Here is a 57,671-nt window from a genome sequence, read left to right as displayed (position 1 = left end):
GTTGTTCAGTGGCCCGCAAAAGGGCCCGGCACTCACCGAGCTGCCGCGCTGGCAACTGATCGGCGGGTTTCTGGGGCCGATGTATGTGGTGGTGCTGACGCTTGCCACGCCCCACATCGGTGTTGCCATGACCATGATCGCGATTTTGTCGGGCCAGGTCGGCAAGAGCGTGTTGATCGATCATTTCGGCTGGTTCGGCACGGCGCGCAAACGGGTCAATGTTGAACGCTGGATTGCGCTGGGGTTGATTGTGGCGGCATTGGTTTTGATTGCACGAGGGTAGGGCGATGCATCTGATTTTATTGTTGGTACTGGTGGTCGCCGCAGGTGCGGTGCTGAGTGTGCAGGCGGCTATCAACGGGCGCCTGGGGCAGTCGGTGGGCGTATTGCGCAGCAGCCTGCTGACCTTTGCGGTCGGCGCAATCACCACGGCATTGTTGATTTTCTTCTTCGAACCGGCCCAGGCCGTCAGCTTGCTGGACGTGCCGAAATGGCAACTGACCGGCGCATTGTTCGGCGTGGTGTACATGATGGTGATGGTCGGCGCGGTGCCGGTGGTCGGCACGGCGGTGGCGACAGTGGCGGTGATCGTCGGGCAGTTGGGCATGGGCATGCTGATCGACAATTTCGGTTGGCTGGGCAATTCGGCCATCGAGCTGTCGGGCAGCCGGATCCTGGCGATGGTGCTGCTGGCCCTGGCCCTGGTGTTTATGTATCGCAGCAACAGCCGCCGGGTCGACTAACGGCGCTGAACCCCGCTCGCATGCCCGTAGTCATTGTTTAAGGTGCGGCATCCGCTGCATCTGGACGACCATGTAAAAGGAGTCTGACGATGGCTGACCAAACCTGTGCTTGCCCACATTGCAAATGCGTACTGGGCAAAAATGCGGTGATGAAGGACGGCAAGGGCTATTGCTGCGAAGGCTGCGCCGAACACCATGCCCATGGCGAGCCGTGCGCCTCGTCGACGGGCTGCGAATGTGCCAAGTCGGCGCACGCTTGAAAACCTCCGGTTGAAAATCCGCTCGGATTATCGGGTGGCGGTCATTACCATGGCCGTCCACCCTTGATTGATGTGTGCCTCATGGCCCTGGCCGCTCCCCCCGACCTCACTGATCATGCCGTCCCCGTGCAACCCCTGGCGCGTACTTACCCGCGTGGGTTGTATGTGGAGCCCCACAGCCACGACTGGGGCCAGTTGCTCTACGCCATGAGTGGCGTGATGTGGGTCGAGACGCCCCGTGAAGCCTTGGTTGTGCCGCCGCAGCGTGCGGTGTGGCTGCCGCCGGGTGTGGAGCATGGGATCCGCGTCGTCTCGGACCTGCAGATGCGCAATATCTACCTGCGCCCGGCGCTGGCGGCGACGCTGGACAGTCAGGTGCAGGTGATTGACGTGGGTGGGTTGCTGCGCGAGTTGATCTTGAGCTTGGTCGATCAAGCCGATAACGCTGATTCGGCGTATTACGATGCCGTGGTCGGCCTGGCGTTGCTTGAGCTGCAACGGGCACGCCGTTCGCAGATCCGCATCGCCATGCCGCCGGAAGCTGATCGGCGGCTGATCAACGCCTGCCAGGCGGTGATGGCGGCGCCGTCGCTGGAGATCTCCTTTGAGCAACACGCCGAGGCGGCGGGTGCCAGCGTGCGCACCCTGGCGCGGTTGTTCCAGACCCATCTGGGCATGGGCTTTGCCGAGTGGCGCCGACAAGTGCAACTGGCCACGGCGGTGGCCGAGCTGATCCAGGGCCAGTCGGTCAGCGGCATCGCGCGCTCCCTGGGGTATTCACCCAGCAGCTTCAGCGACATGTTCCGTCGCGAACTCGGCGTGGCGCCCTCGCACTATGCCGGTTGAGGGTTGGCCGAAATCCTGAAGTACTTGGCCGATGCGGTCGGGATGGGCTCACTACACTGTGCCCATCAACCAGCCAGGCGTGACCTCCATGAACTACCTTGCCTCCCTCGCCATCGGCCTGCTAGTCGGCCTGATCTATGGCGCCTTGGACTTTCGCTCGCCCGCGCCGCCCGCCATTGCCCTGGTGGGCCTGATGGGCATGTTGCTCGGTGAGAAGCTCTGGCCCATAGGGCGTGAGTGGATGAGCGGCTGGTTGTCCTGATTTGTTCTTTCCCTTTGATGGATATTGGTCATGAAAGCACTGCAATTTTCCGCCGTGGGCGACCTTGCCGCCCTGGGTTTCGTCGAGGTTGCCAAGCCGGTGCCGGCTGCGGGTGAGGTATTGGTCCAGGTCAAAGCGGCCGGCCTGAACCCCAGTGACGTTAAAAACGTGCTCGGGCGTTTTCCCTACACCACGTTGCCGCGTATTCCCGGGCGTGACTTTGCCGGTGTGGTGGTGGAGGGCCCGCAAGCGCTGGTCGGCCAAGCGGTGTGGGGCACTGGCCGGGACCTCGGTTTTTTTGCCGACGGCTCTCATGCGCAGTACCTCACCGTGTCGGCCAAAGGCGTGGCCCACAAGCCCACGCACTTGAGTTTTGCCCAGGCCGCCAGTCTGGGTGTGCCATACACCACCGCTTGGGATGCCCTGGAGCGTAGCGGTGTCGACAAAGGCACCCGTTTGCTGGTGATCGGGGCCAATGGTGCGGTCGGCAGTGCGGCGTTGGCGCTGGCGAAAATTCGTGGTGCCCAGGTGTTGGCGGCGGTGCGCAAGGTCGATCAGGTCGAGGCATTGCAGGCGCAAGGTTTTGCAGCGATTGCCCTGGAGCAACCGGAAGCGTTGGGCGGGCAGGTCAATGCGGTGTTCAAGGGCGGCGCTGATGTGATCTTCGATACCACCGGCTTTTGGCTGCCGGCTGCGGTCGCCGCTCTGGCCCCGTTCGGACGCATCGCAATCATCGCCGCGCCGGTCGACGGTCATGTGCAGCTGCCGGCCCTGGCGTTGTACCGCAAGGGTGGCTCGGTGGTGGGCATCAATTCGTTGCTCTACAACTGCGAGCAGTGCGCCGTGATGCTGGAGCAGTTCGGGCGTTTCTTTGATGAAGGCTTGCTGCCGCTGCCCACGGGCTTGCGTGAAGTGGCGTTGGCCGATGGCGTTCAGTGCTATGAAGCAGTGAACGGCGGCAGTGCGGACAAGATCATTTTCCTGCCGTGATGCCGTTACTGCCAGTCAGTTAACGCTTTTTGTAGATGTAGGAGCGAGCTTGCTCGCGAAAAACTCAAAGGCGCCGCGTTGATTCAGGCAACACGCGTGATCGTTGACGTTTTTCGCGGGCAAGCCCGCTCCTACAGAGGGCGGCTTACGCTTGACTGACTGGCGTTAGGGCTGCCCCCACATTGGGTCTTTATCAGGCTTCCGGGACGCCTTTTTCCCAGGCCGACCAGTTCTTCAGGATCGCCTGTACCAGCGGGTTACCCGTGCGATACAGGTTCTCCAGTGCCGGCACGAACCCTCCTTGGTCCGCATATTTCAACAGGTTGTCCACTTCGCTGTAGCCAGGATACGGCCGGTCGAAATCGGAGCCTGCCCGCACCACGGCCAGCCGCTGGATGTCCACCAGGCCTTCGCGGCTGGCGCGCAGCAGGGCTTCATAGGTTGAGTTGTCTTCCTGCTGGGTGGTGCAGTATTCGCCTTTATTGTCGGTGAGCAGCCGTGTCCAGACTTCGGCGCGCTCGCTCAGGCGTGTGCCGGAGAACCAGGTGTTACCTGCCAGGGTATCGCAGCGCGTGACTTGCGGCGGCTGGTTGGCCGGGGCGGCAGGGTAGTGTTTACGCCAGGCGCTGGACTCCTTGCTTTCGGTCAGCTCGACTTTCTGTGACAAGGCAAACGCCTTGGCCTGCAGCTTGGGGTTGAGCTCGAACACTTCGGTCTTGTAGTCCAGCGGCGGTTTCTCGTTCGGCCCTTTGGTATTGATACCGATGTAACCCGTCGGCCAATCCTTGGGCGCATCCCGGGAATCCAACTCCCACTGGGTGCCGAACTCCACCAGGTAATGGGCCCAGGCGGCGGTGCCGAGGGTGCCGTGCTTGGGGCTGATACCGGCAATCCCGGCGATCAGGAAGTAGCTCTGGCGCAGGTCGAACTTGGGCGACAAGGCCAGAGCCAGAGTGGAGGCGGCGGCGTTGGTCTGGCCCATGCCGGTGACCAGCAGGCACACCTCCTGGGTGTTGCAGCGTATCACCGGGTATTCGGCGGAAAGGCCCGGTACGCGGACTTCCTGCTTGAGTTCCAGGCGATCTATCCAGGTTTGCGCCTCGGGGGCGAACATGGTGATCAGCATCACTTTCGGCTTGATCGGCGCAGGCGCATCCGCCAGCACCACGTGGGGCAAAAATGCCAGGCCGATGGCCATCGAGAGACGGGTAAACACGTTCATCTAAAGCTCCTTGATCAGAATTGGTAGCCAACACCGGCGTAGTAGCCCCAGCCTTCGGAGCTGGCGCGGAAGTTACCCTCGCCGAAGTTCAGCTCGCTGCCATCCTCCCAGTTGCCGCCGTTGTGGAAGTAACGACCGACCAGGGTGAAGCGCAGGTGGGTAAACGAGTACAGCAGGACGTTGGTTGCCACCAATGAGTTGGCGGTGCGCGCCGGGTTGTCCTTGTGCAGGTCCGAGCCGAAATCGTAGTTGGTAAAGCCGATATAGGTCAGCGACGCACCGTTATCGAAACTGCTGATGGGGACGATGTACTTCATTTGCGCGCGGTAGCCGTCCCACGAGTATTCATTGCTGGCGCCATAGTTTTCCCACTGGTAGCGCCCATAGAAGTTGGCCGACAGGTTGACCCGCGAATGGGTGTCGATGTCGGTGCCCAGGCCGCTGTACAAGGTGTTGGCGCGGTTGGACTTGTTGCTGCCGTGGTCGTAGATCCAGTCGAACGCTACGTACCATTCCTTGAACGGCCCGATGGCCAGGCTACGACCTGCCAGGTAGTCGATGGAGATGCGGGGTTCATGCTCCATGAATACCGGTGAGCCATGGTCCCACGCGCCTTTGTCATTACTGTTACCGATGCCGAGAATCTTGGGCACGTCGATATAGCCGTACAACTCGAACGGGCCCTTGCGGCCGAAGTACTCGTATTCCAGGTAGACGTCATCCTGCGGCTTGGGGCCGAAGCTGATGTCTTTGCTGCCGATCAGCGTCAGGTCCTGATTGAACCATTGCGACAGGTACACATCTTTTTTTGTCGAGGCGGCCTCGGGGCTCTTGGTTTCAGGGCTGAGGGTTTCGCCCTGTGCTGAGTCATCGACCGGTTGTTGCTGCGCCAAAATGGGTGCGCTGAGTACTCCCGTAACGGCGGCCAGTAGCAAGGAAACACCAAAGCAAGCATGACGCCTTGAGGTGGGTTGCATTGAAAATCCCTATTCGTACGCGGTTTAAACCCGATTCCTCGGGTCATGGTGAACGTGGCTGCCCAGTTCGTTTCGCAAACGTTTGCATGCGGCGTACCAACTTTGCTCAAAGGTTTGAGTGATATGAAAAAAAGCGGAATTAGCTGGCCTGTTGATCAAAAATGGCAGGGTGTCATTTTCACGGGCCAACAAGGCGACGGTGACTGTCGTGGGAGGCGGTAACCGGTACTACAAGCCGGTGCGGTTGAACAGTTGCATCGCGGTTTCGCGCCGGTATTCAGTCGGCGTCAGGTTCATCTCGATCCGAAAGTGCCGATTGAAGTTGGACAGGTTGGCGTAGCCCACTTCAAAGCAGATATCCGCCACCGACATCTCGCTTTGCAGCAGCAACCGGCAGGCACGCTGCACGCGGAACTTGCGCATCAGCTCGATAAAACCGTGGCCGGTGTTGCGCTTGAAGAACCGCGAGAAGCCCGGTTCGCTCATCTCCAGTTGCCGGGCGATCACCGACAGGCGCACGTCGCCGGTGAGTTCGCGCATCAGGTAATCGAAGGCCTTGTTGATGCGTTCGGCACTGCGCGCGTCCAGCGTCGGCGCGTAGCAGGGGCTGGCCAGGGCCTGTACTTGCTGCTGTGGCGCGTTTTTCAGGGTGTCGAGCAGTTGCAGGAACAGGATCAGCCGTTGCAGGCCATGGGCATCGCCGATGGCTTCCATCAACTGTGCCGCCTGCACGGCCGTGGCACCGCTGAATGCCAGGCCACGCCGCGCCTGTTCGAACAAGGAGGACACATCGCCAAGCTCCGGCAGGGTTTTGCGCAGGGCGAGGAGGGCGGCGCCGTCGAATTGCAGCACCACGTCGCGCCCCTTCAGGTATTCGCCGGGTGCGAGCTCGCCGATCCAGTCGTGAGGCAGGTCAGGGCCGATCAGCGCAACATGCCCGGCGCTGAACGCACCGATGTAATCACCCGCGACCAGTTTGCCGCTGCCTTGGCGGATGAGGTGGATTTCGAACTCGGGATGGTGGTTCCAGCGCGCCAGGTCGTAAGGGTAGTCATGTTCGAACCAGCGAAAACAGTGGTCCGGCTCGGGCAGGATCACTTCGAGCTCGGCGGGGCGATGCTCGAACAGTTCGGCACGGCTCACGGGCATGGTAATGCCTCTTTTATAGGTGGAATCGCCTCAAAATACGCGCTTCGGCAACCCCTGCGCTACCCCGGCCTTGGCCCGGTACCGATACTTTTTTGATCCGGGTGCCAGGGTTAAAAAAGTATCGGTCGGGCATTCGCCATGCGTTTGTGAGGGCTTGGCCAAGCTGCTGTAATCGGCTCTCAACAACAAAAATAACAGGTGGAAACCGCTATGTCCAAGCTCCCGCACGCGTTGTTCATGCTGGCCGGCCTGGTGCTGGCCATGCCCAGCCACGCCGCCGACACCGTGACCATCGCCACGGTCAATAACAGCGACATGATCCGCATGCAGCGTCTGTCCAAGGTCTTCGAGCAGCAGCACCCGGACATCAAGCTCAACTGGGTGGTGCTGGAGGAAAACGTGCTGCGCCAGCGCCTCACCACGGATATCGCCACCCAGGGCGGGCAGTTCGATGTGCTGACCATCGGCACTTACGAAACGCCTCTCTGGGGCGCCAAACACTGGCTGGAACCGCTGACCCAACTGCCGGCGGATTACGACGCCGACGATATCTTCCCTGCCGTACGCCAGGGCCTGTCGGTCAACAACACCTTGTATGCCTTGCCGTTCTACGGCGAAAGCACCGTCACCTACTACCGCACCGATCTGTTCAAGCAGGCCGGGCTGACGATGCCCGCACACCCGACCTGGACCCAACTCGGTGAATTTGCCGCCAGGCTCACGGCAAAAGATCGCGACCAATATGGCATGTGCCTGCGTGGCAAGGCCGGTTGGGGCGAGAACATCGCGCTGCTGAGCACCATGGCCAATGCCTTTGGCGCGCGCTGGTTCGATGAGAGGTGGACGCCCGAATTGACCGGCCCCGAATGGACGGCGGCCGCCAATTATTATGTCAACACCCTGAAGAACTACGGACCTCCTGGTGTCTCCAGCAATGGTTTCAATGAAACCCTGGCGCTGTTCAACAGCGGCAAATGCGCGATCTGGGTCGACGCCAGCGTCGCCGGCTCCTTCACCACCGACGCGAGCCAGAGCAAAGTGGCCGACAGCGTAGGCTTTGCGGCGGCACCCACCGAAGTCACCGACAAAGGTTCATCCTGGCTGTACGCCTGGTCCCTGGCGATCCCGGCTACGTCCAAGCACAAGGACGCCGCCAAGGCGTTTATCACGTGGGCCACGTCCAAGGACTACATCCAACTGGTCGCCGATAAGGAAGGCATCACCAATGTGCCGCCGGGCACTCGCCAGTCCACCTACAACGAGGCCTACCTGAAGGCCGCGCCGTTTGCCCAGGTCACCCTGGAGATGATGAGGCACGCCGACCCGGCGCACCCCTCGGCCAAACCGGTGCCGTACGTGGGTATCCAGTACGTGACTATTCCTGAGTTCCAGGCCATCGGCACCTCGGTCGGCAAACTGTTCGCGGCGGCGCTCACCGGCGGCATGTCGGTTGATCAGGCGTTGCGTGAAGCCCAGGCCACCACCGAGCGCGAGATGAAACGCGCCGGCTACCCCAAATGATTTCCAAGGAACCACGCTCATGAAACGACTGGAAGGTAAAAGTGCGCTGATCACCGGATCGGCACGCGGCATCGGCCGCGCCTTTGCCCAGGCTTATATTGCCGAAGGCGCTACCGTCGCGATCGCCGACATCAACCTGCAACGCGCTCAGGCCACGGCGCTCGAACTGGGCCCACAGGCTTACGCGGTGGCGATGGACGTCACCGACCAGGCCTCCATCGATGCCGCGATTGCCGCCGTGGTGGCCCATGCCGGCAAGCTCGATATCCTGATCAACAACGCCGCGCTCTTCGACCTGGCGCCCATTATCGACATTACCCGCGACAGCTATGAGCGGCTGTTCTCGATCAATGTCGCCGGCACGCTGTTCACCTTGCAGGCCGTTGCGCGACAGATGATCAGCCAGGGCCATGGCGGCAAGATCATCAACATGGCCAGCCAGGCAGGGCGGCGGGGCGAGCCGTTGGTGGCGGTCTATTGCGCGACCAAAGCGGCGGTGATCAGCCTCACGCAGTCGGCGGGGCTGAACCTGATCAAGCAAGGCATCAACGTCAACGCCATCGCGCCGGGGGTGGTGGACGGTGAGCACTGGGACGGGGTGGATGCGCTGTTCGCCAGGCACGAACGGCTGGCACCCGGCGAGAAGAAGCGGCGGGTAGGGGCCGAGGTGCCGTTCGGACGCATGGGCACAGCGCAGGACTTGACCGGCATGGCGATCTTCCTGGCATCGCAAGACGCCGACTATGTGGTTGCGCAAACCTACAATGTCGACGGCGGCAACTGGATGAGCTGACGACGCTTATTCGGCAAAGCTGCGATCAAAAAAATACACCGCGCCAGGCTTCAGGTTCTGCACTGTCGCCTGGGGCCTGCCGCCTTCGCCATTTTTCTTGCGCCCTGTCTCACGTAGATATCCCGCCTCGGTCAGCTTGAGCAGACGCTGACGAATACTGGTCTTCAATACCGGCCGCGCCAGCACCAGTGAAAAGATCGTGGTCGCTTCCGGCGCGCTGAACTCATCACCGAGGAACAGCAACGGCAAGCTGCTGTACAGCGACTTGGAAAACAGCCGCTCCTGTACCGCCGCCACGATCAGGTTGTGGTCGAACGGCAGCTTGATGCTGCCGTTTGCCAGCGCATTCAGCGAAAACCAGCCCTGGTGGTCGGCCAACGTCACTTCATCCGCGACGATGGCAAGGTAGAAGGTGGACGACGACCAGCAACGCGGGTCGCGAAACGCATCGCCCACCGTGCCGACCTGTTCGCACCAGGCCAGGTCCAGGCCGACCTTGTCGCTTACCCGCAAACGCTCCACCGCATCCTTGAGGCTCAGGTCTTGCACGTCGCCGTTGACCACCACACCGGGCAGCGCCCAATGCCCGGCGTAGGGGTCGGCTTCGCGCTTGTTGAGCAGCAGTTTCAATTCCCCGCTGGCACGGCAGTAGAACAGCGCGCAGAGGTCGACGGTGTGGAGGTAGGGGCTAAGTGGCATGTGAAATCCTTCGCAACAACGGTGATGCACAGTCTAACGAATCGAACAGATATGTCATGTACTGGCTTTAGCATAGGTAAATAAATATTTCTTGCAGCGAAAGTACATGACGTGTACTTTTGTTTCCAGGCCACAGGAGAACCACCATGACCCTCGCGAAAACCGCCCTTGCTTCATTTGATGTCGACGCCCAGAAGAGTTTCACGCCACTGTGCCCCAACGAGTTGCCTGTGGCGGGTGGCGACCGGATCGGCGCCGAGCTCAACTACATGGCCAGCCTCGTCGGCCATCGCGTCGGCAGCAAGGATGCTCACACTCCGCACGCGCCGTGGGTGGTCAGCCAGCACAGCGAGATGTTGCAACCCACCGGCCTGGCCCACGCCGACCTCACGTGGGTCAGCCACTGCGTGCCGGGGACCGAGGGTTTTAACCTGCTCGACGAGTTGCCCAGGCCCTATGACTACGACTACTTCGTCTGGAAAGGCGTCGAGCCCGATCTGCACCCTTACGGTGCCTGCTATCACGATCTGCACGACAAACTATCCACGGGGGTGATCGAGTATCTGAGAGCCCAAGGTGTTGTGCGGGTGATCGTCGGCGGCCTGGCCCTGGACTACTGCGTCAAGACCACCGCGCTGCAACTGCTCAAGGCCGGTTTTGAAGTCGTCCTGCACCTGCCGGCATGCCGGGGTATCAGCGAGGAGGGCGGCGTGCAGGCCGTCAATGAGTTGCTCAAGGCCGGTGCTGTCATCAGCAGCACCCGCGAAGAACTGGCAGTCCAGGCCACGCGCTAAGGAGAGTCACCATGGAAAGTGCCTATAACTACGAAACCCCGGTGATCCAGGGGTTGCTCGACACCGACTACTACACCTTCACCATGATGCAGGCCGTGTTGCATCAGTACCCCAACGTCGATGTGGAATATAACTTCATCGTGCGCTCCAAGGAAAAGCTCAGTCACTTGATTCCGCAGTTGCGTGCCGAGCTTGAGCATATGGCTGGCTTGCAGGCCCGCGAAGGCGAACTGCGCTTTCTGTTCAACCCGCATTTTCGCGAATACCTCACGCCGGACTACGAACGCTTCCTCGGCCTGTTCCGCTTCAATCTGCGCTATATCCACGTCAGTGAAGTCGACGGCCAACTGAACATCCGCGTCGTCGGCCCGATGCTGCACTGCATCATGTTCGAGCAGCCGGTATTGGCCCTGGTCAGTGAACTGCGCAACCGTGACAAATACCCCGACGTTACCTTGGAAGACGTCACCCGCAAGCTCTACCAGAAGTTTGACTGGCTGGAAAAAAACCTCAGCCGCGAAGAGCTGGCCGACCTGCGTGTCTCCGACTTCTCCACCCGCCGGCGCCTGTCATTCAAGGCCCAGCGTGAAGTGGTGGACATCATGCGCCGCGACTTTCCCGGCCAGTTCGTCGGCACCAGCAACGCGCACCTGGCCTACGAATTCGACCTGCCACTGATCGGCACCATGGCGCACCAATGGCTGATGGTGCACCAGCAACTGGGGCGCCTGCGCGAGAGCCAGAACGCTGCGCTGGAGCACTGGGTGGGTGAGTACCGTGGCCGCCTGGGTATCGCCCTGACCGATACGATCAGCACAGACTTCTTCCTCAAGGATTTCGACCTGTATTTCGCCAAGCTCTATGACGGCCTGCGCCAGGACTCCGGCGACCCCATCGCCTGGGCCGACAAGGTGCTGGCTCGCTACAAGCAGTTGGGCATCGATCCGATGACCAAGGACCTGATGTTCTCCGACGGTTTGAACTTCGAGAAGTGCCTGCCGATCCTGCGCCACGTGCGCGGCAAGGCCAGGTTCGGCTTCGGCATGGGCACCAGCCTGGCCTGCGATGTGGACGGTGTGCAGCCACTGAGCATCGTGATGAAACTGGTGCGGGTGCACGGCGAGCCGGTGGTGAAGTTTTCCGATGACCCGATCAAGAACGTCTGCGAAGACGCCTCGTTTTTGCAATATGCGGCTCAGGTATTCAATGTCGGCAGCGTGGAGGTGTGACATGCAAACCCAGGAACGTATCGCCCGGGAACTCAATATCGACCGTTCGCTGGTCCAGGGCGGTGAGCCCCGGGAGATCCAGCGGCGCATCGACTTTATCAAGACCACGCTGCGCCAGTCCGGCTGCAAGGCCCTGGTACTGGGCATCAGCGGCGGCGTCGACTCGCTCACTGCCGGTCGCCTGTGCCAACTGGCCGTCGAGCAACTGCGCACGCAAGGGTATGAGGCGCGTTTTATCGCCATGCGCTTGCCCTACAAGACTCAGGCTGACGAAGGCGACGCCCAGGCCTCCCTGGACTTCATCACCCCGGACCAGATCGAAACGCTCAACATTGCCGCCAGTGTCGATGGCTTGATGGCCAGCCTGGGCGCTGCGCAGGCCAGCGCCAGCCATGTCGACTTCATCAAGGGCAACGTCAAGGCCCGTGCACGGATGGTCGCCCAATATGCCGTGGCCAACCTGCATAACGGTTTGGTGGTGGGCACCGACCATGGCGCCGAAGCGTTGATGGGCTTTTTCACCAAGTTTGGTGATGGCGCCTGCGATCTTGCACCGCTGTCGGGCCTGACCAAGACCCAGGTGCGGCTGTTGGCAACTGCCCTCGGCGCACCGGATGGGCTGGTGCACAAACACCCCACCGCCGACCTCGAAGAGCTGGTGCCGGGCAAGCTGGATGAGCACGCCTATGGATGTTCTTACGCAGAGATTGATGCCTATTTGATGGGCGAGCCGGTGACTGAGCGGGTGCGGGCAATCGTCGAGGGGGCCTACAGCAAGACAGCGCACAAGCGTGCGCTGCCGATAACCCCTCTTTGATCAACGCTCGATCGACCGGCTCCACCGCGCATTCCATTCCGGCCGCGCCCGGTTGACCTGGTCCCAATCAATCGAAATCGCCGTCTGCAAGTAGCCTTGCATGGCCTCCACCCGGCCACGGGTCTTGTCGGTGGTCGGGGTGGTCGGGTTCGACGGAATCTGGTCGCCTTCTTCCAATGCCGGCGCCTGGGCTTCGGCGGTCAGCAAAAACGCCGCGAGTTTCTGCGCCAGTTCCGGCTGGTCATTACGCGCAATCACGCATTCGGCCACGTTCAGCACCACCGCACCTTCCTTGGGCTGGGCATATTCCATCGGGATGCCCAGCAGTTTCTGGGTAGTGACCTGGGTCGGTGTGAGCGGGAAGATCGCGGCTTCGTCGGTCTGCACCATCTCGGATATTTTTGCCGAACTGGCGATGTATTCCAGCACTTTGGGGCCGATGGTTGTTGGCCAGGCCTTGAAGCCCGGTTCCACATTGGTCTCGTCGCCACCCTGGATGCGGTTGAACATCAAAAAGCCGTGCAGGCCGAAGGTGGAGGAGGCCAACGACTGGAACACCACCTTGTCCTTGAACCGTGGGTCGGCCAGGTCCATCCACGAGGTGGGGGCCGCCCAGCCTTTTTCCTTGAACATCTTGGCGTTGTAGCCAAGGCCCGTTACGCCGAGCGTGACGGCCACGGCCTGATCCTTGATTTTCGCCTTGGCGGGAATCTGCTCCAGGGTCGGGTTTGGCGTGAGTTTGTCGCACAGGCCCATGGAGATGGCGCGGTACATGATGCCGTCATCGAGGAACATCACATGCATCTGCGGGTTGTCTTTGTTGGCCTGGACCTTGGCGAGGATGTCCGACGAGGTGCCGGGCACGATCACCACCTTGACGTTATTGGCCTTTTCGAAGGCGGGCAGCACCTTGTCGGCGTATACCCGCTCCATGGTGCCGCCGTTCATCCCCAGGTACAGCGTGGGGGCTGCCTGGGCGGTGGAAGCGAGCAAGGCGAGGGACAAGCAGGACAGCGCGGTACGTGGGTTCATGGATGTTTTTCCTCTCAGGCTTGGAAACGACGGATGGAAAACGCTGCGATGGGTTGGCGGCTGGCGCCTGTACAGACGATGTCCGCCAGGGCCTCACCGACCGCGGGGCCGAGCTGGAACCCGGCGCCGGCAAAGCCGAAACCGTGGAGCAGGCCAGGTTGGGTGCTGCTGGGACCGATCACCGGTTCATGATCGGGGAGGTAACCTTCGGTGCCGCTCCAGGTGCGAATGGCCTGCGCCCCCTCGAGAAACGGGTACAGCTCAGCGGCGTTGCGCAAAATGTCCAGCACCGCCGCCTGCCCGGGGCGTGCCGTCAGCGGGCCAAGGGCAAAGCCGCGTCCGCCGCCAAGGATGCAATTGCCGCGGGCAACCTGGCGCGCATAAATCCCGCCACCTTCAACACCGGTACTCACATTCATCACCACCGGCAGCGGTTCGGTCACCAGCATCGCCGGGTGCGCTGAAATGATCGGCACCGGCTCACCAAACTGCGTGGCGACGGTGCCGGCCCACGCGCCGGCGCAGTTCAGCAGCCAGGGCGCTTGCACGTGCAGGCCGTTGGCACAGCGCACCTGGAAACACTGCCCGTCATGCTCGACTTGAATCACTTCGGCCTGCTCGTAGACCGTTGCGCCCAGGCGTTGCGCGGCACGGGCGAACGCCGGCGACACCAGGCGGGGATTGGCGTGGCCGTCCTCAGGGCACAGCGACGCACCGACCGCGATGTCGCCCACCCACGGGAACCTGGCGCGCAGCTCAGCGTAATCGAGCAGTTGCAAGCCCAGGCCAAATCCCCGTGTGTGTTCTGCATAAGCCTGCAACGCGGCAAAATCCGCCTGACTGCGGGCCAGTTTCAGGTGCCCGGAGCGCACGTACTCGCCATCGATGCCGATCAACCCCGGCAAGTCGGCCCATAGCTGATGGGCGCGTTGCGACAGCGGCAACTGGTGCAAAGGCCGCCCCTGGCGCCGGACGCCGCCATAGTTGACGCCGCTGGAATGGGAGCCGCAAAAATCCCGTTCCACCAACGCCACACGCTGACCTCGCTGCGCGAGCATAAGCGCCGCCGAGGCGCCGACAATGCCTCCCCCCAGCACGATGACGTCGATCATGGTTGCACCTGCACGCCGAACGGCAGGGGTTTGATCGGTGCCTGGCCGCGCAGCCGCCCGACATCCTCGATGCCTCGGCCGCTGCGTTCGGCAATGATTTCCGCCGCGGCCAACCCGCACATGCGGCCCTGGCAGCGGCCCATGCCGACGCGACAATGGGCCTTGACCCGGTTGATCTCCCAGTGGCCTTCGTCGACCACCGCACGCACGTCGCCGACGCTGACTTCCTCGCAACGGCACAGGATCAACGCATCTGGCGCTTGCGCCGCCCACTGTTGCGGGAAGGGGAAAGCGGTTTCCAGGCCCTGACGAAAGCGCTGGATGCCCGCCAACTGCTGCTCCAGCCATGCGGGGCGACGATGATCGATGGCGATCCCCGAATCTTCCAGTACCGCCAGCGCGGCCCGCTCGCCGGCCAGGTGTGCAGCCTCCGCGCCCATGATTCCGGCGCCGTCGCCGGCCAGGTACACCCCATTGGCACTGCTGCGCCCGGCGCTGTCCCGTTGCGGCAACCAAGCACGGTTCAAGGCATTCCAGGCAAACTCGCAGCCGAGCAGGTCCGCCAGTTGTGTTTCGCTGCGCAACGCATGGGCGAAGGCCACGGCATCACAGGCCAGGGTCCGGTCGGCCCAACGGATGGCGCTGACCCGTTGTTCACCGTCAATCTGCTTGAGCGTCACACCCTGATGCACGGCAACCCCATGGGCCGTGAGCCAGGCGCGGTAGTACAAGCCTTTGGCCAATGTCAGCGGTTGCCCGAGCAGCGCCGGCAACGCCCGGCATTGGGCGCTGAAAGGCGCGCTGTCGAGCACCGCCACCACGTTGGCCCCGGCTTTGGCGTATTGATACGCCACCAGATACAGCAACGGCCCACTGCCGCAAAACGCCACGCGCTCACCGATGGCACAGCCTTGATACTTCAGGGCAACCTGCGCTGCGCCGAGGCTATAGACCCCAGGCAGGGTCCAGCCCGGCACCGGCAGGATACGGTCGGTGGCGCCGGTGGCGACGATGATCCGCGAATACCCAAGGCTTTCGGCGCGGCCGTGGTTGAGCAGGTCCAGGCGACCGTCCTCGGCATTCCACACCAGGGTTTCGGGCCGGTAGTCGAGCAGCGGCGCCAACTCATCCATCGTGCGGTGAACCGCCTGCGCCTTGCCCGCTTCAAAACCGTAGAGCTGCTTGGCCGTGCGCTGAAAATTCGCCGGTTGCCGGCGATAAATCTGCCCGCCGCCACGCAGGCTTTCATCGATCAGGCAAGGTTTGATGCCATGGTCAAGCAGGGTGCGCGCCGCGCTGATCCCCGCCGGGCCTGCGCCCACAATCACCACCGGCTTCATGGCCGACGCCCCGGGTCGCGGCTGATGGCCTGGCCTTCTTCCAGCAGGGTCGAGCAAGCCCGCACGCGACGCCCGTCCTCCAGCCGCACCCAGCAATCCTGGCACGCGCCCATCAGGCAGAACCCGGCGCGGCGCTCGGCGCTAAAGTCGCTGCCACGCAGGTGGTCGGCGCAGGTCAGTATGGCGGTGAGCAGGGTGTCGCCAAGCAAGCCCGTGGCCGGTTGCCCGTCAAGGGTAAAGGCCAGGGCAGGGCGCTTGGTTTCGGCCAATCGTTTGAACAGCGGCATCAGTGTTTCCCCACCAGCACGCGGTCCAGGCCGTAGACCCGGTCCAGCACAATCATGGTGGCCGCGGTCAACGCAATCACCAGCGCCGACACCGCCGCCATCATCGGGTCGATGGATTCGGTGGCATACACGTACATGCGCACCGGCAGCGTTTGCGTGGCCGGTGAGCTGACGAAGATCGACAGCGTCACTTCATCGAAACTGTTGATGAACGCCAGCAGCCAGCCGCCGGCCACGCCGGGCAGGATCATTGGCAGGGTGATCTGGCGAAACAGCGTAAAGCGTCCGGCGCCGAGGGACTCGGCCGCCTGCTCGGCACTGCGATCAATGCCGATGGCCGCCGCCAATACCAGGCGCAGCACATACGGTGTGATGATCACCACGTGCGCCAGCATCAGCCAGGTGAAGCTGCCGTTGACGCCCATCAGCGCAAACAGGCGCAGCATCGCCACCCCCAGTACCAGGTGCGGAATGATGATTGGCGACAGGAACAGCGCACTGAAGAGGTTGCGCCCCGGGAACTGATAACGGCCGATCGCCAAGGCGGCGGGCACCGCCACCAGCGTGGCCAGGGTGGCCGCGGTAAATGCCAGGACCAGGCTGTTATAGAACGCCTGGATGAAGTCCGCACGTTCGAACACCGCACGAAACCAACGCAGGGAAAACCCCGACGTGGGCAGGCTCAAGGTGTTTTCCGGGGTGAAGGCCACCAGGCACACCACCACCAGCGGCGCCATCATGAACAGCACCACCAGGCTGTGAAAGCCCAGGGCCAAAGGACCGTTTCTGGACATGCGCTTAAACCCCCAGGGACTTTTTGTAGCGGCTTTCGACCATGCGGTTCCAGCTCAGCATGATCAGCAGGTTGACCAACAGCAGCACCACCGCGATGGTCGCGCCCATGGGCCAGTTGAGTTCCGAGAGGTACTGGTCGTACACCACGGTGGCGACCATTTTCAGGCGGCGTCCGCCCAGCAGGCCGGGAATGGCGAACGAGCTGGCGGCCAGGCCGAATACGATCAAGGTGCCGGACAACACGCCGGGCATCACCTGCGGTAAGACGATCTTGCGCATCACCGTGGCCTGGCTTGCTCCCAGCGATAAAGCGGCCTGTTCCGCCGACGGGTCGAGTTTTTGCAGGGAGGTCCACACCGGAATGATCATGAACGGCAACATCACGTGCACCAGCGCGATGATCACGGCAAACGGCGTGTACAGCAGCTTCATCGGGCGTCCGCCCAGGGCCTGGATCACTTGATTGACCAGGCCATCGGCGCCCAGCAGCAAACTCCAGCCGAAGGCCCGCACCACCACCGAGATCAACAACGGGGTGAGGATCAGGATCAGGAACACCGAGCGCCACGGTGTGCCCATGCGGCTGAGGATGTACGCCTCGGGCACGCCAATGACCACGCACAGCAACGTCACCAGGGCGCTGATCCAGAAGGTGCGCCAGAAGATTTCGTAGAAATACGCATCGCGCAGCAGCGACAGGTAATGGGTAAAGGTCCACTCATCGGCCTTTACGCCTGCCTGATAGTCGAACACGTTGAACGACAACACCAACGTCAAGCCCAGCGGCAGCACCAACAGCCCGAAAAACAGGAGCAAGGCCGGCAACGACAATAGGTAGCCCCGGCTCATGGGTGTACCTCATCCGCCGCCAATACGCGCAACAACTCGGCTTGCCATTGCAGGCCCACTGCCGCGCCACGGTCCAGTGGCGCGCTGCCGTCGTTGCTGCAGACCACGGTGATTTCGCCGAGGGAGGTATGGACGCGGTACAGCCATTGGCTGCCGAAAAAGTAGCGGTCGAGCACTGCGCCTTGCAGGCGACCGAGGCCGGCGTTTACCAGCTGGATTTTCTCCGGGCGCAGGCTCAGGGTCAGTTCGCCGCTGCCGCCTTCCTGGCGCACTTGTGGGTTGCCGAGCGGGTCGTAGTCGCCGGCCAACAGGTTGGCCTTGCCGACGAAGTCCGAGATGAACCGGGTGCGTGGGTGTTCATAGAGTGTGTAAGGCGCATCGATCTGGGTCACGCGCCCGGCCTGCATGACGACCACGCGATCGCTGATCGACAGCGCCTCGGCCTGATCGTGGGTGACCATCAAGGTAGTGATGCCCACGGCGCACTGGATGCGGCGAATCTCAAATTGCATTTCTTCGCGCAGGTTGGCGTCGAGGTTGGACAGCGGCTCGTCCAACAGCAACACCGGCGGCTCGATCACCAACGCCCGCGCCAGGGCCACACGTTGACGCTGGCCGCCGGACAACTCGCGCGGATAGCGCTCGGCATGCTGAGCCAGGCGCACCAACTCCAGCACGCCGTTGACTTTGCTGGCGATTTCGCTGGCCGGCACTTTGCGCATCTTCAGGCCGAAGGCGACGTTGTCGCGCACGCTCATGTGCGGGAACAGCGCATAACTCTGGAACACCACACCCAGGCCGCGACTGGCGGGCTTGGCGTGGGTAATGTCGCGACCGTCGAGCAGGATCTGCCCGCCGCTTACGTCCACGAAGCCGGCGATCATTTGCAAGGTAGTGGTCTTGCCGCAACCCGAGGGGCCGAGCAGGGAAACGAATTCGCCTTTTTCCACCGCAAGGTCGGTCGCGACCACTGCGTCGACAGCGCCATAACGTTTGCTCAAGGCGTTGAGTTGGAGAAATGCCATAGTGCGTTCCACCTTTTTGAGTCGCGTCCAGACGCGCTTTTTTTGTTTTGGGCAGATGCGAAAGAAGTGTCGCGGGTGCGTTGGCGCTCGATCTCAAGTCGGCTGCCGGTTGTTGTTCATTTCGCCCCTGTGGACGCAGATTAGGACGAAGACGAGGAAGGGTGGAAGACAGAATTTCACTGAGTGGACTATTATTTTCAATTTTATTCGTTGATCGGAATTTTGAAGGTTTGGTTATGGTTGATAGTTCCACTGAGCGGAATATGGATAGCAAGGCAGTTGGCGCAGGCGGTGTGTCCCGCCTGTTCGCGCTACTGCGCGCCCTGGGTACGGTGCCGGAGGGCGGCGAACGCGTGACCCAACTGGCGCAGCAGGTGGGCCTGTCCCAACCCACCACCCACCGATTGCTGCGCAGCCTGATGGACGAGGGCATGGTCGAGCAGGACGCGCGCAGCAAACGCTACCGCCTGAGCCTGGAGTTCTTCGCCCTGGCGGCGAATGCGGGCAAGACCGGCAACCTGCGTGACTTGGTGCGGCCGAGTCTGCTGCGTCTGAGCGCATCCTTGGGCGACTCGCTGTTTTTGCTGGCACGCAGCGGGTTTGATGCGATCTGCCTTGACCGCAGCGAAGGTCCCTACCCGATCCGCACCTTCACCGGCGATATCGGCGGGCGTGTAGCGTTAGGCGTGGGGCAGGGCAGCCTGGCGATCCTGGCGTTCCTGCCGGAGGAGGAGCGCGAAACGGTGATCCGCTACAACTTGCCGCGACTCAAGGACTTTCATCTGTACGACGAAGTGTTGTTGCGTTCGGAGGTGGAGAACGTGCGCAACCTCGGTTATGCGGCACGCAATACCGGGGTACTGGAAGGGATGGCCGGTTTGGCCGTGCCTATCCTCAACCGCGATGGGCACGCGGTGGCCGCGTTGAGCGTGGCAACCATCAGTGACCGGCTGGGGCCGAGCCGATTGCCGATGGTGGTGGAATTGTTGAAACGCGAAGCGGCGGCGATCGGGCCGCGGATCAACCCGTTTGATCCGACATTGCGCAGGCCCTCACAGGCTTTCGGTGGCTAGGACCGGCAAGGCATCCAGATATTTCCCGATAAAGCCTTGCGTACGCAAAAGATTTGACTAATATGACCCGGGTAAAACAAATAAAGCCCGGGTAATAATCCATGTCGATGCAAAACGCACCCCTGTGCACCGTCTTCGTTCGGCATCAGCGCATAGCCTCCGGTTCTTATGCCGAAGTGGCCGACGCCTTATCGAGCCTTGATCTGCCGGCCGGCAGCTTCCTGGCCTTTGATGATGCCACCGGTACTCAGGTCGACTACCCCTGGCCGGCGGGTTACACACCGGTGCAGCCGGCGCCGACAGACGCCGATGAGGCGCCGCCCGCGACCCCTTCGGTGGGGCGCCCGAAGCTGGGCGTGGTCGCGCGGGAGGTCACCTTGTTGCCGCGTCATTGGGAATGGCTCGGCCAGCAACGGGGTGGTGCGTCGGCAGCGTTGCGGCGGTTGGTGGATGAAGCGCGCAATGTTCATGCATCCCGTGATCAAATGCGCCAGGCCAAGGAAGCCAGTTATCGTTTCATGAGTGCCATCGGCGGTGACCTGCCAGGTTTCGAAGACGCCTCGCGGGCGCTGTTTGCCCAGGACGCCTCTGACTTTTCCAACAAAATCGCGCATTGGCCGGCGGACGTGCGGACATACCTGGCCTGGCTATCTCGCAATGCCTTCGCTGCCTAACCCTCATTCAGGGATTCGAACCTCCATGGAAGTCACTCCAAAACGGCCGTTGTGGCAGATCTACCTGTTGTTTCTGGCCCCGATGGTACTGTCCAACTTTTTGCAGAGCTTTTCCGGCACCCTCAACGGTATCTATGTCGGGCAACTGCTCGGCACCCAGGCGTTGGCAGCCGTGTCGGGGATGTTTCCCATCGTGTTTTTCTTTATCGCCCTGGTGATCGGCCTGGGGGCGGGGGCTTCGGTGCTGATCGGCCAGGCATGGGGCGCCGGGGAAACCGGGCTGGTCAAGGTGATTACCGGCGCCACCCTGACCCTGGGCGCGCTGGTGGGGTTGGTCGCGGCCGTGCTGGGTGGCCTGTTCGCGCGCCCGGCCTTGCAGGCGTTGGGCACGCCGGTCGATGTACTGGATGATGCCGTGGCGTATGCCCAGGTGATGATGCTGATCATGCCGCTGTTGCTGGTCTTCATCCTCTACACCCAGTTGTTGCGTGGCGTCAGTGACACCCTCTCGCCGTTGCTCGCGCTGATGGTGTCGACTCTGGTTGGCCTGCTGCTGACTCCGGCGCTGATCCGCGGTTGGGTCGGCCTGCCGCCCATGGGTACCCAGAGCGGGGCGTATGCGGGCCTGGTGGGTAATGCCTTGGCGATGGCGTTTCTGATTCTGCGCCTGCGGCATAAAAACCACGTGATGGCGCCGGATCGTGAGTTGCTGGGGGCTTTGCGCCTCGATCGTGTCATCCTCGGTAAGGTCCTGCGCATCGGCCTGCCCACCGGCTTGCAGATGGTGGTGCTGTCGTTGTCGGAGCTGGTCATTCTGGCCCTGGTCAACGGGCACGGCTCCCAGGCCACGGCGGCCTATGGCGCGGTGACGCAGATCGTCAACTATGTGCAGTTCCCGGCATTGTCGATTGCCATCACGGCCTCGATTCTTGGCGCGCAGGCCATCGGCGCCGGGCGCCTGGAACGCATCGGGCCGATTCTGCGCACCGGGCTGTTGATCAACACCTGCCTGACCGGTGGCTTGATCGTGCTCGGCTACCTGCTGTCCCATTGGCTGTTGGGGCTGTTCATCACCGACGAAGTCGCCCGGGTCAGGGCCGAACACCTGCTGCACATCATGTTGTGGAGTGTGTTGGTCTTCGGTTTCCAGGCGGTGATCGGCGGGATCATGCGCGCCAGCGGCGTGGTGCTGATGCCGGTGGCCATCTCGATCTTCTGTGTGCTGTGCGTTGAGTTGCCGATGGCGTACCTGTTCAATGCGCATTTCGGCCTGGAAGGGGTGTGGATGGCGTTTCCGGTGACGTACCTGGCGATGCTGGCGTTGCAGACCGCCTATTACCGGCTGGTGTGGCGGCACAAGCAGATCAAGCGCCTGGTGTGATAAAAGCGTGCGCACATTCGGGCAATCAAGACGTTGAGCAATGGCAAATCCCTACGCTGAGTTATTCCAGGCACCCGGTTCGCGCGCTTTTGTATTAGCGGGGATGCTGGCGCGCATGCCGGTCTCCATGACCGGTATCGGCCTGATCACGCTGCTCTCGCAGGTGCACGGCGGCTATGGCCTGGCGGGTTCGGTAGCGGCGGTGTTTGCCTTGGCCACGGCAGTGTGCGCGCCGCAGGTGTCACGGCTGGTTGACCGTTACGGCCAGGGCAGGGTGCTGCCGATTGCGGCGTGGGTCGGTGGTGGGGCCTTGCTGATGTTGCTGCTGTGCACTTACGTGCAAGCGCCGAACTGGACGCTGTTCGTGTTCGCCGCCTTCGCCGGCTGCATGCCCAACATGTCGGCCATGGTGCGGGCGCGCTGGACCGCGTTGTATCGCGGCCAACCCAGGCTGCAAACCGCATTTGCGCTGGAGTCGGTGCTGGATGAGGTGTGCTTTATCATCGGCCCGCCGATATCGGTGGGCTTGTGCGTGGTGTTGTTCCCGCAGGCCGGACCGTTGGTGGCTGCGCTGTTGCTGGCGGTGGGTGTCACCACCTTTGTGTTGCAACGCGAAACCGAGCCACCCGTGCACGAACACCACGGCCATCACGGCCGCTGGCTGATTGCCTCGCCCTCGGTGCTGATCCTGATGGTCCTGTTGCTGGCCATGGGAGTGATCGTGGGCGTGGTGGATGTGGTCAGCGTGGCCTTTGCCCAGCACCAGGGCCAGCCGGCTGCGGCGAGTATCGTGCTGTCGGTATACGCCATCGGTTCATGCCTGGCGGGGTTGGCTTTCGGCACCCTCAAGCGCAAGGCGCCGCTGCCCCGGCAGTTCCTGATCTGCGGCGTGGCCACGGCGTTGACGACCTTACCGTTGCTGCTGGTGACCAACATTCCAGGGCTGGCCGTGGCGGTCTTTGTCTCCGGGTTGTTCTTCGCCCCGACCCTGATCGTGTCCATGGCACTGGTGGAGCAGATCGTCCCGCCGAGCCGTTTGACCGAGGGCATGACCTGGCTGATCACCGGCCTGAGCATCGGTGTGGCCATCGGTGCCGCCAGCTCCGGCTGGATGATCGACCACTTTGGCGCCGCCAGCGGGTTCTGGGTGGCGTTGGGGGCGGGCGCCGTGGTGCTGGGGGCGGCGGTGTTGGGGTATCGGCGGCTGGGCTGATGGTTCCCCGTGCGCGGACCTGCTGTGCTCCTTGTATTTCCTGCAATCTGACCGCGACCATTCAGTGACCTGGCGACCCTCATCCCACGCCGGGCTTTTTACTCGCCACATCAACGGCGTACTGGTTTTTTGGCCGACCGTTCCCGGTCGCTGCATTCCGGCGGATACCCGCCCCATCCCCCGCTAATTTTTCCCTTTCCGGTTCGTTTTATAGGGACGACGTGCCTTTGTGCTTCCCGCCTATTGCTCCGGACTCCAAGAAATGAATGCTGAAGACTCCTTGAAACTTGCTCGCCGGTTTATCGGGCTGCCCCTGGAAAAACGCCAATTGTTCCTGCAAGCCTTGCAGAAAGAAGGCGTGGACTTTTCCCGGTTTCCGATTCCGGCGGGGGTGGAAGTGGAGGATCGCCAGGCGCTGTCCTACGCCCAGCAGCGCATGTGGTTTCTCTGGCAGTTGGACCCTGCAAGTGCTGCCTACAACCTGCCTGGCGCCGTCCGGCTGAAGGGCGACCTGAATGTGCACGCCATGGAGCAAGCCTTCGCCAGCCTTGTTGCACGCCATGAAACCTTGCGCACAGTGTTCCAGCGCCAGGCAGATGATCGCCTGGAGCAAGTCGCTAAGCTGCCGTCGCTGGCCATAGAGCGTCTGGATCTCAGTGCATTGCCGCTTGACGCGCGCGAGCAAGCCGTCCAAGACGCGGCCACCCGCCAATCGCTGCTGGCGTTCGACCTGGAAAACGGCCCGCTACTGCGCGTGCAGCTGCTCAAGCTCGACGAGCAGGAGCATGTGTTGCTGCTGACCTTGCACCATATCGTCTCCGATGGCTGGTCGATGAACGTATTGATCGACGAGTTCATCCGTTGCTACGACGCCCATGAGCGCAACGAAACCCCGCAATTGCCGGCGTTGCCCATCCAGTACAGCGACTACGCCTTGTGGCAGCGCCGCTGGCTGGAAGCGGGGGAGCAGGCGCGCCAGTTGAACTACTGGCAGGCGCGCCTGGGTGACGAGCATCCGGTACTCGAACTGCCCACCGATCGCCCGCGTCCGGCCATGCCCAGTTATCGGGGCACCCGCCATAATTTCGCGATTGACCCGGCACTGGCCGCGCAACTGCGCAGTTGCGCGCAAACCCATAACGTCACCCTGTTTATGCTGCTGCTCGGCGCGTTCAACGTGTTGTTGCATCGCTACACAGGGCAGGGCGATATTCGCGTCGGCGTGCCCATCGCCAATCGCAACCGCACCGAAGTCGAAGGGCTGATCGGCTTCTTCGTCAACACCCAGGTGCTGCGCACTGAACTGACCGGGCAAACCCGCATTGCCGAGTTGCTGCAAGGCATCAAGGAGCACGCCCTCGGTGCCCAGGCCCATCAGGAATTGCCGTTCGAGCGTCTGGTGGAGGCCTTGAAAGTCGAGCGCAGCCTCAGCCACACGCCGCTGTTCCAGGTGATGTACAACCACCAGCCGCAGGTGGCGGATATCGCCGCCGTCAGCACCGCCTCCGGTCTGGAACTGGCCCTGGTGGAGTGGCAAGGGCGCACCACCCAGTTTGACCTGACCCTCGACACCTTTGAAAAGTCCGGCACCCTGCATGCCGCGCTGACGTACGCCAACGACCTGTTCGATGCGCCCACCATCGAGCGCATGGCGCGTCACTGGATCAGCCTGCTGCACGCCATGGTCGCCGATGGCGAGCAACGCGTCGGTGAACTGCCGATGCTGGCTGCCGACGAGCATCAGGTGCTGGTGAGCGAGTGGAATCAGACCGCCCAGGCGTACCCGACCGAGCGCGGCATTCACCAGTTGATCGAGGACCAGGCACAGCGCACGCCGCACGCCCCGGCGCTGCAATTCGGCGCAAGCACCCTCAGCTACGCCCAGCTCGACGCTCGCGCCAACCAACTGGCCCATGCCTTGCGCGAGCGGGGCGTCGGCCCGGATGTGCTGGTCGGGATCTGCGTCGAGCGTTCCATCGAGATGGTGGTGGGGCTGCTGGCCATCCTCAAGGCGGGCGGTGCCTATGTGCCGCTGGACCCTGAGTACCCGCAGGATCGCCTGGCCTACATGATCGAAGACAGCGGCATCACCTTGCTGCTCAGCCAGCACAGCCTGCTGCCGATGCTACCCGCCGCAGGTACCCAGGTGATTGCCCTGGATCAGGCCGCCGGCTGGCTCGACGGCTACAGCACCGAACCGCTGGCCGTGACTGTCCAGGCGTTGAACCTGGCCTATGTGATCTACACCTCCGGCTCCACCGGCAAGCCCAAGGGTGCCGGCAACAGCCATCGTGCCCTGGTCAACCGCTTGTGCTGGATGCAACAGGCCTACGGTTTGGATGCCGGCGACGCGGTCTTGCAGAAAACCCCGTTCAGCTTCGACGTCTCGGTATGGGAATTCTTCTGGCCGCTGATGACCGGCGCGCGCCTGGTGGTCGCCGCTCCGGGGGAGCACCGCGAGCCGGCGCGCTTGATCGAAACCATCGGCCGCTACGCCATCACCACCTTGCATTTCGTGCCCTCGATGCTCCAGGCCTTCATCCATGAGCCGGGTGTGCGCGCCTGCACGGGCCTCAAGCGCATTGTGTGCAGCGGTGAGGCCTTGCCGCTGGATGCGCAACTACAGGTTTTCGCCAAGTTGCCGGGTGTGGGGTTGTACAACCTCTACGGCCCGACCGAAGCCGCCATCGACGTGACGCACTGGACCTGCGTCGACGAAGGCGCCGACAGCGTGCCCATCGGCCGTCCGATCGCCAACCTGGCCACGTACGTGCTCGATGCCCAGCTCAACCCGGTGCCTGCCGGCGTCTCGGGTGAGCTTTACCTGGGGGGCACGGGCCTGGCGCGCAGTTACCATCGTCGCCCGGCGCTGACGGCCGAGCGGTTTGTACCGAGCCCGTTCCTGTGCGGCGAGCGCTTGTACCGCACTGGCGACCGGGTGCGCCAGCGTGGCGACGGTGTGATCGAATACCTCGGTCGCCTCGATCACCAGGTGAAACTGCGCGGCCTGCGCATTGAGCTGGGCGAAATCGAGACGCGCCTGATGCTGCACCCTTCGGTGCGTGAGGCCGTGGTGCTGGTGCAGGGCGGCAAACAGTTGGTCGCCTACCTGGTGCACGCAAACGATGAACCCGCCGACCTCAAGGCCTGGCTGCTCGGCAGCCTGCCGGAATACATGGTGCCGACGCACCTGATTGCGCTGGCCAAACTGCCGGTGACCGCCAACGGCAAGCTGGATCGCAAGGCCTTGCCGCTGCCGGATGCCACGCCGCAACAGGCGTTCATTGCCCCGCAAAGCGAGCTGCAAAAAGCCTTGGCGGCGATTTGGGGCGATGTGCTGGGGCTGGACCGGGTCGGCCTGGACGACAACTTCTTCGAGCTGGGCGGCGATTCGATCATCTCCATCCAGGTGGTCAGCCGTGCACGCCAGGCGGGGATTCGCCTCAGCCCGCGTGACGTGTTCCAGTACCAGAGTGTGCGCAGCCTGGCGTTGATCGCGACCTTCGAGCAGGCCAGCGCGATTGACCAAGGCCCGGTCAGCGGCGAAGTGATCTTGACCCCGGTGCAGCAGAGCTTTTTCGCCCAGGCGATTGCGGCGCGTCACCACTGGAACCAATCGTTGCTGCTGACCCCGCGTGAGGCGCTGGAGCCTGCACGCCTGGAAGCCGCGCTGACACAAGTGATCAACCATCACGATGCGCTGCGCCTGCGTTTTGTGCAGCACGCCGACGGCTGGCAGCAGACCTATGCGGCGCCTGTCGGCGCAACTGCTGTGTGGCAGTGCCAGGCCAATGACCACACTGAACTGGCCGCATTGTGTGAAGAAGCCCAGCGCAGTCTCGACCTTGCCCAGGGGCCGTTGCTGCGTGCCGCCCTGGTCACCGTCGGCGATGGCAGCCAGCGCCTGTTGCTGGTGGTGCACCATCTGGTGGTGGACGGCGTGTCCTGGCGCATCCTGCTGGAAGACTTGCAACAGGCTTACCGCGACGCGCCACTGCCGGCCAAGACCAGTGCTTTCCAGCAGTGGGCGCAGCAGTTGCAAGCGCATGCACAGCGCCTGGATGCGCAGCTGCCGTACTGGCAGGCGCAGGCCATGGATACCGAGCTGCCGTGCGACAACCCCCACGGCGGCCTGCAGAATCGCCTGGGCAGCAAAATTGAAATCCGCCTGAATGTCGAATACACCCGCCAGTTGCTGCAAGAAGCGCCGGCGGCTTACCGCACCCAGGTCAATGACCTGTTGCTGACGGCCCTGGCCCGCGTGGTCGGCCGCTGGAGCGACCAGCCCGCTGCGCTGATCCAGCTGGAAGGGCATGGTCGTGAAGACCTGTTCGACGGTGTCGACCTGACGCGCACCGTCGGCTGGTTCACCAGCCTGTTCCCGGTGCGTTTGCAGGCGGAGGGTGAGCTGGCGAGCGCGATCAAGTCGGTCAAGGAACAACTGCGTGCGGTGCCCGACAAGGGGCTGGGCTACGGCCTGCTGCGCTACCTCGGTGCGCCTGAGGCGCGCGAATCCCTGGCGGGGCTGGGCGCGCCGCGTATCACCTTCAACTATCTGGGGCAGTTCGACCGCCAGTTCAATGCGTCCGCGCTGTTTGTACCGGCCACCGAGGGCAGCGGCCAGGCCCAGGACCCCGAGGCCCCGCTGGCCAACTGGCTGACGGTGGAAGGGCAGGTGTACGGCGGTGAGCTGGCGTTGCAGTGGGGCTTCAGTCGCGACATGTTCCACGCCGCGACCATCCAGCGCCTGGCGGATGACTACGCTACGGAACTCAAAGCTTTGATCGAGCACTGCTGCGCCACGCCGGCAGGGCAGGTCACGCCGTCGGACTTCCCGCTGGCAGGCGTGACCCAGCAGCAACTGGACGCGTTGCCGGTCGCCGGGCCGACCATCGCCGACCTCTATCCGTTGTCGCCCATGCAGCAGGGCATGCTGTTCCATACCTTGTACGAGCCTCAAGGGCAGGCTTACATCAATCAACTGTGCCTGGACATCGAAGGCCTGGACCTGCTGACGTTCGGCCGCGCCTGGCAGGCGGTGCTGGACCGTCATGACATCCTGCGCAGCAGCTTCCATTGGCAGGGCCTGGACAGCGCCCACCAAGTGATCCAGCGCCAGGTCGACTTGCAGTTGCAGGTGATTGAAGACGCCGATGCCGACTTCAACGCGCTGGCCGCCGCCGAGCGCGAACGCGGCTTCGAGCTGAGCAGCGCGCCGCTGTTTCGTCTGATGCTGGTACGCGGCGTGGGCACGGCCTGGCACCTGATCTTCACCAGCCATCACATCCTTATGGATGGCTGGAGTAACGCTCAGTTGCTCAGCGAAGTCATCGCCCTCTACGCCGGCCAGGCGTTGCCCGCGCCATTGGGGCAGTTCCGTGATTACCTGGGCTGGCTGCAGCAGCAGGCGTCGGGCGAGGCGTTCTGGAAGGCCGCCCTGGCACCCTTGCAAAGCCCAACCCTGCTGGCCGATGCGCTGCGTGCGCCGGTCGACGGCGTGGGCATGGCTGACCATCACGTGGCACTCGGCAGCGCATTCACCCAGCAACTCGGCGCCTGTGCCCGCCAGCACAAAGTTACCCTCAACACGCTGTTGCAAGGGGCCTGGAGTCTCCTGCTGCAACGCTACACCGGTCAGGTGTGCGTGGCGTTCGGTGCCACCGTGGCCGGGCGCTCGGCGCCGTTGCCGGGGATCGAACAGCAACTGGGCCTGTTCATCAACACCTTGCCGATCATCAGTGCGGCATCACCGGCGCAGCCGGTTGCCGACTGGCTCGGCGAGCTGCAAGCGCTGAACCTCAGACTGCGTGATCATGAGCATGTGCCGCTCTACGACATCCAGGGCTGGGTCGGTCAACAAGGCGCCGCGCTGTTTGACACCTTGCTGGTGTTTGAAAACTTCCCGGTGGCCGAAGCCTTGAAACAAGGCGCGCCTGCCGGCCTGAGCTTCGGCACGTTGCACAACCATGAACGCACTCATTACCCGCTGACCCTGGGCATCGAACTGGGTGCCAGCCTGCGCCTGGAATTCAGCTATGACCGTGCGCGTTTCAGCGAGGCGCAAGTCGCACGCTTGAGCGCCAACCTGCAGCACGTACTGACGCAAATGGTTGCCGATGCCCAGGCGCCGCTCGGCAACCTGCAACTGCTGGACGCCGCCGCACAGCGCGACGTGCTTGCATCCAGTCAATCCGCCGTCGCGGCCCGCCAGTCCACGCTGGTGCATGCGCGCATCGCCGCTCAAGCCCAGGCCACACCGCATGCCTTGGCGGTGCAGGCGGGGGACGCGCGCTTGAGCTATGCCCAACTCAACGAGCGCGCCAACCGCCTGGCCCATCGTCTGCTGGAACTGGGCGCAGGTCCGGGCCGGCGTGTTGGGCTGGCTGCGCGGCGTGGCCCGCAGTTGATCGTCAGCCTGCTGGCGGTGCTCAAGAGCGGTGCGGCCTACGTACCGCTGGACCCGAACTACCCGAACGAGCGTCTGGCCTACATGCTGGCCGACAGTCGCCTCGACCTGTTGCTCAGCGAAACCGGGCTGCTCAATGATCTGCCGTTGCCCCAAGGTCTGGCTCGCCTGGCGTTCACTGCAAGCGGCGACGAGTGCGCCGGCTACCCTGCGAGCGATCCGCTCAACCGGGCAACGGCGGCTGACTTGGCCTACGTGATCTACACCTCCGGCTCGACCGGCCAGCCCAAGGGCGTGGCCATCGACCACGCGGCCCTCGGTCAGTTCTGCGACAGCGCCGAAGGCTACAGCCGCCTGACTGCCGAGGATCGCGTGCTGCAATTTGCCACCTTCAGCTTCGACGGCTTTGTCGAGCAGTGCTACCCGCCGCTGTGTGTCGGCGCGGCGCTGATCATGCGCGGCGATGAACTGTGGGATGCCGGCCAACTGGCGCGGGAAATCGTCGGGCAGGGCGTGACCCTGGCTGACTTACCGGCGGCCTACTGGTACTTGCTGGCCAAGGAGTGCGCCGTCGACCGTCGCCCACTGGGTAAGCTGCGCCAGGTGCATGTGGGCGGGGAAGCCATGTCGGTGGAAGGGCTGCGTGCCTGGCATGCGGCGGGGCTGGGCGACGTGCGCCTGGTCAACACCTACGGGCCGACCGAAGCCACCGTGGTTTCCAGTGTGCATGACTGCCAACCGGCCGATGCCAGCGATGTGTTCGGTGTGCCGATTGGACGGGCAATTGAGGGGCGTTCGCTGTATGTGCTCGACAGCGGTTTCCAATTGCTGGCCACCGATGGCGTGGGCGAGCTGTGCATCGGCGCCGAAGCCGGGCTGGCCCAAGGTTACTTCGACCGCCCGGCGCTGACCGCCGAACGCTTCCTGCCGGATCCGTTTTCCACCGTGCCCGGTGCGCGGCTTTATCGCAGTGGCGACCTGGCCCGTTACAACGCGGCCGGGGCCCTGGAGTACGTCGGGCGAATCGACCATCAAGTGAAAATTCGCGGTTTTCGTATCGAAATCGGCGAAATCGAAGCCAGCCTGCAAGCCTTGCCCCAGGTGCGTGAAGCGGCGGTGATCGCTCAGCCGAGTGCAACCGGCGCGCAATTGGTGGCGTACGTGGTCGCCGCCCGGGAGCAGACGCTGGACACGCAGGCCCTGGCAAGCACCCTGCGCCAGTCCCTGCCGGACTACATGGTGCCGGCCCATTGGCAGGTGCTGGATGCCTTGCCCCTGAACAACAACGGCAAACTCGACCGACGCGCACTGCCGGCGCCGGACCTGAACCTGGCGCGAAACGCCTATGTGGCCCCCCAAAGTGCCCTGCACATTCAACTGGCGGCGATCTGGCAGGCCGTGCTGCAGGTTGAGCAGGTAGGGCTCAATGACCACTTCTTCGAGCGTGGCGGTCATTCGCTGCTGGCGACCCAAGTGGTTTCCCGGGTACGCCACGCGCTGAAGTTGGAAGTGCCTTTGCGCACGCTGTTCGAACAGCCGACCCTGGCAGCGTTCGCAGCGGCGTGCGCAGCGTTGCAAGCCGACGCCACGCCAGCGCTGGTGGCCGTGCCGCGGGACCGGCCGCTGGCCTTGTCCTTTGCCCAGGAGCGCCAATGGTTCCTCTGGCAACTGGACCCGGCCAGCGCCGCGTATCACGTGCCCAGCGCCTTGCATCTGCGCGGCCCGCTGGACATCGCGGCGCTGGAGTTGGCCTTTGACGCCCTGGTGCAACGCCATGAACCTTTGCGCACCACCTTTGCAGAGGAGGGTGAACAAACCTGGCAGGTGATTCACCCTGACCTGACGATTTCTATCGATCACCAACAGGTCGACGCTGCGAAAGTCGAACGCGCGGTATCCGCGGAAATCCAGCGTCCATTCGACTTGCGCAACGGCCCGCTGATGCGCGTCAAGCTGCTGGCCATCGCGGCCGATCACCATGTGCTGGTGATCACCCAGCATCACATCATCTCCGACGGCTGGTCGATGCAAGTCATGGTCGACGAGCTGGTGGCGCTCTACCAGGGCCAGGCTGCGCTGCCGGCGTTGCCGTTCCAGTACGCCGACTATGCGGTGTGGCAGCGCGACTGGATGGCGGCGGGTGAAACCCAGCGCCAGCTGCATTACTGGCGTGAACGCCTGGGCACTGAGCAAGATGTGCTGGAACTGCCCCTGGACCACCCGCGCCCTGCACAGCAAAGCCATCGCGGCGCCCGGCACACCCTGCACCTGGACAGTGCGCTGGTGAAAGAGCTCAAGGCCCTGGCCCGACGCCAGGACGTGACCTTGTTCGTGTTGCTGCTGGCGTCGTTCCAGACCCTGTTGCATCGCTACAGCGGCCAGTCGCAGATCCGCGTCGGGGTGCCGATTGCCAACCGTAATCGCCTGGAAACCGAGCGACTGATCGGCTTTTTCGTCAACACCCAAGTGCTGCAAGCCGACCTCAGCGGGGACATGCCCTTTGACCAGTTGCTGGCCCAGGTCAAGCATCGCGCCCTGGAGGCCCAGGCCCATCAGGACTTGCCGTTCGAACAGTTGGTGGAAGCGCTGCAACCGGAGCGCAGCCTGAGCCACAACCCGCTGTTCCAAGTGATGTTCAACCACCAGGACAGCCTGCGCCCAGGCCAGCTGCATTTGCCCGGCCTGGCGCTGCAGCCGGTGGATTGGGCGGCTCACACCACCCAGTTCGACCTGAACCTGGAAACCGAAGAATCGGCCGACGGTGTGTGGGCGTCGTTGACCTACGCCACCGATCTGTTCGAACCGGCGACCGTGGAGCGCCTGGCCGGGCATTGGCAAAACCTGCTGCGCGCCGTGGTGCGTGATGCGTGCGTGGCCGTGGATGAGCTGCCGATGCTCGGCGCGCCGCAATGGCAGCAACTGGTGAGTGACTGGAACCACAGCGACACCCCTTACCCATGCGGGCGCGGTGTACATCAGCTGTTCGAAGCCCAGGCGCAGGCCCGGCCGGACGCGGTGGCCGTGCAGTTCAACGAGCACGCCCTGAGCTATGGCGAACTCAATCGGCGCGCCAATCGTCTGGCTCACCGCCTGATCGCCGCGGGCGTCGGCCCGGATGTGCTGGTGGCCGTGCATGTCGAGCGCTCGGCGGACATGATCGTCAGCCTGCTGGCCACGCTCAAGGCCGGTGGCGCCTACGTGCCGCTCGACCCGCAATTCCCGGCGGAGCGACTGGCCTTCATGCTTGAAGACAGCCGCGCCCGCGTGCTGTTGACCCAGGCGCACCTGCTCGGGCAACTGGCGCAACCGCAGGGGCTGCAGGTGCTGCGGGTGGATGACGTCGATGGCGCCGAACACAACCCCCAGGTCAATGTTTTGCCGGAGCACCTGGCTTACGTGATCTACACCTCCGGTTCCACGGGCAAGCCCAAGGGCGTGATGGTGCGTCACCAGGCGCTGTGCAGCTTTACCAGCGGCATGGCCGACACCCTGCACATCGACGCGGATGCGCGGGTGCTGTCGCTCACCACGTTCTCGTTCGACATCTTTGCCCTGGAGCTCTACGTACCGCTGACGGTCGGCGCCACGCTGTTGTTGAGCGGCCAGGAAATGGCCCTCGACCCGGAGGCTATTCTCGACCTGGCCCAGCAACAATCCGCCAGTGTCCTGCAAGCCACCCCATCGACCTGGCGCATGCTGCTCGACAGCCCGCGGGCCGAGCTGTTGCGTGGCATCCAATGCCTGTGTGGCGGCGAGGCTCTGCCCACGGACCTGGCCCAGCGCCTGCTCGACCTGCAAGGGCCGGTGTGGAACCTCTATGGCCCGACGGAAACCACCATCTGGTCGGCTGCCCACCGCCTGTTGGAGGCGCAGCCTTTTGTCGGGCGACCGATCGCCAATACCGCGCTGTTTATTCTGAATGCCGGCATGACCCCGTGCCCGGTGGGCGCCCCGGGTGAATTGCTGATCGCCGGCGTGGGTTTGGCGCGCGGTTACCACGAGCGCCCGGCACTGACGGCGGAACGCTTCGTACCCAACCCCTTCGGCGCCCCGGGCGAACGCCTGTATCGCACCGGCGACCTGGCGCGTTACCGCGTCGACGGTGTGGTGGAGTACATCGGCCGGGTCGACCACCAGGTCAAGGTGCGCGGTTTCCGCATCGAGCTGGGCGAGATCGAGGCCTGCCTGCGTGAACACCACGGCGTGCGTGAGGCCGTGGTGCTTGCCGATAACGACCGCTTGATTGCCTACCTGGTGAGTTCGGCGCCCGACACGCAGGAGGCGTACAAAGCCGCTTTGCGCGAGCGCCTGCCGGATTACATGGTGCCCGCGCACCTGCTGATGCTCGACAGCTTGCCTTTGACCCCCAATGGCAAACTCGACCGCAAGGCACTGCCCAAACCGGACGCGAGCCTGTCGCTCAAACGCCATGTGGCGCCGGTCAGCCCACGGGAGCAGTTGGTCGCGGCGATCTGGGCCGAGGTGTTGGACGTGCCGCAAGTCGGCCTCGACGATCACTTCTTCGAACTGGGCGGGCATTCACTGCTGGCCACGCGGGTGGTGTCGCGGGTGCGTCAGGCGCTGGCCCTGGAAGTTGCGCTCAAGACCCTGTTCGAACACCCCTTGCTGGGTGACTTCGTGCGTGCCCTGGGCGAAGAGGGCGTAGCCGCGCCGGCGCTGCTCAAGGCCGACCGCACGCAACCCTTGCCGCTGTCGTATGCCCAGGAGCGCCAATGGTTCCTCTGGCAACTGGACCCCCACAGCCAGGCGTACCACATCCCCAGCGCGTTGCGTTTGCACGGCCCACTGGACCTGGATGCGCTGCAACGCAGTTTCGACGCCTTGCTGGCCCGTCACGAAAGCCTGCGTACCCATTTGCGCCAGGACACCGGCGGCACGGTGCAGGTCATTGAAGCGTCCGGCGTGATCGACATTGCCCTGGCCGACACGGCCTATGCCGACCTCAAGGCCCGGGTCGCCGAGGAGGTCGCACGCCCGTTCGACCTGCTGCGCGGGCCATTGCTGCGGGTCAGCTTGTTGCGTCTGGCCGAGGACGATCACGTGTTGGTGCTGGTGCAGCACCACATCGTCTCCGATGGCTGGTCGATGCAACTGATGGTCGAGGAGCTGGTGCAGTCGTACGCCGCCTTCAGCCACGGTGAGCTGCCGAACCTGCCGGCGTTGCCGATCCAGTACGCCGACTATGCCGTGTGGCAGCGCAACTGGATGGAGGCCGGGGAAAAGGCGCGTCAACTGGCTTACTGGCGTGAGCAATTGGGCGGTGAACAACCGGTACTGGAATTGCCGTTCGACCACCAGCGCCCGGCGGTGCCGAGCCATCGCGGTGCACGTTTGGGCATCGAGCTGGCGCCTGACTTATTGGCCGGGTTGCGTACGTTGGCGCAAAACGCCGGGGTGACGTTGCCGATGGTCTTGCTGGCGTCCTACCAGGCGCTGCTGCACCGCTACAGCGGCCAGGAAGATGTGCGCGTCGGTGTGCCGATCGCCAACCGCAACCGCCTGGAAACCGAGGGCTTGATCGGCTTCTTCGTCAATACCCAAGTGCTCAAGGCCGATATCCACGGGCCAATGAGCGTGGAGCAATTGCTCGCCCAGGTGCGCCAACGCTCGCTGCAGGCCCAGGCCCATCAGGACCTGCCGTTCGAGCAATTGGTGGAAGCGCTGCAACCGGAGCGCAGCCTGAGTCTGAGCCCGTTGTTCCAGGTACTGTTCAACCACCGCGTCACATCGGCTGACAGCCATTTGCAACGACTGGCCGACTTGCATGTCGAGGTATTGAGTTGGGATGAAGGCGTCGCGCAGTTCGACCTGGCGCTGGACGTAGAGGAAAGCCGCGAGGCGTTGCGCGCATCCCTGAGTTACGCCACCGACCTGTTTGCGCCTGCCACCATCGAGCGCATGGCCGGGCACTGGCAAAACCTGTTGCAGGCGATGGTTGCCGATCCACAGCAGCCCATCGCCCAGTTGAATCTGCTGGGTCAAGCGGAGCGACAGCACATTCTGCAACTGTGGAATTGCACCGACTCCGGCTTCTCGTCCGAGCGCCTGGTGCATGAAATGTTCGCCGACCGTGCCCGGGAAAACCCCGAGGCGGTGGCGGTGAAGTTCGATGCGCACACCCTGAGCTACGGCGAGCTCGACCGCCAGGCCAACCGCTTGGCCCATGCGCTGATCGCCCGTGGCGTCGGCCCGGAAGTGCGCGTGGCCATCGCCATGCCGCGCAGTGCCGAGATCATGGTGGCTTTCCTGGCGGTGCTCAAGGCCGGTGGCGTGTATGTGCCCCTGGACATTGAGTACCCGCGCGACCGCCTGCTGTACATGATGCAGGACAGCCGTGCGCAACTGCTGCTGAGCCATACCGTGGCGTTGCAGCAACTGCCGGTTCCCGAGGGCCTGGATACCCTGGCGATTGATCGCCCCGAGGACTGGGCCGACCACAGCGACAGCGCGCCGCAGGTGACGCTGGACGGCGACAATCTGGCCTACGTGATCTACACCTCCGGTTCCACCGGCTTGCCCAAGGGGGTGGCGGTGTCCCACGGCCCGCTGGTGGCGCACATCATTGCCACCGGCGAGCGCTATGAAACCGGCCCGGCTGATTGCGAATTGCACTTCATGTCCTTCGCCTTCGACGGATCCCACGAAGGCTGGATGCACCCGCTGATCAATGGCGCCAGCGTGTTGATCCGCGACGACAGCCTGTGGCTGCCGGAATACACCTACGAGCAGATGCACCGGCACCAGGTGACCATGGCGGTGTTCCCGCCGGTGTACCTGCAACAACTGGCCGAGCATGCCGAACGTGACGGCAACCCACCGGCGGTGCGCGTGTATTGCTTCGGCGGTGATGCGGTGGCGCAGGCCAGTTATGACCTGGCCTGGCGCGCACTGCGCCCGACCTACCTGTTCAATGGCTATGGGCCGACGGAAACCGTGGTCACGCCGCTGCTGTGGAAAGCCCGCCAGGGCGACCCGTGCGGTGCGGTCTATGCACCGATCGGCACGCTGTTGGGCAACCGCAGCGGCTACGTGCTCGACGCGCAATTGAACCTGCAGCCCGTCGGTGTGGCCGGCGAGTTGTACCTGGGCGGCGAGGGCGTGGCGCGGGGTTACCTGGAGCGCCCGGCGTTGACCGCCGAGCGCTTCGTGCCGGACCCGTTCGGCAAGCCCGGCAGCCGCGTGTACCGCAGCGGCGACCTCACGCGTGGGCGCCCGGATGGCGTAGTGGATTACCTGGGGCGTGTCGACCACCAGGTGAAAATCCGTGGTTTCCGTATCGAACTGGGCGAAATCGAAGCGCGCCTGCGTGAACAGGCCAGCGTGGGTGAAACCGTGGTGGTGGCCCAGGAAGGTCCGACCGGCAAGCAGCTGGTGGCATATGTGGTGCCGGCCGATGCCGGCCTGGCCGATCAGGCGGAATTCCGCGACACCCTGCGTCGCGCCCTGAAAGCCCGCCTGCCGGATTACATGGTGCCCGCGCACTTCATGTTCCTGGCGCAGATGCCCCTGACCCCCAACGGCAAACTCGACCGCAAGGGCTTGCCCGAGCCGGATGCGAGCTTATTGCAACAGCGGTACGTGGCCCCTGAAAGCGAACTGGAACAGCAGATCGCCGCGATCTGGGCCGAGGTGCTGCGCCTGCCGCAAGTGGGCTTGAACGACAACTTCTTTGAAGTCGGCGGTCACTCCTTGCTGGCGATCCAGATCACCTCGAGGGTGCAGGCTGAACTGGGCCTGGAGGTGCCGCTGGTGGAGCTGTTCCAGACCGAATCGCTGCGCACCTACGTACAGGCCGCAGCCACCTTCCGCGCCGGCAGCGCGGAAGATTTTGATGATCTTCGTGACTTTTTGAGCGAACTAGAGGCGATTTGAACCATGCTTTCCAACCCTAACATCGACCTGGTGTCGCGCTTTCTTCGCTTGCCTCTGGAGCAGCGCCAGCAGTTCTACCAGCGCCTGCAAAGCCGTGGCATGAGTTTCGCTCAACTCCCGATTGCCCCCACGCGGCACGATGCCGAGGTTCTGCCGCTGTCTTACGCCCAGGAGCGCCAATGGTTCCTCTGGCAACTGGACCCGCAGAGCGCCACCTACCATATCCCCGGTGCCCTGCGTTTGCAGGGGCGTCTGGACCTGACGGCACTGCAGCGCAGTTTCGACAGCCTGCTGGCCCGCCACGAGAGCCTGCGCACTCAGTTGGTCGAGGAGGGCGAGCGTGTGCTGCAAACGGTGTCGGCTCAAGCACGGGTCGAGATCCATCAGGCGTGCATTGAAGAAGCGCAACTGATGGCAGTGGTGGAGGCAGAGGTCGCGCGGCCGTTCGATCTGCACCAGGCGCCCCTGTTGCGGGTGACCTTGTTGCAACTGGCTGAAGACGACCATGTGCTGGTGATGGTGCAGCACCACATCGTCTCCGATGGCTGGTCGATGCAAGTGATGGTCGAAGAACTGGTGCAACTCTACGCTGCCTTCAGCCAGGGCGATGAATTGCAATTGCCGCAGTTGCCGATTCAGTACGCCGACTACGCCCTGTGGCAACGCGGCTGGATGGAAGCGGGGGAACGGGACCGCCAATTGGATTACTGGCAGGCTCTCTTGGGCGGTGAGCAACCGGTGCTGGAGCTGCCGCTGGACCGCCCGCGCCCGGCCCAGCAAAGCCATCGCGGTGCGAGCCTGCAAGTGCACCTGCCCTCGGCGCTGGTCGCGGGCCTCAGGCGCCTGGCGCAGCAAGAGGGCGTGACGCCGTTCATGTTGCTGCTGGCCGCGTTCCAGACCTTGCTTTATCGCTACAGTGGGCAATCGGATATCCGCATCGGCGTGCCGATTGCCAACCGTAACCGCGTCGAGACCGAACGCCTGATCGGTTTTTTCGTCAACACCCAGGTGCTCAAGGCCGACCTTGACGGGCAGATGACCTTCGCCGAGCTGTTGCAACAGACCAAGCGCCGTTCCCTGGAAGCCCAGGCCCACCAGGATCTGCCGTTCGAACAACTGGTGGTGGCGTTGCAGCCGGAACGCAGCCTGAGCCATAACCCGTTGTTCCAGGTCATGTTCAATCACCAGACCGATGCCCAGAACCGTCGCGACGGCCAGCAACTGCCGGGCCTGCGCGTGGTGGAGCTGGACTGGGACAGCCACACCACCCACTTCGACCTGAGCCTGGATACCCATGAGTCGGCCGAAGGTTTCTGGGCGGCGCTGACCTATGCCACCGACCTTTTCGATGCTGCGACGATAGAGCGTCTGGCCGAGCATTGGCAGAACCTGTTGTCAGCCATTGTCAGCACGCCTCACGGCCGCCTGGCCGAACTGGCCATGCTGAGCCCGGCGCACACCCACACGCTGCTGCACGAATGGAATGTCCCGGCGACGGCCGCCGAGCCCGAGGCGGTGCATCGCCGGTTCGAGGCCCAGGCCCAGGCCCAACCCGAGCATCCGGCGCTGGTGCTGGATAATCAGGTGATCAGCTACGGCGAATTGAATCGGCAGGCCAACCGCCTTGCGCATTACCTGATCGCCCAGGGTGTAGGCCCGGACGTGCTGGTGGGCGTTGCCGTTGAGCGCTCCTTTGCCATGGTGGTCAGCCTGCTGGCGGTACTCAAGGCGGGCGGGGCCTATGTGCCGCTTGACCCGGAATACCCCCGCGAGCGCCTGGTGCACATGCTCGACGACAGTGCCGCACAAAGGGTGCTGACCCAATCCCACCTGCGTACGCGCCTGCCGTTGCCGGCGGAACTGACGACGTTGGATATCGACCTTGCCGACACGCAACTGGCGCACTACAGCGACGAGAACCCGCAACGGGCGTTTGAGCCGAGCAGCCTGGCCTATGTGATCTATACCTCCGGCTCCACCGGCAAACCCAAGGGCGTCGCCATCGACCATGCCGCCCTGAGTGAGTTCGCCGGCATCGCAGCGGATTATTCACGCCTGGTGCCGGGTGATCGGGTGTTGCAATTTGCGACCCTGAACTTCGACGGTTTCGTCGAGCAGCTGTACCCGGCACTGACCCTGGGCGCCACCGTGGTGTTGCGTGGGCCGCAGTTGTGGGACGGGGCCGAGTTGTACCGGCAGATCATCGCCCAGGGCATTACCCTGGCCGACTTGCCCACCGCCTACTGGAAACTGTTCCTGCAGGATTGTCTGGCAGCCGGGCCACGCCCTTACGGGGCCTTGCGGCAGATCCATATCGGCGGCGAAGCCATGCCGCTGGATGGGCCGATGCTGTGGCAGCGCGCGGGGCTGGGCCATGTGCGGCTGCTCAACACCTACGGGCCGACCGAGGCCACGGTGGTGTCCAGTGTGCTTGATTGCACCGACGCCGGCGCCGTGGTCGGTGTGGCGGCCAGCCCGATTGGCCGTGCACTGCCGGGGCGTGGCTTATATGTGCTGGATGGCGATCTGAACCTGCTCCCGACCGGGGCCGTGGGTGAGCTGTATATCGCCAGCGCCAGTGGCTTGGCCCGCGCCTATTTGCAGCGACCGGGGCTGACCGCCGAGCGTTTTGTCGCCGACCCGTTCAGTGCAACCGGCGAGCGTCTGTATCGCAGCGGCGACCTGGCGCGTTATCGCGCCGACGGCGTGGTCGAGTATGTCGGGCGTGTCGACCACCAGGTGAAAATCCGCGGCTTCCGTATTGAACTGGGTGAGATCGAAGCGTTGCTGCTGGCCCAGGACAGCGTGCGCGAGGCATTGTTGCTGGCGGCCGACAACCAACTGCTGGCCTATCTGGTGCCGGCGCGGCCGCTGTCCGACACCGAGCGGGGCATGGCGGGCGAGCAACTGATGGCCACCCTGCGCGAGCATCTGCCGGATTACATGGTGCCCGCGCACCTGGTTTTCCTCGACCGCATGCCCCTGAACCCCAACGGCAAGCTGGACCGCCAGGCGCTGCCCAAGCCGGACGCCGGCCAGGTGCAGCAGGAGTGGCTGGCGCCGGTCACCGTGCAGCAACAGCAAGTTGCGGCGATCTGGGCGGATATCCTTGGGGTCGAGCGGGTCGGCCTGAACCAGCACTTCTTTGAACTGGGCGGGCATTCGCTGCTGGCGATGCAGGTGGTGTCGCGCATTCGCCAGGCGCTGGGCCTGGAGGTGCCTCTCAAGGCAATCTTCGAACACCCGCGGCTGGAGGCGTTCGTGGCCGCGATGCAGGCCCAGGACACCACCGTGCCCACGGCTCCGGCGTTGTTACCGGCAGGGCGCGAACAGCCCTTGCCGCTCTCGTACGCTCAAGAGCGCCAGTGGTTTCTCTGGCAGTTGGAGCCCCACAGCGCGGCCTATCACATCCCCAGCGCACTGCGTTTGAACGGGCAGTTGGACCACGCCGCGTTGCAACGCAGCTTCGACACGCTGCTGGCCCGCCATGAAAGCCTGCGCACCCATATCCGCCAGGAGCACGCGGGTGCGGTGCAGGTGATTGAGCCGGTTGCGACGTTGCACATCGCCCAGGCTGATATTGATGAAGCCCAGCTCAAGGCGCGGGTGGAGGCAGAGATTGCCCAGCCGTTCGATTTGCAGCAAGGCCCGTTATTGCGCGTGACCTTGTTGCGCCTGGCGGCGGACGAACACGTGTTGGTGCTGGTGCAGCATCACATCGTCTCCGATGGCTGGTCGATGCAATTGATGGTCGAAGAACTGGTGCAGCTGTATGCCGCTTACAGCCAGGGGCGGGACCTGCCGTTGCCGGCGTTGCCGATCCAATACGCCGACTATGCCGTGTGGCAGCGCCACTGGATGGACGCCGGCGAGAAGCAGCGTCAGTTGGCGTACTGGCGCGACGTGCTCGGTGGTGAGCAAAGCGTGCTGGAGCTGCCGTTCGACCACCCGCGCCCGGCCGTGCAAAGCCATCGCGGCGCGCGCCTGGCCATCGAGCTGGCGCCGACCTTGAGCGTTGAACTCAAGGCCCTGGCCCAACAGCAGGGCGTCACCCTGTTCATGCTGTTGCTCGCGTCGTTCCAGACGCTGTTGCACCGCTACAGCGGCCAGGAAGAGATTCGCGTTGGCGTGCCTATCGCCAACCGCAACCGCAGCGAGACCGAACGCCTGATCGGTTTCTTCGTCAACACCCAGGTACTCAAGGCGGATCTGCACGGCCGGATGAGCGTCGAGCAGTTGCTGCAACATACCCGTCAGCGGGCGCTGGAGGCCCAGTCGCATCAGGACTTGCCGTTCGAACAACTGGTGGAAGCCCTGCAGCCGGAGCGCAGCCTCAGCCACAACCCGCTGTTCCAAGTCATGTTCAACCACCAGACCGATGTCGGCCAGGCGCAGGTGCAGCATCAATTGCCAGGACTGCGGGTCGAAGGCTTGGAGTGGGACAGCAAGACCGCACACTTTGATCTGGACCTGGATATCCAGGAGTCCACCGAAGGCATCTGGGCCACCTTGGGTTATGCCCAGGACCTGTTTGAAGCTGCCACCGTGCAACGTATGGCCCGCCATTGGCAGAACCTGTTGCAAGGGATGGTCGCCAACCCTCGGCAACACCTCAGCCAACTGCCGTTGCTGGATGACGCGGAGCGGCAACAGATCCTGCAACTGTGGAATTGCACCGACTCCGGTTTCTCGTCCGAGCGCCTGGTGCATGAAATGTTCGCTGATCGCGCCCGGGAAAACCCCGATGCAGTGGCGGTGAAGTTCGATGCGCACACCCTGAGCTACGGCGAGCTCGACCGTCAGGCCAACCGCTTGGCCCATGCGCTGATTGCCCGTGGCGTCGGCCCGGAAGTGCGCGTGGCCATCGCCATGCCGCGCAGTGCCGAGATCATGGTGGCGTTTCTCGCGGTACTTAAAGCCGGTGGTGTGTATGTGCCGCTGGATGTGGAATACCCACGCGACCGCCTGTTGTACATGATGCAGGACAGCCGCGCCCAACTGTTGCTGACCCACTCGGCGGTGCAGCAGCGGCTGCCGATTCCCGAGGGTCTGCAAGCCTTGGCGGTCGACGATGTGCAGGCATGGTCGGGTTACAGCGACAGTGCGCCGCAGGTGACGCTGCACGGCGACAATCTGGCCTACGTGATCTACACCTCCGGTTCCACCGGCCTGCCCAAGGGGGTGGCGGTGTCCCACGGCCCGTTGGTGGCGCACATCATTGCCACCGGCGAGCGCTATGAAACCGGCCCGGCTGATTGCGAATTGCACTTCATGTCCTTCGCCTTCGACGGCTCCCACGAAGGCTGGATGCACCCGCTGATCAACGGTGCCAGCGTGTTGATCCGCGACGACAGCCTGTGGCTGCCGGAATACACCTACGAACAGATGCACCGGCACCAGGTGACCGTGGCAGTGTTCCCGCCGGTGTACCTGCAACAACTGGCCGAGCATGCCGAACGTGACGGCAACCCACCGGCGGTGCGCGTGTATTGCTTCGGCGGGGATGCGGTGGCGCAGGCCAGTTATGACCTGGCCTGGCGCGCACTGCGCCCGACCTACCTGTTCAATGGCTATGGCCCGACGGAAACCGTGGTCACGCCGCTGTTGTGGAAGGCCCGCCAGGGCGACCCGTGCGGTGCGGTCTACGCGCCGATCGGTACGCTGTTGGGCAACCGCAGCGGCTACGTGCTCGACGCGCAATTGAACCTGCAGCCCATCGGTGTGGCCGGCGAGTTGTACCTGGGCGGCGAGGGCGTGGCGCGCGGTTATCTGGAGCGTCCGGCGTTGACCGCCGAGCGCTTCGTGCCGGACCCGTTCGGCAAGCCCGGCAGCCGCGTGTACCGCAGCGGCGACCTGACGCGTGGGCGTCCGGATGGTGTGGTGGATTACCTGGGGCGTGTCGACCATCAGGTGAAAATCCGTGGTTTCCGTATCGAACTGGGCGAAATCGAAGCGCGCCTGCGTGAACAGGACAGTGTGGGTGAAACCGTGGTGGTGGCCCAGGAAGGTCCGACCGGCAAACAGCTGGTGGCGTATGTGGTGCCTTTGGACCCGGCACTGCTGGAGGACGCAGTGGCACAGTCCAACGGCCGCGAAGCGCTGCGCCGCGCCCTGAAAAGCCGTTTGCCCGACTATATGGTGCCCACGCACCTGATGTTCCTCGAACGCATGCCGTTGACGCCTAACGGCAAACTCGACCGCAAGGGCTTGCCCAAGCCGGATGTGAGCCAACTGCAGCAGGTGTATGTGGCGCCGCAGAGCGAGCTGGAGCAGAAGATCGCCACGATCTGGGCCGATGTACTGCGCCTGCCGCAAGTGGGGCTGCATGACAACTTTTTCGAACTGGGCGGAGACTCGATCATTTCGATCCAGGTCGTCAGCCGTGCGCGTCAGGCCGGTGTGCGGTTCACGCCCAAGGACCTGTTCCAGCACCAGACCGTCCAGAGCCTGGCCGGCGTAGCCCGTGAAGGCGAGGGTGCAGTGCTGCTGGACCAGTCGGCGCAGACCGGCGCGGTGTTGCTGTTGCCGGTGCAGCAGGCGTTTTTTGCCGATGAGATTCCCCAGCGTCACCACTGGAACCAGTCCGTGGTGCTGCAACCCCGCCAGCCGCTGCAGGCGTCGGTGTTGGTCGCGGCGCTGCAGGCGTTGATCGTGCATCACGACGCCTTGCGCACCACGTTCGTCGAGGATGCGACAGGGTGGCGCGCGGCGTATCGCGGGCCGCAGCAGCATCAAGCCGATCAGGTGCTGTGGCAAACCTCGCTGGGCAGGGTCGAAGAGCTGGACGCCCTGGGCGAAGAAGCCCAGCGCAGCCTCGACCTGGCTGCCGGCCCCCTCTTGCGCGCGGTGCTGGCGCAATTGCCCGACGGCTCCCAGCGCTTGCTGCTGGTGATCCACCATTTGGTGGTGGACGGTGTGTCGTGGCGCATCGTGCTGGAGGATCTGCAAAGCGCTTATCAGCAACTCGCCCAAGGTGCGCCTGTGGTATTGCCGGCCAAGACCAGCGCCACCCGTGCCTGGGCCGAGCGCCTGCAAACCTATGCGCGCAGCGCGGCGCTGGAGCACGAGCTGGACTGGTGGCATACCCAATTGCAAGGCAGCCCGAGCGATTTGCCGGTGGCCGACCCGCATGCGAGTTTGAGCAACCGCCTGGCACTGAGCGTGAGCACCCAGCTGGACCCGACCTATACCCGTCGTTTGCTGCAAGAGGCGCCGAGTGCTTACCGCACCCAAATCAACGACCTGCTGCTGACGGCCCTGGCCCGAGTCATCGTGCGCTGGGCCGGCGAGGCGTCGATGTTGATCCGGTTGGAAGGCCATGGCCGCGAAGACCTGTTCGACGAGATCGACCTGACCCGCACCGTCGGTTGGTTCACCAGCCTCTATCCACTGAAGCTGGTGCCCGCGGACTCCCTGGCCGGGTCCCTCAAACAGATCAAGGAGCAACTGCGCGCAGTCCCCGACAAAGGCCTGGGGTTCGGCGCGCTGCGTTACCTGGGCAGTGCCGAGGCGCAACAGGCGTTGGCCGCCTTGCCGCGCCCACGTATTACCTTCAACTACCTGGGCCAGTTCGACGCCAGCTTCGACAACGGCGAGCAAGAGGGGCTGTTCGTGCCCGCCGATGACGCCAGCGGTGCCGAGCAAAGCCCCGACGCACCCTTGGGTAACTGGCTGGAGATCAATGGCCAGATCTATGGCGGCGAGCTGAAATTGAATTGGAGTTTCAGCCAGGCGATGTTTGACGAAGCGACTGTCCAGCAGTTGGCTGACGATTACGCCGCTGAATTGAAGGCGCTGATTGATCACTGCTGTGAGTCGACCAGCCAGGGCGTGACGCCGTCTGACTTCCCCCTGGCGCGGTTGTCCCAACCCCAGCTGGATGCCTTGCCGCTGAACGTCGGTGAGGTCGAAGACCTGTATCCGTTGTCACCCATGCAGCAAGGCATGTTGTTCCAGTCGTTGTATGGCGCAGGTTCGGGGGATTACATCAACCAGATGCGCATCGATGTGCAGGGCCTGGACGTCCCGCGTTTCTGCCGGGCCTGGCAGGCGGCGGTGGACCGTCACGAGATTCTGCGCAGTGGTTTCCTCTGGCAGACCGAGCTTGAGCAGCCGTTGCAGGTGGTCTACAAACAGGCCCGCCTGCCGTTTACCGAGTTCGATTGGCGCCAGCGTGCAGACTGCGTGCAGGCGCTCGACAGCCTGGCGCAGGCGGCCAGGACCCAAGGCTTCGTGATGGAGCAGGCGCCGTTGTTGAGCCTGCAGGTGGTACGCACCGCAGCGTCCAGTTATCACCTGATTTACACCAACCACCACATCCTGATGGATGGCTGGAGCGGGTCGCAGCTGTTCGGCGAAGTGTTGCAGCAATACGCCGGTGAACCGTTGCCGGCGCCGACCGGACGTTACCGCGACTACATTGCCTGGTTGCAGGCACAGGACAAGGCAGTCAGCGAAGCCTTCTGGAAGGCGCAACTGGCGAACCTGCAGGAACCGACCCGCCTGGCACGAGAGGTGAAGGGCGCCGAGCCTGGGGCCAACGGCGAGTACCGTTTGAGCCTGGATGCCGCGCAAACCGAACGCCTGAAAGCCTTCGCCCAACGCAACAAGGTGACGCTCAATACCTTGGTGCAAGGTGCCTGGCTGTTGCTGTTGCAGTATCACACCGGTCAGTCCACGGTCGCCTTCGGTGCCACCGTGGCCGGACGCCCGGCGGAACTGCGTGGCATTGAGCAGCAAGTGGGCCTGTTCATCAACACGCTGCCGGTGGTGGCTACGCCGGATGCACACATGTCGGTCAGCCAGTGGCTGCAACAGGTCCAGGCACAGAACGTGCGGTTGCGCGAGCAGGAGCATACGCCGCTGTTCGAGATCCAGCGCTGGGCCGGGTTGGGCGGCGAGGCGTTGTTCGACAGCATCCTGGTGTTCGAGAACTACCCGGTGTCCGAGGCATTGGAACAGAGCGCGCCGTCGGGGCTGAGCTTTGGTGCGGTACACAGCTTGGAGCAGACCCACTATCCACTGACCGTGCTGTTGGCGATTGGCGAGACCCTGGGCCTGGAGTTCAATTACAACCGCCAGAGCTTTACGGCGGCGCATATCCAGCGCCTGGCCGAGCACTTCCAGCAATTGCTGCAAGCACTGGCCAGCGATGCCTCCCAGCGTCTGGCCACACTGCCTTCGCTGGCCCGTGACGAGCGCGAACGGGTGCTGCAGGCGTGGAACGCCACGGCCGAAACCTACCCGCTGCAGCAGACCGTGCACCAATTGATCGAGGCGCAGGTGGTGCGTACACCGAATGCACCGGCCCTGGTGTTCGGCGAGCAGCACCTGAGCTACACCGAGTTGAACGCTCGGGCCAACCGCCTGGCCCATCGTTTGATCGCAGCCGGTGTCGGGCCGGACGTATTGGTCGGGCTTGCGCTGGAGCGTTCGATCGAAATGGTGGTGGGCCTGTTGGCGGTGCTCAAGGCCGGCGGCGCTTACGTGCCTCTGGACCCGGAATACCCCCGTGACCGGCTGGCCTACATGCTTGAGGACAGCGGTGTGGCGTTGTTGTTGACCCAGGCGCATCTGCTGGCGCACCTGCCGATCCCCCAAGGCGTACAACACCTTGTGCTGGAACCGGGGGATGCGTGGCTGGCGGACTGCGCCGAGCACAATCCCGGTATTGCGCTCGACGGCGAGAACCTCGCCTATGTGATTTACACCTCCGGCTCCACTGGCCAGCCCAAGGGCGCGGGCAATCGCCATATTGCCCTGACCAACCGGTTGTGCTGGATGCAGCAGGCCTATGGCCTGGACGCCAGTGACAGCGTGCTGCAGAAAACCCCGTTCAGCTTCGATGTGTCGGTATGGGAGTTCTTCTGGCCGTTGATGACCGGCGCGCGCCTGGTGGTGGCGGCGCCGGGGGATCATCGTGATCCGGCCAGGCTGGTCAAGCTGATCAACGCCGAGGGGATCACCACGCTGCACTTTGTGCCGTCCATGTTGCAGGCGTTCCTGCAGGATGAGGCCGTTGCCTCGTGCCATAGCCTGCAACGCGTCGTGTGCAGCGGTGAAGCCTTGCCTGCGGATGCGCAGCAGCACGTGTTCGCCAAGCTGCCTGGCGCTGCCTTGTACAACCTGTACGGCCCCACCGAGGCGGCCATCGACGTGACTCACTGGACCTGTGTCGAGGAAGGCCGCGATGCCGTCCCGATTGGTCGACCTATCGCCAACCTCGGTTGCTACGTGCTGGACGGCAACCTGGAACCGGCGCCGGTGGGCGTGTTGGGCGAGTTGTACCTGGGCGGGGTTGGCCTGGCGCGTGGTTATCACCGTCGCCCGGCATTGACTGCCGAGCGCTTTGTGACCGACCCGTTCGGCACTGGCGAGCGGCTGTATCGCACCGGCGACCTGGCGCGTTATCGCGATGATGGCGTGATTGAGTACGCCGGGCGCATCGACCATCAGGTGAAGCTGCGCGGCTTGCGTATCGAACTGGGCGAAATCGAGGCACGCCTGCTGGAGCACGCGTGCATCCGTGAAGCCGCCGTGCTGGCGGTGGACGCTGCGTACCTGGTGGGGTATGTCGTGTTGCAACAGCCGCGGGACGATTGGAAGGCCGAGGTCATCGCCCATTTGAGCGCGTTGTTGCCCGACTACATGGTGCCGGCGCAGTGGGTGGTGCTGGACCAGATGCCGTTGAGCCCCAATGGCAAGCTAGATCGCAAGGCACTGCCCAAGCCCGAGGTCCAAGGCACCGAGCGGTATCAGGCGCCCCAGACCGAGCTGGAGCAGCACGTCGCGGCGATCTGGAGCGAAGTGCTCGGTGTGGAGCGCGTGGGCCTGAACGACAACTTCTTCGAGTTGGGTGGCCATTCGTTGCTGGTATTGATGCTCAAGGAGCGGATCAGGAAGATCGGCGGCGTCGATTTGTCCATCAGTCAATTGATGCTCAACCCGACCGTTCGCGGCCAAGTCAACTGCTTGCAGGGCGATACGCGCAGCTCGTTGATCGTCAAGCTCAACAGCCAGACCCAAGGCACACCGCTGTATATGTTCCACCCAAGCTTCGGCTCAGTGCATTGTTACACCGCCATTGCCCTGGCAATGAGAGAGCAGCGCCCGGTGTTCGGAGTGATCTGTCGCGCACTGGCGGAAGCCGGCACGGCGGTGCCGCAGTGGCAGGCAATGGTTGAGGATTACACGGCGCAACTGTTGGCCGCGCAACCCTCGGGCGCCTTCCGCCTGGCGGGCTGGTCGTTGGGCGGCAACCTGGCGATGGAAGTCGCTTATGGGCTGGAGCAAGCCGGGCGCGAGGTCGAGTTTGTCGGCTGGATCGACTCGGCGCCACCGCAGTGGCTCACGCCCTATTGGGACGCCGTGGTGACGCAGGATGATCGCGAGGTCTCGGCCAACGAGCGGCGTGCGGCTTTGCTGGGGGTAATGTTCCCGGCATTTGCCGAACAGATCCACGACGCCTGGCAGGCGTGCCAACGCCACGCCGAGGACGAGCAGTGGTCGGTGTTCGTCAGTTGGGCCGAACAGACCTTGGGGCAAGCGTTTATGGCGATCAGGCAGACGTTGCTGCAGGGCAATGAAGCGCAGATCTCCTGGGACGTTGACCGGGCACTGAGCGAGCGCATGACCGCGTCTGACTTCAAACCGATCAAGGCCCCCGTGAGCTGCTGGTGGGCGTCCATGAGCCGGGCAGGGCGCTTCAAGGACCTGATCGAGCAGAACATGGCGGCAGTCATAGGCCAGGGGCGCATCGAGCGTTCGGTGGTGATCGATACGGACCATGACGGCATTATCGACAGTGCTGCGTTCATCAGCAGTCTGGTGGCGGCCATGGAATAACCGATTGGCTCCTAATGCCAGTCAACAAGGAGAAAGGCTAAAAAGTAACCTGTGGCGAGGGAGCTTGCTCCCGTTGGGCCGCGAAGCGGCCCCGCTCTTTGTTTACAAAGCATCGGACTGCTGCGCAGTCCAACGGGAGCAAGCTCCCTCGCCACAGATACGGCGTTCACTCTTAACTGACTGGCGGTCACTGATCCGGTTTTTTTACGCCGTGTATGTGTGCTCATAAAAAAACGCCCGATGAACGCATGGCGCTCATCGGGCGTTTGTTCGATCACTCAGGGCGATCAAGGCTTCACATCAGAAGTCCCAGCGGGTGCTGACCATCACGTTGCGCGGCTCACCGTAGGCGGCCGAGTTATAAAAGCCCATGTTGGTGTAATAGGACTTGTCGAAGATGTTGTTGAAGTTGACGGTTGCCGAAAGGAAACCGGATCACTGATCCTGATGCCAGTCAGTTAAAAAGGAGAAAGGCTAAAAAGTAACCTGTGGCGAGGGAGCTTGCTCCCGTTGGACTGCGCAGCAGTCCCATGCTTTTTAAACAAAGAGCGGGGCCGCTTCGCGGCCCAACGGGAGCAAGCTCCCTCGCCACAGATACGGCGTTCACCCTTAACTGACTGGTATTAGTCACTGATCCGGTTTTTTTGCGCCGTGTTTGTGCGCTCATAAAAAAACGCCCGATGAACGCATGGCGCTCATCGGGCGTTTGTTCGATCACTCAGGGCGATCAAGATTTCACATCAGAAGTCCCAGCGGGTGCTGACCATCACGTTGCGCGGCTCACCGTAGATGGCCGAGTTGTAGAAGCCCACGTTGGTATAGTAGGACTTGTCGAAGATGTTGTTGAAGTTGACGGTTGCCGACAGGTTTTTGGTGACCTGGTAGCGGGTCATCAGGTCAACCAGCCAGTAGGATTTCTGGGTGATGTCCTGGTTCCTGTCAAGCGGCTGGTTATAGATTTCGTTCCAGGCCTTGCTCTGCCAGCGTACGCCGCCCCCGATGGTGAATTTGTCCAGATCGCCCTTGAGCTTGTAGGTCGTGTTCAGGTTGACCTGGTTCTCGGGCTCGAAGGTCGAGATTTTCTTGTCGTCGTCGTCGCGCACCACCTTGTGGGTGTACCCGCCCTGGACTTGCCAGCCCGGGCTCAGCTCGCCGGAAATCTCTGCCTCGTAGCCCTTGGTGATGGCCTTGGAACCCTTGTACGCGTAGTTCGGTGGTGCAGAGGCCTGATTGTTCCAGGCGTCATCCGAAATGGCGCGATTGCTCTCGTGAACCTCGAAGTAGGCAATGCTGGTGTTCAGACGTCCGTCGAAGAATTCGCCCTTGAGACCCAACTCGTAGTTCTGGCCTTCATCCGGATCCAGCAGTTTCTGATCGCGATCCTTGATGTAGCTTTCCTGCGGTTTGAAAATGTCGGTGTAGCTGGCGTAGGCCGAGAAGTTGTCGTTAAGGTCGTAGATCACACCCGCGTAAGGGATGAAACGACCGGTTTCCTTGTAGGAAGGGTTGAGGCCGGTGACGTGATAATTGGCCACGCGGCCACCCAGAATCACGTTCAGGTCATCGATCACGTTCAGGCGCGTGGTCACGTAGTAGCCGGTCTGGCGAATGGTGTCGTCCGTGTACTGCTGGGGCGGGCCGTAGATAGGTTTGCCGATATTGCCGTTCCAGTTGTAGAAGTCGACTTTGTTGCCGCCTGGCCATTCCGGCGACCAGTAGCCTTTGCCCTGCCAGCGCGAGGTGCCGATCGAGCCGCCCACCACCAGTTCATGGTCACGGCCGAACAGGCTGAAAGGTCCAGTGGCGTACAGGTCGGCTGTGGTGCTCTTGGTTTCGCCGGTGTACTTCTGTGCATTGATATCTGCGGTGCCATCGGCCGCTGGTTGCACGAACTGGATGGACGCGAGGTCGGCATGGTAGCTGTTGATCTTGTGGTCGAGCTGGAACTTGGTGACCCAGCCGTCACCCATGTCATGTTCGAGCATGGCAAAGGCGGTACGAGTGTTTTGCTGCCAGGAACTCCAGTCGGTACCGTTGTTGTAGGAACGCGACATCTTGTTGATGCTGCCGTTGGAGTTGACCAGTGGGAAGGAGCCGGACCAGCTCGAACCTTTCGGGGTGTTGTCCTGGTAATCGAAGCCCAGGGTCAGCATCGTGTCGGGGGAGAGGTCGAATTCGGTGATGCCGTAATAGGTCTCGGTCTTGCGCGAGTAATGATCCATGAAGGACTTTTTGTCCTGGTACGCCGCTACGGCGCGCCCGCGGACATTGCCGCTGTCGGTCAGCGGGCCGCTGACATCGACTTCGCTGCGGTAGTTGTCCCAGGAACCGGCGCCCAGATCCACATGGCCCTTGAACTGCGAGGTCGGCTTCTTGCGGATCAGGTTGATGGTCGCACCCAACGAGCCCGCACCATTGAGCAGGCCCGTAGCGCCCTTGAGTATTTCGACGCGGTCATAAATGGCCATGTCGCTCAGGGTGTTGCCCGCCGAGTAGCCCACGTTGCGCACCGCAGACGGAATGCCATCGTACTGGAAGCTGTCGACCGAGAAACCCCGGGAATAGTAGTTGGTACGCTCGGTGTCATAGGCCGATACGGTGATGCCCGGGGTGTGGCGCATCACGTCATCGACGTTGTTCAGGCCGAAGTCTTCCATGTGCTGACGGGTAATGACCGTAATCGACTGCGGGGTCTGGCGTGGGGTCAGGGTCAAGCGGGTCGCGGTAGCAATGGTTCCCGGCGTGTAGGAGCCTGAGTCTTCGGTGACGTTGCCCAGCATGTTGCCGGTGACCTGGGTGGGGCTCAGTTCCAGCCCGGTCGTCGCGCCGACAGCGCTCACCGTCAGGGTGTTGCCGTTGAGGCTATGGGTGGTCTGGGTTCCGTCCAGCAGGGTTTCGATGGCCCGTTGTGGCTCCATCTTGCCGTTGATTGCGCGGCTGTTCTTGCCCTCGACATCGCCGGGGCTGTACAGCACCTGCACGTTGGTCTGGCGCCCGAATTCCTGCAGCGCGCTCCCCAGCGACTGTGCGGGAATATTCAACTCGATCTCCTGAGCCTGTACATAGCCTGCGATCGGCAACGATACCGCCAGGGCCAAAGCGCTCGGAAGAAGGTTGATGTTCAGGGCCCGGCGCATGGATAGCGCTTTGCTCAGTGGGCTGAGACCGAGTCGTGCTGGCATGGATGCTTTCTCTTCTAGGTTTTAAGTGGGCAGTTCTGGGTATTAATTGAGGCTGGTTCTCATTACCACTAGTGAGACGTTCCTACCTCAGAAAACCGGAAAACAAAATTCACGCCGGCTCCAGCGCATGCACCACCTGCCCGGCGCGCAGGCGCACCAGTTGGTCGGCGATATCGAAATAACGGTCGTCGTGGCTGATCACGATGATGGTCTTGCCCAGGCGCTTGAGGTCCGGCAGCAGCTCGGTATAGAAGATCCGGCGGAACGCCGGGTCCTGGTCGGCCGCCCACTCATCGAACACCAGCACCGGGCGTTCCTCCAGCCAGGCGTTGACCAGGGCCAGGCGCTTGCGCTGGCCGGTGGACAGGTCGGTGGTGCTGAACACGCCATCCTTTACGCTGACCTTGTGCGCGATTTCCAGGCGCTCCAGGTACTTGGCGGCACTGTCCAGCGATTGCGTGGCGCTGCCCTGCACCAGGTCATCGAACAGGTAATAGTCAGAGAAGATCGTGGTGAACAGTTGGCGATAATCGTCGCGCTCGGGGGCGCTAACGGCCTCGCCATTGAGGCGGATTTCGCCCGAATGAGGGGGGTACAAACCCAGCAGCAGTTTGATCAGCGTGGTCTTGCCGCTGCCGTTTTCACCCACGATGAACACGATATCGCCTTGCTTGATGCTCAGGTTGATCGGCCCCAGGTGGAAGGGCGCGCTGCCCTCGACCGCGGGCGGGCTGTAGCTCACATCGCGCAGTTCCAGGCTGTCGACCACCGGTGTGGGCGCTTCGCTGTCATCCATCAGCAGGTGCGGCTCTGGCGAGGAGAAGCGCTCGGACAATTCGCTGATACGGCCAAAAGCGATCTTGGCCTTGCCCACCACCGGCAGGTAACCCAGCAAATGTTCCAGTGGGCCTTTCATGTACAGCAATACCAGCACGAAACCGGTGATCACCGTCGGGTCCGGGTTGGGGTTGTACGCCTGCATCGCCAGGGCCAGGCCGATGACCACGAAGAACAGCATCGAGCCGAAGGACTTGGCCAGGATGTAGATATTGACCGAACGCACCTGGATGTCGCTGATGCGGTCGGCGGTTTCCTGGATGCGGTGGGTGTTCATGCGAAAGCGCCTTGGGCGGTGCATGCGCAGTTCCTTGGCGCCGGAGGCAATCGCGTTGTAGTAGCGCTGCAACTCATCCTCATGGCTGCGTGCCAGGTCGAAGCCCTGGATACCCTTGCCGCCGGCAATGAACTGCACGGCGCTGCCGATGATGATCGCCACCACCATCATCAGGAACATCGGCACCGACAAGTAGGCCAGGTAGCCCAGGCAGCCCAGGGTGACCGTCGCGGCGATGGCCAGCGGGGTGAACGCAAAGGAAAAGTCGCTGATGGTGTCGACGTCATGGGTCAGCACCGGGATCAGCCGGTGGGAGCGGTAACGTTCGATCTGGCCGATGGGCGCCGACAGCACCTTCTCGCCGAGGTCTTTGCGCAGGGCCGCAATAATGCGCTGCCCGACGTAGTTGGTGCCGATGTCCGAGATGATCGAACTGACCAGCGCCACCACACACAGCGCTGCAAAGGTCAGCACCACACCCTGGGTCATGCCGTTGGCCGAGTGCAGGGCATTGTTGATGGTGGCCAGCAACAGGGTGATAGCCAGGCCGCCCGCCATGCCGAGGGCGACGGAGACCGTCACGATCACACGAAAGGGCCTGAGCAGGGCGAGCAGGCCATTGAAGGCGCCGCGTTTGGGGTCGGTCATAAATACATCCCGGAGAGTGAAAAGAGGGGCTGGGCACACAGACCCTTACCCATGACAAACGAAGCGCCGGCGCGAGGATTTAGCGCGGCGCGCCGGATGGCCGTCATGCCGGATAAATTGCCGCGGGGCTGGTTCGTTCTTGTGCTGTAGGCGCACGTGTATCGACGCGCTGCGCAGTCCCCTCAGCGAGAGCGAAACAATGACGAAAAAGAACCTGGTGTATGTGTGGTCCCTGAGAAACGCCGCCGCCGACAAGGCCGGGCAGCCGGTGGCCTACAAGGACCACGAGCGCTACATGAAGTCGGTGCTGGAATTTCTGGTGGGCTCGCTCAATGACACGCCGCTGGGCCAGGTCTACAACCTGGTGGGTGTTGTGTACGACGATGACGAGCAGAACCCACGGGACCGGCAACTGGTCAGCGACTATGGTTTTGCCTACCAGCCAGGCCGCCAGTGGTTGTACCCGGCGGACTTGCGCGTGCAGGGCAAGCTGGTCAATGACCTGCTGCTGAGCGTGCCGTCCACCTACCGTCGCTTGCCGCGTGGCAGCGCGGAACATATCGCCGGCAAGCAGGATTTCGAGCGGCGCCTGCACGACACCCTGGTGGAGTTGAAGGCCGATATCGTCGTGCTGGACGGATTGCTGGTGATCCTCGATGAGCTGGTACGCCCGGGCGCGCCGTTTGCGCGGCGCATCATGAATATCCACCCCGGCATTACCCGCATCGAGTCGCCTTATGAGCGCCGGGGCGCCTATGCCACGTGGAATGCGTTGTACGGTGCGCGTGGGCAGGCGGTGGTGGACTGGGCGACCAAAGAAACCACGCCTTGCGAACCGCTGTACCTCACCGGCGCGTCGTTCCATTACGTGGACAACGGCATCGACTCCGGTGAAGTGTTCCACGATGTGCTCAAGACCGAGATCTCACCGGAGGACACCATCCTCGAATTGCGCTGGAACAACTTCAACAACAGCCTGTTCCCGGCGTTGCATGAAGGGCTGGAGCGGTTGGCGCAGCAGGGCTGATGCGCGCACGGTAAATGTGTAGGAGCGAGCTTGCTCGCGAAAAACTCATCGGCGCCGCGTTCATCCAGGAAGCACGCGTTATCGTTGACGTTTCTCGCGAGCAAGCTCGCTCCTACAGACGGCGTGCGGGGTCAGAGATCGCGCACTACGCGAAACCCGATCCAGTCCCCCCGCGTCTGCGGGTAGATATTGTTGCGGTTGCCTGAGCGCGAGAACACCGGCGCTTCGCCCCAGTCATTGCCGCGGATCTGGTAGGACTCGCAGTTCGGTTCCACCCAGGCGCTGCCGTCGGTTGGGGCGCCGATGTAGTTGGGATGTTCACAGTCGGCGACCCGTTCGTAGACGTTGCCGTGCATGTCATACATGCCGAACGCATTCGGCGGGTAGCTGCCCACCGGTGACGAATAGCTGTAGCCGTCTGCCGGGCCATAGGTGTTGGCGTGCTGGGCGATGCTGTAGCCCTTGCCCTCATCGAACGGAAACGGGAATGGCCCGGTGGAGCCGGCGCGGGCAGCATATTCACGTTGGGCTTCGCTGACCATGTGGTACTGCTGCCCGGTCTTTTTTGACAGCCAGGCCACGTAGGCCTTGATGTCGTCCATGTCCATGCACACCGCCGGCTGGCGCGGCCCTTGGGGGTAGCGCGGTTTGCTGGCGATGCATTCGCGGCCCGGGCGGTCGTCGCCATTGGCGATCTTGACCCCGGTCTGGCGGATGTAGCTGTCCCATTCCCCGGCGGTGATCTGGAAGCGGCTCATGGCGAACGGCTTGGCGAAGGTGACTTCATGCATGGGGCCTTCGTCGGGCTCGCGGCCGACTTCGTCTTCCGGCGTGCCCATGGTGAAAGTGCCGGCGGGCAGTACCACCATTTCCGGGCAGTCCTTGCAGTCCTTGAACACTTTGCCGGGTTGCGGTGCGGCCGCCTGGGCCAGGCTCGGCAGCAGGGCGCCGCACAGGGCGGTCAGCGCCAGCGCGGTCAAGGGTTTGAGTCGGAATGCAATCATCGGGGGCGCCTCGTTCAAGGGAAGAATAGGGGTCACAACCGCTGGCTCAGCACGGTCATGAAACGTTGGATCTCATCCACGCTGTTCAGCAGGCCGGGGGAGGTGCGGATCACCGGGCCGACGTCGCGGTCTACCGCGTCGATCACGACGCGGTTCTTCATCATGTGCGCGGCTACCGCGTTGCTGTCCTGACCCTTGACCCGGAAGAACGTAAAACCCGCCGACAGCTCGGGGCTGCGTGGCGTGACCAACTCGATCTGCGGGTGCGCCAGCAACTGGTTTTTCAGTTCGGTATTGAGGGCGTGGATGCGTGCCTGCACCGCTGCCTTGCCCAGTTGCAGGTGCAGCTTGAACGCTTCGTCGGCCGCCCAGCGATGCTCGAAGGCGTGATAGCCGCCGGGCGTCATGGTGGTGGCGAAGTTAGTGTCTTCGGAGAAGGTCGGCACCATCGGCGTGACGTATTTGTTCTCGGCATCGCGGGCGCAGACAAGGCCGGTGCCCCGCGGGCCAAACATCCATTTGTGGGTGCCGGCGATGAAGAAGTCGCAGTGCATGTCAGGGAAGTCGAGGTCTTCTACGCCAAAGCCATGCACGCCATCCACCACATACAGAATTCGGTCGTTTTCGTCGCGGTTGCGGTTGAGTTCTTCCACCAGCGTGCCGATCTGCCCGATGGGCAGCTTCACGCCGCTGCCCGATTGCACCCAGGTCATGCCGAGTACACGGGTAGAGGGGCGGATGGCGCGCTTGATAGTGGTGAGCACCTCGTCGACGGACACACGGTTGGCGTCATCGAATAGCCGAATCCGGCGTACCTGCGTGCCCTGGCGGGCGACGCGAAAATCCAGCACGTTCTGTGTGGCGTAATGCTCATGTTCGGTCGTGAGGATTTCCTGGTCGGGGCGCAGCTTGATCCCGCCGTAGATCATCGCCAGCCCTTCGGAAGTGCTGCCGGTGAGCGCGATCTGCGACGGCTGGGCCTTCAAATAGCGGCCGGCCCATTCGCGCACCTGGCCTTCACGTCTCCAGGTTTCCTCAAGCCCCCAGTCCATTGCCAGGCCCGGGTTACGGTCGATTTGCTGGCGATAGCGGTCAATCGCTTCGCGCACGGGCCTGGGGTGCGAAGTCACCAGGAAGTTGGAAAAATGCAGGTAATCCGGGTCCTGGGTGAACAGTTGTTTGAGTCCCGTCCATGGGTCGTTCGCAGGGGGTGTCGGGTTGGCTGCCAAGGCGTGCGGCAGAATGGCGGCGCCCAACGGCAGGCCGGCGGCGAGTACCCCGGCCTGTTTGAGAAAAGTACGGCGGTCGGTCATGGACTTACTTCATGGCTGATTAGCGGTTGGCCAAGGGCTTGGCGGCTTTTTGTACCTGGTCCCACACCCGCAGGAAGTTGCCTCCCCACAGCTTGGCGATATCGGCTTCGGAGTAGCCGCGCTGGATCAGTTCGGCGGTGACATTGCGCACTTCGCC

34 protein-coding genes and 1 pseudogene (2 of these 35 only partly in view) are annotated in these 57,671 nt (G+C 63.2%); 18 read left to right on the top strand and 17 right to left on the bottom strand.

Going from position 1 to position 57,671, the window contains the following annotated elements; translation table 11 throughout:
• The 6 genes from EXW71_RS22515 to EXW71_RS22490 form a co-directional block, all read left to right on the top strand.
• On the top strand, positions 1-283 hold the 3' portion of the coding sequence (locus EXW71_RS22515; RefSeq protein WP_123718044.1) for a DMT family transporter. It extends 206 nt beyond the left edge of the window; 283 of the gene's 489 nt are visible here — the last part of the coding sequence; the start codon falls outside the window, past its left edge; it ends in the stop codon at positions 281-283.
• A gap of 4 nt (positions 284-287) precedes the next feature.
• The gene (locus EXW71_RS22510; RefSeq protein WP_123718045.1) at positions 288-743 is read left to right on the top strand and encodes a DMT family transporter; all 456 of its coding nucleotides are present in this window, start codon (positions 288-290) and stop codon (positions 741-743) included.
• 89 nt (positions 744-832) lie between these two features.
• Positions 833-1,003, top strand: coding sequence for a metallothionein (locus EXW71_RS22505; RefSeq protein WP_123718046.1), 171 nt, complete (start codon positions 833-835; stop codon positions 1,001-1,003).
• Positions 1,004-1,084: 81 nt separating this feature from the next.
• Positions 1,085-1,849 (top strand): helix-turn-helix transcriptional regulator, encoded by a 765-nt coding sequence (locus EXW71_RS22500; RefSeq protein WP_134659546.1) that lies wholly within the window; start codon positions 1,085-1,087, stop codon positions 1,847-1,849.
• Positions 1,850-1,937: 88 nt separating this feature from the next.
• Positions 1,938-2,111 (top strand): DUF1427 family protein, encoded by a 174-nt coding sequence (locus tag EXW71_RS22495; protein WP_123718048.1) that lies wholly within the window; start codon positions 1,938-1,940, stop codon positions 2,109-2,111.
• A gap of 30 nt (positions 2,112-2,141) precedes the next feature.
• On the top strand, positions 2,142-3,101 hold the full coding sequence (locus EXW71_RS22490) for a zinc-binding alcohol dehydrogenase family protein (RefSeq protein ID WP_134659548.1): 960 nt from the start codon (positions 2,142-2,144) through the stop codon (positions 3,099-3,101).
• A 193-nt stretch (positions 3,102-3,294) separates the two neighbouring features.
• Here EXW71_RS22490 and EXW71_RS22485 read toward each other — a convergent pair whose 3' ends face one another.
• From EXW71_RS22485 to EXW71_RS22475, 3 genes are all read right to left on the bottom strand, one after another.
• Entirely contained in the window at positions 3,295-4,323 is a 1,029-nt protein-coding gene (locus EXW71_RS22485) for a purine nucleoside permease (protein ID WP_134659550.1), read from the bottom strand.
• A 14-nt stretch (positions 4,324-4,337) separates the two neighbouring features.
• Complete coding sequence (locus tag EXW71_RS22480; RefSeq protein WP_134659552.1) at positions 4,338-5,300, bottom strand: nucleoside-specific channel-forming protein Tsx; 963 nt, start codon at positions 5,298-5,300, stop codon at positions 4,338-4,340.
• A 228-nt stretch (positions 5,301-5,528) separates the two neighbouring features.
• Positions 5,529-6,449 (bottom strand): AraC family transcriptional regulator, encoded by a 921-nt coding sequence (locus EXW71_RS22475; protein WP_134659554.1) that lies wholly within the window; start codon positions 6,447-6,449, stop codon positions 5,529-5,531.
• Positions 6,450-6,659: 210 nt separating this feature from the next.
• Here EXW71_RS22475 and EXW71_RS22470 point away from each other — a divergent pair, with 210 nt between their 5' ends.
• Both EXW71_RS22470 and EXW71_RS22465 read left to right on the top strand, forming a co-directional pair.
• Positions 6,660-7,970 (top strand): sugar ABC transporter substrate-binding protein, encoded by a 1,311-nt coding sequence (locus EXW71_RS22470; RefSeq protein WP_134659556.1) that lies wholly within the window; start codon positions 6,660-6,662, stop codon positions 7,968-7,970.
• Between the two features lie 19 nt (positions 7,971-7,989).
• Complete coding sequence (locus EXW71_RS22465) at positions 7,990-8,763, top strand: L-iditol 2-dehydrogenase (RefSeq protein ID WP_134659558.1); 774 nt, start codon at positions 7,990-7,992, stop codon at positions 8,761-8,763.
• A 6-nt stretch (positions 8,764-8,769) separates the two neighbouring features.
• Here the strand turns inward: EXW71_RS22465 and EXW71_RS22460 are convergent, their stop codons facing one another.
• On the bottom strand, positions 8,770-9,462 hold the full coding sequence (locus EXW71_RS22460; RefSeq protein WP_134659560.1) for an NUDIX hydrolase: 693 nt from the start codon (positions 9,460-9,462) through the stop codon (positions 8,770-8,772).
• Between the two features lie 146 nt (positions 9,463-9,608).
• Between EXW71_RS22460 and EXW71_RS22455 the strand changes: the two genes are divergently transcribed.
• Genes EXW71_RS22455 through nadE form a run of 3 tightly spaced genes read left to right on the top strand, consistent with a single transcriptional unit; the run spans position 9,609 to position 12,302 of the window.
• Entirely contained in the window at positions 9,609-10,256 is a 648-nt protein-coding gene (locus EXW71_RS22455) for a nicotinamidase (RefSeq protein WP_134659562.1), read from the top strand.
• Between the two features lie 11 nt (positions 10,257-10,267).
• On the top strand, positions 10,268-11,485 hold the full coding sequence (pncB, locus tag EXW71_RS22450) for a nicotinate phosphoribosyltransferase (protein WP_134659564.1): 1,218 nt from the start codon (positions 10,268-10,270) through the stop codon (positions 11,483-11,485).
• 1 nt (position 11,486) lies between these two features.
• Complete coding sequence (gene nadE / locus EXW71_RS22445; RefSeq protein WP_134659566.1) at positions 11,487-12,302, top strand: ammonia-dependent NAD(+) synthetase; 816 nt, start codon at positions 11,487-11,489, stop codon at positions 12,300-12,302.
• Here the strand turns inward: nadE and EXW71_RS22440 are convergent, their stop codons facing one another.
• The 7 genes from EXW71_RS22440 to EXW71_RS22410 are packed head-to-tail and all read right to left on the bottom strand — an operon-like array spanning position 12,303 to position 18,742.
• Complete coding sequence (locus EXW71_RS22440) at positions 12,303-13,334, bottom strand: ABC transporter substrate-binding protein (protein ID WP_134659568.1); 1,032 nt, start codon at positions 13,332-13,334, stop codon at positions 12,303-12,305. It lies immediately after the preceding gene.
• A 14-nt stretch (positions 13,335-13,348) separates the two neighbouring features.
• Entirely contained in the window at positions 13,349-14,446 is a 1,098-nt protein-coding gene (locus EXW71_RS22435; protein ID WP_123718060.1) for an FAD-binding oxidoreductase, read from the bottom strand.
• A complete protein-coding gene (locus EXW71_RS22430; protein ID WP_134659570.1) occupies positions 14,443-15,786 on the bottom strand; it encodes an NAD(P)/FAD-dependent oxidoreductase in 1,344 nt (447 codons plus the stop codon). The genes EXW71_RS22435 and EXW71_RS22430 overlap by 4 nt, the downstream gene beginning before the upstream one ends.
• On the bottom strand, positions 15,783-16,073 hold the full coding sequence (locus tag EXW71_RS22425; RefSeq protein WP_134659572.1) for a (2Fe-2S)-binding protein: 291 nt from the start codon (positions 16,071-16,073) through the stop codon (positions 15,783-15,785). Before EXW71_RS22425 ends, EXW71_RS22430 begins: the two co-directional genes overlap by 4 nt.
• Entirely contained in the window at positions 16,073-16,867 is a 795-nt protein-coding gene (locus EXW71_RS22420) for an ABC transporter permease (protein WP_134659574.1), read from the bottom strand. Before EXW71_RS22420 ends, EXW71_RS22425 begins: the two co-directional genes overlap by 1 nt.
• Before the next feature lie 4 nt (positions 16,868-16,871).
• The gene (locus EXW71_RS22415; protein ID WP_134659576.1) at positions 16,872-17,717 is read right to left on the bottom strand and encodes an ABC transporter permease; all 846 of its coding nucleotides are present in this window, start codon (positions 17,715-17,717) and stop codon (positions 16,872-16,874) included.
• Complete coding sequence (locus tag EXW71_RS22410) at positions 17,714-18,742, bottom strand: ABC transporter ATP-binding protein (protein WP_134659578.1); 1,029 nt, start codon at positions 18,740-18,742, stop codon at positions 17,714-17,716. The genes EXW71_RS22415 and EXW71_RS22410 overlap by 4 nt, the downstream gene beginning before the upstream one ends.
• A gap of 236 nt (positions 18,743-18,978) precedes the next feature.
• Between EXW71_RS22410 and EXW71_RS22405 the strand changes: the two genes are divergently transcribed.
• From EXW71_RS22405 to EXW71_RS22380, 6 genes are all read left to right on the top strand, one after another.
• On the top strand, positions 18,979-19,815 hold the full coding sequence (locus tag EXW71_RS22405) for an IclR family transcriptional regulator (protein WP_134659580.1): 837 nt from the start codon (positions 18,979-18,981) through the stop codon (positions 19,813-19,815).
• A gap of 101 nt (positions 19,816-19,916) precedes the next feature.
• Positions 19,917-20,489, top strand: coding sequence for a DUF2239 family protein (locus EXW71_RS22400; RefSeq protein ID WP_134659582.1), 573 nt, complete (start codon positions 19,917-19,919; stop codon positions 20,487-20,489).
• Positions 20,490-20,514: 25 nt separating this feature from the next.
• Positions 20,515-21,870 (top strand): MATE family efflux transporter, encoded by a 1,356-nt coding sequence (locus tag EXW71_RS22395; protein ID WP_134659584.1) that lies wholly within the window; start codon positions 20,515-20,517, stop codon positions 21,868-21,870.
• A 40-nt stretch (positions 21,871-21,910) separates the two neighbouring features.
• Entirely contained in the window at positions 21,911-23,083 is a 1,173-nt protein-coding gene (locus EXW71_RS22390; protein ID WP_134659586.1) for an MFS transporter, read from the top strand.
• Between the two features lie 262 nt (positions 23,084-23,345).
• A complete protein-coding gene (locus EXW71_RS22385; protein WP_134659588.1) occupies positions 23,346-37,382 on the top strand; it encodes a non-ribosomal peptide synthase/polyketide synthase in 14,037 nt (4,678 codons plus the stop codon).
• 3 nt (positions 37,383-37,385) lie between these two features.
• Positions 37,386-49,226 carry a non-ribosomal peptide synthase/polyketide synthase gene (locus tag EXW71_RS22380; RefSeq protein WP_134659590.1) on the top strand — a complete coding sequence of 3,947 codons (11,841 nt, stop codon included), beginning with the start codon at positions 37,386-37,388 and terminating at the stop codon, positions 49,224-49,226.
• Between the two features lie 300 nt (positions 49,227-49,526).
• Here EXW71_RS22380 and EXW71_RS29470 read toward each other — a convergent pair.
• From EXW71_RS29470 to EXW71_RS22360, 3 genes and pseudogenes are all read right to left on the bottom strand, one after another.
• Positions 49,527-49,652: pseudogene (locus EXW71_RS29470) on the bottom strand (hypothetical protein); the annotation flags it as partial.
• 314 nt (positions 49,653-49,966) lie between these two features.
• Positions 49,967-52,408: a TonB-dependent siderophore receptor gene (locus EXW71_RS22365; RefSeq protein WP_134659594.1), complete on the bottom strand. Its 2,442-nt coding sequence runs from the start codon at positions 52,406-52,408 to the stop codon at positions 49,967-49,969.
• 109 nt (positions 52,409-52,517) lie between these two features.
• Positions 52,518-54,170, bottom strand: coding sequence for a cyclic peptide export ABC transporter (locus EXW71_RS22360; protein WP_134659596.1), 1,653 nt, complete (start codon positions 54,168-54,170; stop codon positions 52,518-52,520).
• 199 nt (positions 54,171-54,369) lie between these two features.
• Between EXW71_RS22360 and EXW71_RS22355 the strand changes: the two genes are divergently transcribed.
• The gene (locus EXW71_RS22355; RefSeq protein WP_123718070.1) at positions 54,370-55,197 is read left to right on the top strand and encodes a N(5)-hydroxyornithine transformylase PvdF; all 828 of its coding nucleotides are present in this window, start codon (positions 54,370-54,372) and stop codon (positions 55,195-55,197) included.
• Between the two features lie 131 nt (positions 55,198-55,328).
• Here EXW71_RS22355 and EXW71_RS22350 read toward each other — a convergent pair whose 3' ends face one another.
• The 3 genes in view from EXW71_RS22350 to pvdM are tightly spaced (at most 32 nt apart) and all read right to left on the bottom strand, a layout consistent with a single transcriptional unit that may run on beyond the window.
• The gene (locus tag EXW71_RS22350; protein ID WP_134659598.1) at positions 55,329-56,201 is read right to left on the bottom strand and encodes a formylglycine-generating enzyme family protein; all 873 of its coding nucleotides are present in this window, start codon (positions 56,199-56,201) and stop codon (positions 55,329-55,331) included.
• A 32-nt stretch (positions 56,202-56,233) separates the two neighbouring features.
• Positions 56,234-57,514 (bottom strand): aminotransferase class V-fold PLP-dependent enzyme, encoded by a 1,281-nt coding sequence (locus EXW71_RS22345; protein WP_134659600.1) that lies wholly within the window; start codon positions 57,512-57,514, stop codon positions 56,234-56,236.
• Positions 57,515-57,533: 19 nt separating this feature from the next.
• Positions 57,534-57,671, bottom strand: partial view of a pyoverdine-tailoring dipeptidase-like protein PvdM gene (gene pvdM, locus EXW71_RS22340; RefSeq protein WP_134659602.1) — the final stretch only. 1,212 nt of this gene lie beyond the right edge of the window; the window shows 138 of its 1,350 coding nt (coding positions 1,213-1,350); its start codon lies off the right edge, out of view; the stop codon is at positions 57,534-57,536.

Source organism: Pseudomonas sp. BCA17 (assembly GCF_004519405.1).
Taxonomy (GTDB): Bacteria; Pseudomonadota; Gammaproteobacteria; order Pseudomonadales; family Pseudomonadaceae; genus Aquipseudomonas.
This window is presented reverse-complemented; position numbering and strand designations above follow the sequence as displayed.

Bases quoted from the DNA above. Each gene is read 5' to 3' on its own strand.
- EXW71_RS22495 (WP_123718048.1), top strand. From the start codon at position 1,938: ATGAACTACCTTGCCTCCCTCGCCATCGGCCTGCTAGTCGGCCTGATC.
- EXW71_RS22460 (WP_134659560.1), bottom strand. From the start codon at position 9,462: ATGCCACTTAGCCCCTACCTCCACACCGTCGACCTCTGCGCGCTGTTC.
- EXW71_RS22480 (WP_134659552.1), bottom strand. From the start codon at position 5,300: ATGCAACCCACCTCAAGGCGTCATGCTTGCTTTGGTGTTTCCTTGCTA.
- EXW71_RS22505 (WP_123718046.1), top strand. From the start codon at position 833: ATGGCTGACCAAACCTGTGCTTGCCCACATTGCAAATGCGTACTGGGC.
- EXW71_RS22475 (WP_134659554.1), bottom strand. From the start codon at position 6,449: ATGCCCGTGAGCCGTGCCGAACTGTTCGAGCATCGCCCCGCCGAGCTC.
- EXW71_RS22350 (WP_134659598.1), bottom strand. From the start codon at position 56,201: ATGATTGCATTCCGACTCAAACCCTTGACCGCGCTGGCGCTGACCGCC.
- EXW71_RS22410 (WP_134659578.1), bottom strand. From the start codon at position 18,742: ATGGCATTTCTCCAACTCAACGCCTTGAGCAAACGTTATGGCGCTGTC.
- EXW71_RS22420 (WP_134659574.1), bottom strand. From the start codon at position 16,867: ATGTCCAGAAACGGTCCTTTGGCCCTGGGCTTTCACAGCCTGGTGGTG.
- nadE (WP_134659566.1), top strand. From the start codon at position 11,487: ATGCAAACCCAGGAACGTATCGCCCGGGAACTCAATATCGACCGTTCG.
- EXW71_RS22415 (WP_134659576.1), bottom strand. From the start codon at position 17,717: ATGAGCCGGGGCTACCTATTGTCGTTGCCGGCCTTGCTCCTGTTTTTC.
- EXW71_RS22490 (WP_134659548.1), top strand. From the start codon at position 2,142: ATGAAAGCACTGCAATTTTCCGCCGTGGGCGACCTTGCCGCCCTGGGT.
- EXW71_RS22465 (WP_134659558.1), top strand. From the start codon at position 7,990: ATGAAACGACTGGAAGGTAAAAGTGCGCTGATCACCGGATCGGCACGC.
- EXW71_RS22425 (WP_134659572.1), bottom strand. From the start codon at position 16,073: ATGCCGCTGTTCAAACGATTGGCCGAAACCAAGCGCCCTGCCCTGGCC.
- EXW71_RS22470 (WP_134659556.1), top strand. From the start codon at position 6,660: ATGTCCAAGCTCCCGCACGCGTTGTTCATGCTGGCCGGCCTGGTGCTG.
- EXW71_RS22365 (WP_134659594.1), bottom strand. From the start codon at position 52,408: ATGCCAGCACGACTCGGTCTCAGCCCACTGAGCAAAGCGCTATCCATG.
- EXW71_RS22380 (WP_134659590.1), top strand. From the start codon at position 37,386: ATGCTTTCCAACCCTAACATCGACCTGGTGTCGCGCTTTCTTCGCTTG.
- EXW71_RS22395 (WP_134659584.1), top strand. From the start codon at position 20,515: ATGGAAGTCACTCCAAAACGGCCGTTGTGGCAGATCTACCTGTTGTTT.
- EXW71_RS22385 (WP_134659588.1), top strand. From the start codon at position 23,346: ATGAATGCTGAAGACTCCTTGAAACTTGCTCGCCGGTTTATCGGGCTG.
- EXW71_RS22455 (WP_134659562.1), top strand. From the start codon at position 9,609: ATGACCCTCGCGAAAACCGCCCTTGCTTCATTTGATGTCGACGCCCAG.
- EXW71_RS22360 (WP_134659596.1), bottom strand. From the start codon at position 54,170: ATGACCGACCCCAAACGCGGCGCCTTCAATGGCCTGCTCGCCCTGCTC.
- EXW71_RS22405 (WP_134659580.1), top strand. From the start codon at position 18,979: ATGGTTGATAGTTCCACTGAGCGGAATATGGATAGCAAGGCAGTTGGC.
- EXW71_RS22500 (WP_134659546.1), top strand. From the start codon at position 1,085: ATGGCCCTGGCCGCTCCCCCCGACCTCACTGATCATGCCGTCCCCGTG.
- EXW71_RS22355 (WP_123718070.1), top strand. From the start codon at position 54,370: ATGACGAAAAAGAACCTGGTGTATGTGTGGTCCCTGAGAAACGCCGCC.
- EXW71_RS22485 (WP_134659550.1), bottom strand. From the start codon at position 4,323: ATGAACGTGTTTACCCGTCTCTCGATGGCCATCGGCCTGGCATTTTTG.
- EXW71_RS22345 (WP_134659600.1), bottom strand. From the start codon at position 57,514: ATGACCGACCGCCGTACTTTTCTCAAACAGGCCGGGGTACTCGCCGCC.
- EXW71_RS22510 (WP_123718045.1), top strand. From the start codon at position 288: ATGCATCTGATTTTATTGTTGGTACTGGTGGTCGCCGCAGGTGCGGTG.
- pncB (WP_134659564.1), top strand. From the start codon at position 10,268: ATGGAAAGTGCCTATAACTACGAAACCCCGGTGATCCAGGGGTTGCTC.
- EXW71_RS22400 (WP_134659582.1), top strand. From the start codon at position 19,917: ATGTCGATGCAAAACGCACCCCTGTGCACCGTCTTCGTTCGGCATCAG.
- EXW71_RS22430 (WP_134659570.1), bottom strand. From the start codon at position 15,786: ATGAAGCCGGTGGTGATTGTGGGCGCAGGCCCGGCGGGGATCAGCGCG.
- EXW71_RS22390 (WP_134659586.1), top strand. From the start codon at position 21,911: ATGGCAAATCCCTACGCTGAGTTATTCCAGGCACCCGGTTCGCGCGCT.
- EXW71_RS22435 (WP_123718060.1), bottom strand. From the start codon at position 14,446: ATGATCGACGTCATCGTGCTGGGGGGAGGCATTGTCGGCGCCTCGGCG.
- EXW71_RS22440 (WP_134659568.1), bottom strand. From the start codon at position 13,334: ATGAACCCACGTACCGCGCTGTCCTGCTTGTCCCTCGCCTTGCTCGCT.